Origin of the sequence: Flavobacterium sp. A45 (assembly GCF_002001005.1) — a bacterium.
GTDB lineage: Bacteria > Bacteroidota > Bacteroidia > Flavobacteriales > Flavobacteriaceae > Flavobacterium.
This window is the reverse complement of sequence record NZ_MUNX01000059.1, coordinates 57,672-115,342: the sequence shown is the minus strand read 5'-3', so window position 1 is coordinate 115,342 and position 57,671 is coordinate 57,672. Positions and strand designations below refer to the sequence as shown.

Below are 57,671 nucleotides of genomic sequence, written 5' to 3'. Positions count from 1 at the left end.
AGTTGGTGATACCCGTTTTATGTGCAATGGACGCAGCCGTAGCTTCATTGTCACCAGTAAGCATATAAATCGCGATTCCCGATTCCTGTAATTGCTGAATAGCCTCAATAGACGTTTCTTTAATTTTATCAGCAATGGCAATTACGGCAATCGAATGACTATCGTTCGAAAACCAAATTACTGTTTTCGATTCGGCACTCCAATGATTGGCTTTTTCAATAAGTACTTCTGAAAGCGAAATATTCTTTTCGAGCAATAGTTTTTGGTTTCCAACCAAATAGATTTTGCCAGCTACGCTTGCAGCTACTCCTTTTCCTGTAATGCTTTCAAAATGCTCCAAGGCAATACTGTTATTGTTATCAAAATGTTTGATTACGGCTTGCGCCAAAGGATGTTCAGATTGCTTTTCGATACTAACCAAAATTTGTTTTAGAACTGTAGTTTCTTCAATCCACTGCGAATCGGTTACAACTGGTTTGCCTTCGGTGATGGTTCCCGTTTTATCGAGAACAATTGCATTCACTTTTTTGGACAGTTCCAAACTTACGGCATCTTTAATCAAGATTCCTTTTTCGGCACCTTTACCAATTCCGACCATAATCGCGGTTGGAGTGGCCAAGCCTAAAGCACAGGGACAGGCAATCACCAAAACAGTAGCAAAGGCTATTAATCCTTGAGAAAAACCATTTTCTCCGCCTAAAATAACCCATGAAGCAAAAGCAACCAAGGCTATAACAATCACGATAGGAACAAAAATTCCCGCTATTTTGTCAACCAGTTTTTGAACCGGAGCTTTGCTTCCCTGTGCTTCCTGCACCATTTTGATGATATTGGCTAGCATCGTTTCGGAACCTACTTTTTCGGCTCGGAATTGAAAACTTCCTTTTTGGTTAATGGTACCTGCATACACCTTTTCGTTCTCTTTTTTCAGGAGCGGAACGTGTTCGCCACTCAGCATGCTTTCGTCCACATAGGAATTACCTTTGATAACAACTCCGTCTACTGCAATTTGTTCTCCTGGTTTTACAAGAATGATATCTCCTTGCTTTACTTTGTCGATTGAAATCGTGTTTTGTTGTTCGTCGCTGGTAATAATGGTTACCGTTTTGGGCTGTAATCCCATCAGTTTTTTAATGGCCGATGAAGTGTTTCCTTTGGCTTTTTCTTCTAGTAATCTTCCTAACAGAATGAAAGTAATAATTACTGCCGCCGCTTCAAAATATACGTGGGCATGCAAACCTTTCTCATGCCAAAAATGAGGAAACAAAGTATTGAATACGCTAAAAATATACGCCACACCTGTTCCCAATGCCACCAGCGTGTCCATGTTGGCCGAACGATGTTTGGCCTGTTTCCAAGCTTTGATGAAGAAATTTTTTCCAAACCAAACCACAACAGGAGTCGATAAAACCCACATAATTTCGTTGGCATACGGAATATTCATAAAAAACATTCCAATTACAACCACGGGTAACGTTAATAATCCAGCCCAAAATGTTTTTATTTTCAGTTGGCTGAATTTTTTTTCGTGTATTTCTTCCAGCGTTTCGGTCTGTTTACTGTCTTCATCGATGAGTAAATCATAACCTGCCATTTGAACTGCGTTCTTGATTTCGACAACTGAGATGATGTTCGGTAAATATTCAATTGCTACAGTTGCAGTAGCAAAATTGACCGATGCGTTAACTATTCCGGGTTGAATTTGTATAGCCGTTTCCACTCCGATAGCACAGGAAGCACAAGACATTTCTAGAACTGGAAACGTTTTCTTTACGGTGGTCACGCCTTCCTGAGGAATGGATGATGTTTTATCTGTAGGGGTTGTCATTTTTGTATTTGTTTTAATTTACAAAACAAAGTTCAGTAGATAATCATCTAAAAAGTTACAACTTTTTGTGAAAGAGTTACATGACTTTGGAGCGTTTTAATTTGAGCATTATTGGAAGGGGACGAAATAGTGAAATTGTTTCCTCTTACTAAGGCTTTTTAAATCAAGTTCTCGCAAAGGCGCGAAGGCGCGAAGTTTTGAATCCTTTTTCTTTGCGTCTTAGCGTCTCTGCGAGAAAAAAATGAAACATAATTTAATGATATTTAGGTAGCGTTCTAAAATGCATTCACATCAGTAAGCGTGGAATTCCGGTCTCTCATGCAAATCCGTTTGCATAACAAGATTTTTGGTTTCATTCCCAATTCCTTTGTTTTTTTAATTAATTTAGATTGTCTTTTGAAGAATAAAACTATCAAACAATACACTATGTCAAACATTGGATTAATCATAGAAGAAAGAGCTGCTGATATTGGAAATTTTTTAGTAGGCAGGTTGTTGCCCTTTCGCGAAAAGCGTGCCGTAGGACCTTTTGTTTTTTTGGATCACATGGGACCAGCACAATTTAAAGATTACCAAAACTTGGATGTTGGCCCACATCCGCATATTGGACTTTCGACTCTTACCTATTTATTTGAGGGAGCTATATTACATCGTGACAGTATTGGCACCGAAATGGAAATTACGCCGGGAGCCGTAAACTGGATGACTGCCGGAAGAGGAGTCGTTCATTCAGAGCGGACACCCGAGTGTTTGAGAACTACCGATAAAAGTCTGCATGGTTTGCAAATTTGGGTAGCATTGCCCAAGGCAATGGAAAATATAGAACCGTCTTTCTTCCATATTGAAGCCAAAGACATCCCTGAATGGCAACAGGATAACGTTTCCATAAAACTCATTGCCGGCAAAGCTTTTGGGAAAGAATCGCCTGTACCCGTTTACAGCCCTTTGTACTTAATCGAAATTAAAAGTACCAGTCCAGCCGCGTTGAATATTGGTAAAGATCTGTTTGGGGAAAGTGCTTTGTATATTTTGGAAGGCGAAATCAAAAATGACGGAAACACCTATGCTTCAAAACAAATTTTGGTGGCCAAGGAAAGTAGTCTTTGTCAGTTTGAGATGAGCGAAAACTGTACGGTTTATATTTTTGGTGGCGAACCCTTTCCGGAAGAGCATTTCATCTATTGGAATTTTGTTCATTCGGATAAAGCCGTTATTGAAAAAGCCAAACAGGATTGGATCGATCAAAAATTTCCGAAAGTACTCAATGAAACAGAGTTTGTCCCCTTGCCAAAGTCTAAATTTTGATAAATATGGAGCCAAAAGTTGTAGCACTTGTTTAAAGTTTTTGCACTAAATAGCAATAAAATATTTTGTAGAGAAAGGTGGAAAGATGACCAGATTTTAGACCACTGAATGGTTTGCAGAATCATTGATAAGTCACTGGCACAACTCAAAAAAACAAATTCTTTTAGATTCAAATATTAATCCTTACTTTTGAACCTCATTAAAAAAACAAACACTATGGCGACTATAACATTAGGAGGAAATCCAATACATACTTCAGGTGAATTACCAAAAGTTGGTTCGAAACTAGCTGATTTTAAATTAGTTCAAAACGATTTGTCAGTTGCAGATTTAAGTACTTTTGCAGGTAAAAAATTAGTTTTAAATATCTTTCCAAGTATCGATACAGGAACTTGTGCCACATCAGTTAGAAAATTCAACGAAAGTGCAAGTAATTTAGCAAACACTACTGTTTTATGTATTTCAAGAGATTTACCTTTTGCCCAAAAACGTTTTTGTGGTGCTGAAGGTCTTGAAAATGTAGTAAATCTATCTGATTTTCAAGAAGGTGCTTTTGGAAAAAATAATGGTTTAGACATTGTTGATGGTCCATTGGCTGGATTGCACTCAAGAGTAATTATCGTTGTTGACGAAAATGGTGTGGTTACTCATACCGAACAAGTGGCTGAGATCGCAAACGAGCCTAATTACGAAGCGGCTTTAGCAGCACTTTAAAAAAATAGAATGGAATTTAAAAAAGACAATACATTACTTACAGGCCGATTGAAAAGCGTAAAATTCGCTTTTTTGGGTGCCGTAAAATTAATTACGACCGAGCACAGTATAATGGTTCAATTTGCAATTGGAATCATTATGACTATTGCCGGTTTTTATTTTCATATTTCCACTACCGAATGGCTTTTTCAAACTATGGCCATCGGTTTAATTATGAGTATTGAAGGATTGAATACCGCTGTTGAAAAAATAGCCGATTTTATCCACCCAAATTATCATGAAAGAATAGGTTTTATAAAAGATATTGCTGCTGGAGCAGTATTTTTTGCTGCATTAACAGCAATCGCAATTGGTCTAATTATTTATATCCCAAAATTTTTATAGGTTCAATTAAATTCAAGAATGGCAAAATCTACAAAAAAAGAATCTTCAGATACAAAAAAAGAATCGGAATCTAAAGGCATAAGATCATGGGAATTCACCAAACAACACAAAATTGTTTTGGGATCTCTTTTGGTATTATTTTCAATCGCTTTGTTAGTCGCATTTGTTTCCTTTTTTATCTATGGAAAAATCGATCAAAGCGCTGTTTCCGAATTAACAGACCGTAAAGAAGAAGTTCAAAACTGGTTGGGTAAATTTGGAGCCTATCTTGCCGATTTATTCGTGTATCGAGGTTTTGGTATTGCCTCCTTTTTATTTGTGCGTTTATTTTTCCTAACTGGAATGTATTTGGTTTTGAGTCTTTCGATAAAAAAGCTGAAAGGAGTTTGGTTTTGGGATTTATTTGCAGTTATCATTTTATCGGTTCTATTTGGTTTTTTTGCCACTTCAATGCCTGAATTGGGCGGAACAATTGGATATGAATTGAATTTATTATTCCAAGACTACATCGGGAAAACGGGAACACTTCTGGTTTTAGTTTTTGGATTGATTATTTATTTGATTTTCAAATTACAGTTGTCACCCGAAAAGGTGCAATCCTTTTTTGAAACTACTAAAAAAGAAATCAAAGAGGACCTGGCTACAAGCTCAGTATTGACAACTAATAACAGTGTCTATAATCTTGAGGAATTTGCAGTTGAAGAAGCTGAAGCTGAAGAATTGGATGATATCCATTTGAAAACATCAGGATCACAGTTTGAAATCAACAAAGAAGCTTTGAAACCGACAATTTCAAATGCTTCCGAAATCAATTTGGAGCCTACGCTCAAACCACTTCCAATGGATATTTTGCCTAAAGCAGAACCTGTAAAGGAAGAAGCTTTCGTGATTGAAAAAGCCATCGAAGAAGACATAATAGAAGACAATCTGGCTTCGCGTTTGGTATCGGATTTTGGGTTGTTCGATCCAACTTTGGATTTATCCAATTACAAATACCCAACCATTGATTTATTAAAAGAATATTCGACTGGTGGTATTACCATCAACCAGGAAGAACTGGAAGAAAACAAAAATAAAATTGTAGATACGCTTCGTAATTACAAAATAGAAATAGCGCAAATCAAAGCGACTGTTGGACCATCGGTAACTTTATATGAAATTGTACCCGAAGCGGGAATTCGTATTTCCAAGATTAAGAGTTTGGAAGATGATATTGCTTTGTCACTTTCGGCATTAGGGATTCGTATTATTGCACCTATACCAGGAAAAGGAACTATTGGTATTGAGGTTCCGAACAAGAATCCAACGATGGTTTCGATGAAAAGCGTTATTGGTTCTGCTAAATTTCAAGAAGCGGAAATGGAATTGCCTATTGCTCTTGGAAAAACAATTTCTAACGAAACTTTTGTGGTTGACTTGGCCAAAATGCCCCACTTATTGATGGCGGGTGCTACAGGACAAGGAAAATCAGTAGGATTGAATGCAGTTTTGACTTCGCTTTTATACAAAAAACATCCAGCTGAGGTGAAATTTGTATTGGTGGATCCTAAAAAAGTGGAGCTTACACTTTTCAATAAAATAGAAAGACATTATCTCGCAAAGCTTCCCGATACAGAAGATGCCATTATCACTGATAATGCTAAGGTTGTTGCCACATTGAATTCGCTTTGTGTGGAAATGGATAACCGTTATTCGCTTTTGAAAGATGCGATGGTAAGAAACATCAAGGAATACAATGAAAAATTCAAAGGCAGAAAATTGAACCCAGAGAACGGGCACCGATTTTTGCCTTATATTGTATTGGTAGTTGATGAGTTTGCCGATTTGATTATGACCGCAGGAAAAGAAGTAGAAGTACCTATTGCCCGTTTGGCACAATTGGCTCGTGCTATTGGAATTCATTTGATTATTGCGACACAGAGACCATCGGTGAATGTAATTACAGGTTTGATTAAAGCCAACTTTCCTGCTAGAATCGCTTTTAGAGTAACATCTAAAATAGATTCAAGAACTATCTTGGATACTCAAGGAGCTGATCAATTAATAGGACGCGGAGATATGTTATATACAAACGGAAATGATGTAGTTCGTGTACAGTGCGCCTTTATTGATACTCCCGAAGTTGAAAAAATAACGGAATTTATCGGTTCGCAAAAAGCGTATGCTACAGCTTATTTACTTCCTGAATTTATTGGAGAAGATAGTGGAATTAATTTGGAGATGGATATTTCTGAAAGAGACAGTTTGTTTAGGGAAGCAGCCGAAATAATAGTAAATGCGCAACAGGGATCGGCTTCGTTATTGCAGCGAAAACTGAAACTAGGCTACAATAGGGCAGGGCGATTGATTGATCAATTGGAAGCTGCCGGAATTGTTGGTCCTTTTGAAGGAAGTAAAGCCAGAAGTGTGAACATACAGGATATGACGGGACTGGATCAGTTTTTTAATAATGAAAGCTAGAATTTTAGATTGCAGATTTCAGGTTGCAGATTTCAGGTTGCAGATTTTAGAATAAAGAGAAAAGAATAAAGAGAAAAGAATAAAGAGAAAAGAATAAAGATTGCAGATTCCAAGTTGCAAATTTTAGATTACAACTTACGAGATCCTTATTCAATTATTTAGTGGTTGGCCTTTGCTTAAATTCGATAACGAAATAAGAATGATCGTAATAAAAAGGTACTCTTAATAGAAATTTAGCTTTTTTTTAGATGCTTTACATTTTTTAGCTCTTTACATTTGCACCAAATATGATATTACACGGATGCGTGAGGGATAATAGCTAGCTACCGAAGTAGCGCGGATAGCCCGACCCCGTTGAGGAAAGGGGCTTTGTAAGCGATGCTATCAGTAAGCCCCTTTTCTCAATGGGGTCACGCCCAAATGATTAAAAAGCTCAATTACATACAAGAATACATTAATAAGCATACAGCAAAACACAAAACAAATGAGATTACAAAACAAAATTGGAATGAAAATGGTAATGGGACTTTTGGTTGTCTTTTTCATCGGATTTTCAGTTCAAGCACAAGATAAGAAAGCAAAAGATTTATTGGATAAAGTCACTGCCAAAGTAAAAAGTTACAATAATATTACAATCGCCTTTAAATATTCTCTGAATAACGCCAAAGAAAATATTAATCAGGACAGTAAAGGAACTGTTGTGATGAAAGGGAATCAGTATGTGTTGAATTTTATGGGAGTTACCAAAATTTTTGACGGTAAAAAAAACTACACCATTGTTCCTGAAGATGAGGAAATCACTATTTCAAAAGTGGATGAGAAAGATGATTCGGCAATTACACCATCAAAAATGCTGACTTTTTTCAATTCAGGTTATAAATTCTCCATGGATATTGTTCAAAATGTGAATGGTAAGAAAATACAATATGTTAAATTGGTTCCGATCAATGCCAAAGATCAAAGGAAAGAAATTTTGGTAGGTATTGATACCAAGACCAATAACATATACAATGTGATAGAAATTGCCAAGAAAGGAACCAAAACAACCTTGACGGTTAATTCTTTTAAAACGAACCAGCCATTGCCGAAAAATCAGTTTACCTTTGTTGCGAGCAAATATCCCAACTATTACATCAATAAATTAGACTAATTATTTAGGTGAAAATTCTAGACAAATATTTATTAAAAACATTCTTGGGTACATTTGCTACGGTATTTGTTATCCTTTTTTTTGTATTCATACTGCAAACAGTTTGGTTGTTTATTGCCGAATTGGCTGGTAAAGATTTGGATTTCATGATGGTCATTAAATTTTTGGCTTTTTCGATGCCTCGAATTGTGCCTTTGGTTTTGCCTCTATCCATTTTATTGTCATCGATAATGTCTTTTGGAAATCTATCAGAGCATTATGAATTTGCGGCTATGAAATCTTCTGGTATTTCATTGCAAAGAGCCATGCGAAGCCTTACAATTGCTATTGCAATATTGAGTGTTGTGGCCTTTTTTTTTGCAAATAATGTGATTCCATACGCTGAATTTAAGTTTATCAATTTTAGAAAAAATATTGCTCAAGCAAAACCGGCACTTGCCATTGCAGAAGGTCAGTTTAGTGACGTTGGTCTTTATAATATTAAAGTGAATAAAAAATCTGGGGAGAATGGCAATCACCTAACAGGTATTACTATTCATCAAAAAAACCAAAATGGAGACGGCAGTAAAACTGTTATTCGAGCCACAGACGGAGAATTAATCAGCAGCGATAAAACGAGTATACTTCAGTTGGTTTTGAATGACGGTAATTATTATCAGGATATAGTACCAAAAAAATATGAGGATCGGGATAAATTGCCTTTTGCCAAAAGTTCCTTTAAAAAGTATCGAATCAATATTGATTTGTCACAATTGAATAAAGTGGATACAAAAGATGAAACCGTATCCAATACCAACTCGATGCTGAATGTTGGTGATTTGAAATATACATTGGATTCCTTAAATAAAAATAGAAATGCCGAGATTGTGTCTTTCTCTGAAAATAGTGGAGCAAGAGTTGGCACTCTAGTCGATAATAATGCCCCTCAAATTGTAAAGAAAAAACCTTTGGCGAAAAACTTGTTGGCGCTCTTCGACAACAAGAAGAAAGTTGAAATTTTGAAAGCTGCCAGCAGTAATGTGCAAAGTACATTGTATACAATTGACGCTACAAGAAACGAGCTTGACAATAAGAAGAAGAATATAAACAGCCATATTTTGTCTTTAAATGACAAATTTGTTATTGTTTATGCCTGTTTCCTAATGTTTTTTATTGGAGCGCCATTGGGAGCGATCATCCGAAAAGGAGGCCTTGGTTTGCCCATTGTATTTGCTGTTTTGATTTTTATATCCTTCCATTTTATAAATACTTTTGGGAAAAGGATTTCTCAGGAGGATGGTATGTCGCCTTTTTTAGGGGCTTGGATGTCATCCATAATTCTTACGCCACTGGCTATCTTACTGACTTATCGTGCCACGAATGATATTGGTTTAATCAATATGGATGTAATTTTGGCACCTGTGCAAAAAGTATTTCAAAAAGTATTTCAAAAAATAATTCCATCTCAAAATAAAGAATAAGATGTCTACCACAAAAATACAACTCAACACAATAGAAGAAGCTATTGAAGATATTCGTCAAGGCAAAGTAATTATTGTAGTTGATGATGAAGACCGTGAAAATGAAGGTGATTTTCTGGCTGCTGCCGAAAAAGTAACACCCGAAATGATCAACTTTATGGCTACACATGGTCGCGGTTTAATATGTGCACCATTAACAGAAAGCCGATGCAAAGAACTTGGATTGCATGTGATGGTCAGTAATAATACCGATCCGATGGAAACTGCTTTTACGGTTTCGGTGGATTTAAGAGGTAATGGGGTAACAACAGGAATTTCGGCTTCTGATCGAGCCAAAACAATACTTTCGTTAGTGAATTCAGATACCAAACCACATGATTTAGCACGTCCTGGACATATATTTCCATTGATTGCCAAACAAGGTGGGGTTTTAAGAAGAACGGGGCATACGGAGGCTGCTATTGATTTTGCACGTTTGGCAGGATTTAAATCGGCGGGAGTAATTGTCGAAATCATGAATGAAGACGGTTCTATGGCTCGACTGCCACAATTGGTGAAAGTAGCTAAGAAATTTGACTTAAAATTGGTTTCTATTGAAGCGTTGGTTGCTTACAGAATGCAGCACGACAGTTTGATTGTAAAGAAAGAAGATTTTGATATCGAAACCCGTTTTGGTACTTTTAGACTTAGAGCGTATCAACAAACAACAAATAAACAAATACACATCGCTTTGACCAAGGGAACTTGGAATATTGGCGAACCAATATTAACCCGTATCAACTCAACTTCGGTGAACAATGACATATTGGGTACTTTGACCAATGATGCCAATAAGAAATTGGATGATATGTTCCAGTTGATTAATCAGGAGGGAAAAGGGGCGGTTTTATTCATCAATCAAGAAGTAGCATCAATAGATTTATTGAACCGCATTTCAGAACTTAAGGTTTTGCAAGCCAAAGGGGAATTCAAAGCACCACAAATCAAGATGGATAATAAGGATTTTGGTATTGGAGCCCAAATATTACACGATATAGACATCTCCAAAATTCGATTATTGTCGAATACCGAGCAAACCAAACGCGTAGGTATGATAGGATACGGATTGGAAATTAAAGATTATGTAAAGTATTAGTTTTAGGGACTAGTAATTAGCAAAAAGTAATTGAAAGGATCCTTCAGAATTATATTCTGAAGGATTTTTTTTGATCATTTTTCTTCTAAAGAAGCAATTGTAAAATGGGTCGAAGCCAATTATTAATCACTATTTATAAATCACAGCGTTATTACAAAAACTTTTTTTTAAAATATTTCTATTCTAAAACAAAGCAAATGAAACAATTAAAAAGTTCCTTGAAAAATAGATGTAAATTTTCTAAAAATACATTTGCATAACCAAAAAAGGTTCTTATATTTGCACTCGCAATCAGATAATGAAAGCGACATACTGGAGAAATGGCAGAGCGGTCGAATGCGGCAGTCTTGAAAACTGTTGACTGTAACAGGTCCGGGGGTTCGAATCCCTCTTTCTCCGCCAGTATTTAAACCCTCAGCAAACGTTGAGGGTTTTTTGTTTTTAGGCCTGATTAGCATTTGATTTTACGCTGATACTTATCTGGTCCCCCTGCGTTAAAATTAAAGGAAGCAGCTGAACTTTTACATTCATTAAAAACTGATTTGCTAGTAGAAGAAGTTAAACAATCTGATGTTGCTTTGAATTCATCATTGCTCCAAAGTGAATTACCGTTTTCAAAATTGGCAGGTAAAAGAGTTTCTACTTTGATTTCAAATGGAGGTGAGTGTCAATGAAAATGTGAATATGACTGCTGTAGTTGAGATTGAAGTATATTAATGAGTTTTACTATAATGATACGAAAACTGGAATACACTTAGCATTCCTATTTGAACTGCTTGGTGAACAGGTATTGTTGTGTTATAGGTGAGTGATAGACTTTTAATTCTAGGATTCCTATCCGATTATACAACGTAAAACATGCTCTAGCTGAAGGCCTGAATACGAACAAAATTCCTCTATAGAAATTAATTGATGTGGTTCTTTATTCAAGTTGTCTTTAATTTTGTTTAAATACAACCTTGCCTGTCTGTATGTTTTACCGGTAATACGTTGTACATCTTTTGGATAAATACATACCCTGATGTTTCCTGCTATCACACTGCTACTTTTAATACATTATCCATACTTAGGATAGGGCTTTGAGTACCTTTCTCCCGATGAAAACAAAGTTACTGAAAATAGTTTAGTATTAGGTGATTAAAAAGTACTATTATAGGCTTTTTACTACCGTTTTTGACCATCACCTTTTGAAATGTGGTTTAAATGATGAAATATTTGCTGAAATCATTCCCGATTTAGTTGCAACGAATTTTCAGAATGAATGAACAGATTAATCATTTTTAAACTTAAATTTTAAACTATTATGGCAAAACAGAAAGGCATAATTAAATTGAATGGTACTATCGGTGATATTACTTTTTACAGATCAAAGGATGGGTATATTGCCCGTGAAAAAGGAGGCATTGATGCCAACAGAATAGCTAATGATCCTGCGTTTCAGCGTACCCGTGAGAATGGGGCTGAATTTGGCAGGGCTGGTAAAGCGGGAAAAACGTTGCGTTTGGCTCTACGAACCTTGCTGCTGAATTCTTCTGACAGCAGAATGGTAAGCCGACTTACCCAAATTATGATGAAAGTGATACAGGCAGATGCGACCAATGAACGCGGACTTCGAAATGTTATTGATGGTGAGGCAGAATTGCTTAGCGGCTTTGATTTTAACATCACTGGAAAACTGGGGACAACATTGTTTGCCCCATTTGTAGCTGGAATTGACCGCGTAAGTGGTGAAATATCAGTCGACTTTGAACCCTTCGTACCTGCAAATATGATTGCCGCGCCAGGAGGGACGACCCATTTTAAAATCATATCGGCTGGAGCTGAAATTGATTTTGAAGCAGAAACATTTGTCACGGCCAATTCTGAAACAGCTATTCTTCCATGGGATAGTAACCTAACAGTAGCCATTAATCATTTGAATACAGTGACGGCAAATAGCACTAAACCTTTGTTTCTTGCTTTAGGAGTTGAATTCTATCAAGGGGTGAACGGTAAAATGTATCCTTTAAAGAATGGTGCATACAACCCTTTGGCATTGGTTCAAGTAAGCGGTTTGTAGGATGGTCTTGTTATTATCCAGAACTTATTTCCCTGATGGAACCAACGGAAAACTCGAATGGGAGGGCAGATTTGTTTGCAATACCATTGAATTACCATGGCGCAATAATGCCAAAGCGGTTTCCTGTATTCCGGAAGGGGAGTATGTATTAAGAAAGCGATACACTAAGAAGTATCGTTGGCATATTGAGGTGGTTGATGTGGAAAACAGGAGTTTTATTTTGTTTCATCCAGCCAATAATGCCTTGAGCGAATTGAATGGGTGTATTGCTCCCGTAACGAAACTTTCGGGTTCCGGTCTGGGGCTTGAATCGCGACAAGCTTTTATCAAATTGAAAAGTTTAGTTTATAAAAGTTTGGAACGAGGAGAAAAGGTCTTATTAATTGTTAAATCTTAAAATTCTAATTATGAATATAGTAAAAAGAGCGAAAGCTCCCCTACCGAAATTTTTTAAAGTGCTAAGAAATATAGGCATTGCATTGGCCACTATTGGCGGTACTGTTTTGGCCGCACCAATTGCTTTACCCTTAATGGTTAGTTCTATTGGGGGCTATATGGTTGTAGCAGGTGGTGTTTTGTCTGCGGTTAGTCAGCTTACGACCCAAAACGATGATTATGATGCAGTCCAGTAATCCAACGTTAATTGGTACTGCGGGCGGTACTTTTTTGAGTGTGTTACCGAATTTACATTCGGAGGATTTTTTTAAAACTGTTTTATTGGCTGCGATTGGAGCTATAGTTAGTTTTGTATTGTCCATGATGCTTAAATTTATTGTTAAGAAGTACAAGAAGTAGTTATTTGCGGTGATGATTCAGTGTTGAATTAAATGAAGCTCAATCCGAAAGGATTGGGCTTTTTTTTGATTGTTGAATTATTAGATTATAGAGTTGCTTGTGGAGATATTCCTTTGTCTGAAAAAAAATGTATGAATTTTGGCCACAGATGCCACGGATTAAACGGATTCTCACGGATTATTTTTGATGAGGAGTACTTTCATTTTTTCTATAAAGGAAAAAAGCAATAGTGAGATGAAACTATTTGCGGTGCCAATATAGTTGTGAATTTTATCGTTTGTCTTTGGTGTCTTTGTCGAAGGCTATTAGATTTAGTGTGGAACGGAGGCGGGAACGTACTCGGTTGCCGTAGGTTTGTTCTATTTCTGAAGCGGATAGGTTAGTGGTGATGTGTGTTTGGAGTTTACGGGTAATGAATAAGTCGTAGCGTGACAACATGATTTCGGCCATGACGTTACATTCATTGCCGAAGTATTTGAGATTGTTCTCTGTTCCCAAATCATCGAAGCAAATTGTTTTGGGGGCTGAATTACTGTATTTGTGAATGATTTCGTAGCCCTCCTTGATGAATTCGAAACTGATGTCGCGGCATGGTTTTACGGAATATTTGTGCGCTGTAGGGGTGAGGTGTTTCATCAAATTCATTAGTGATGTTTTTCCACAGCCAACGGGGCCCGATAGCATTATTCCTTTGTTGAGGTCAATGTTGAATTGAAAGCAAGTTTGCTCGTCTTTGAGGAAGTAGGCAATGAGTTTGTAGATAATCGGATGGTCATTTTCAATGATTTTAAAATGTTTTCCGTATAATTCAACGCCTTTTTTTTCGAGCCAGATGATTACTTCTTCGCAGTTGTATTGGGGCTTTGTTTTCATAATTTAGGGTTTAACCGCAAAGGGCGCAAAGGCTGAACGCAAGGTTCGCAAAGTGAAAAAATATAGCCACAGAGTAAAGAGTTTGGTATGGATTTTAAACCTCACTCTAAATCCCTCTCCAAAGGAGAGGGACTTTGAGCACTTTTGTGCCTAGTTATAGTGGTTCGGTGTAGTTCTTATTGGTGGCGCTATTGAGATGCTTTGCTCTGTTGGTTTTGGGTTTGGCAACGTTGAATTTGTCTGCGTTCAGGATCCAGTTTTGTGCTGAAGCTTTCCAATCGACCATCGGGGTTTTGCCTCCTACCAGCCAGCCATTACTGGCGAAATAATTGAAGAATTTTTGTGCTTCGATTTCGGGGAAGTTTTGCTGTTCGAAGTAGATTTTGATTTGATCTAATGCAGGTTTGTTTTTTTCTGCGGAGGACAATTTATCAAAATGCTGATTTTTTCCCATTTTGTTTTTTTCATAATTGGAAAAAGCTACATGCATTTGGAAATGCGCGGATGGTTCTACCAAGTTTATATCGTTTTCAATGTTTGTTTTGTTTATATTGTTTATAGAAGATACCAGTGCTTGTTCAGTGCCTGTTTTACCACTAGTTTCCTGCTTGTTCAGAGCCAGTTCATTTTTTTTCCTACTATCTGTTCTTTTTTGAATTGGTTTTGGATCTTCTGAAAAATTTATGAGAATTACCATGCTACCCTTAAATGGATTGAACGAAGGCATGTATTTTATGTATTTCTTTTCGTTCAGTTCCCTCATGCATTTGTGATAGGTTGCCTTTGAACAAATTTTACTTATATGCATTACCTCTTCCCGCGTTATACTTATTGGGTTTTTAAAACGGTTGACATTCCAGAACTGAAATAGCGCTATGTATAGACTTATGTGTGTTGGGTTGAGGTTTGTGTCTTGGATGATGCGGTCGAAAAATCCTGTTAGGTGTTTGATGTAGTTCATGTGCTTGTTTTTTTAAGTTTTTTCTTAAATTATTGTGATGCAAAAATGTTGGGATTGCTTGGTGTTTTATCACAAGGGGGTTCACAAGTTGTGAAAGAAAAAACTGTAAGTTTTTTTCTGATTGTATACGAATTAAATTTATTTGAAGATATTTTTACTTTTTTCCTTGATGAAAAAAGTAACAAAAAAATCAAGCCTGAATATTTTTAAAGATAAAATAATCGAACAGATTTTCCCTATCCTGACCCCAGCCGCTCGTGTTTCACACTCGACTCCAGGGTCACTCCCTACGGCCAGCGCTCAAATCTTTATCGTTATTTTGTCTTTAAAAATATAAAGGCGGGGAAGAGGACGTTTTTATGAGTCTATGCTGTTTTATATGAAGAGCATTTTTTCTTTTAGCTCACTTAATTTTTGTTTTAAGTGGTGTTCGCTGAATCTTCTATTTGTCTTGATTACTCAGAAGTTAATAATTTATTGGAGTTGGTTAATCTTTGATTTCAAAAGAAACAAAAGATTAACCGTTAAGAAACACAACATGTTTTTAGCTAAATAGGAACATTTTATAATTTAAATTCTGCCCAAAGGGGGAAGTGGTCTGACATCATAAATGACATGGCTTGTTTGGTGAGATTTCGATTGATTAGTACTGTATTTAGAAAATCATAATTGCCACCAGTTATAAATTCCAGTGATATGTTGTTTTTTTTGTTACTGTCTTGGAACCAAGCTATTTGGTCATAATATTTGGTTTCGTCAAAAATGGAACGTGTTACTTTGCTGTTTTGAAGTGCGGGAGGGATGTACAATCCCTCAGAAATGAAAGTGTCATTGAGTAGATCCCCACGTTCGTCGATATTGAAGTCCCCTAAAGTAATTAGATTTTGGTGGTATGCATTGATGTCATCCGCCCAAGAGGATAGCCATTTGGCAATTCCTCTAAGTTCAGTGATGCGATCGGTGGAGGTTTTTCCGTAAAGGATATGAAGGGTTACCAGAATGAAAGTTTGATTTTGAGATCTAAAGCTAACAGCGTATGGTGAACGAACAAATTGTTTGTTTAACATTCCTTTTGGAATTGTTTTGGTCCATTCGTCCGGAACCACTAATTCGCAAGCCAAACCGGATAAGTTTACTCTTCGGGTATCAAACAAGTAGGCCATACGTTCGCCATTGCCCACATCACCTTGATTGACATCGGTAAGAATCAATGACCAATCATTCCCCAATACTTTTAGAACGTCACGCAATCCTTTTAAATTGGATTTTACCTCCTGAACGGCAATCACATCAAAGCGCTTGATAATTTCAGCTATACAAACTAAAGAGTGCAAATCTCTTTTGGGACTGTCATTTGTTGCCGATTTCCATTTGCGGGTGATGTCACCAAAGCCTCTGATATTCCAAGTGGCAATTAAAAGGTTTTTTTCTAATTTTTTTGGCGGAATTTTGAGGTCTAAATCCTCTTTTAATAACGCTATATTCTGAGCGATATCTGCTGGTAAAGCATCTTCTATAGTTTCCATATATCCTCTTTTAGATTGGATTTTAAAGATACTATTTATGATTAAATTTTTGTAATTATAAGTAAATGAATTTGTTATATTTTTTTAGTGAATTCCATTTGTGACATGCTACGGAGAGTTATTGTAATTTTCATCGGCCGGCGCGCAAATTCTTATCGTGATTTTCTGGCGTAAAAATATAAGGGCGACAAAAGACGTTTCATGAGTTTATTTCTGTTTTTATTGAAGGGCACTTTTTCTTTTAGCTCACTTAATTTTTCTTTTAAGTGGTGTTCGCTGAATCTTCGATTTGTTTTGATTACTTACTAGTTAATGATTTATTGGAGTTCGTGAATCTATGATTTCAAAAGAGACAAAAGATTAAACGTTGAGGAACACAATATGTTTTTAGCTAATTAGGAGCATTTTTACTTTTTTCCTTGATGAAAAAAGTAACAAAAAAATCAAGCCTTAATATTTTTATAGCAGAAAATCATCGAACGGGTTTTCTTTATCGCGACCCCAGCCGCTCGTGTTTCACACTCGACTCAGGGGTCACTCCCTACGGCCAGCGCGCTAACCCTTACCGTGTTTTCTGCTATAAAAATATAAGGGCGGGGAAGAGGACGTTTTTATGAGTCTATTCTGTTTTATATAAAGAGCATTTTTTCTTTTAGCTCACTTAATTTTTGTTTTAAGTGGTGTTCGCTGAATCTTCGATTTGTCTTGATTACTCACGAGTTAATAATTTATTGGAGTTCGTGAATCTATGATTTCAAAAGAAACAAAAGATCAAGCCTGAATATTTTTATGTCAAAAATCATCGGACAGATTTATCTCACTTGGCTCTTATTTTTATTGGTGTTCGATGAACCTCACTACATTCGGTTTGTCCTATCGTGACCCCAGCCGCTCGTGTTTCACACTCGACTCCAGGGTCACTCCCTACGGCCAGCGCTAAAATCCTTACCGTGATTTTCTGATGCAAAAATATAAGGGCGACAAAAGACGTTTTCATGAGTTTATTGTCGATTTTGCTTGGATTGTGGTGTTACTTTACTTGTGGATTTAATGACTGAAGTTTAGTTAGGAGTTTATATTTATGAAGGACATTTTTTCTTTTAGCTACTTAATTTTTGTTTTAAGTGGTGTTCGCTGAATCTTCGATTTGTCTTGATGAAAAAAGTAACAAAAAAATATTCATGCTTTATTATTGTTTTTTTGTATTCATGATTCTTCGATTTCAAGCCTGAATATTTTTAAATATAAAATAATCGAACGGATTTATCTCACTTGGCTCTTTTTTTTATTGGTGTTCGATGAACCTCACTTCATTCGGTTTGTCCTATCGTGACCCCAGCCGTTCGTGCTGGGCACTCACTAGGGGGTCACTCCCTGCGGCCAGCGCACAAATCCTTACCGTGATTTTTGGCATAAAAATATAAGGGCGGGAAGAGGACGTTTTCATGAGTTAATTTCTGTTTATTGAAGGGCTCTTTTTTTGATTTTTGGTATTCATGAATCTTCGATTTCAAGCCTGAATATTTTTACATCAAAAATCATCGGACAGATTTATCTCACTTGGCTCTTATTTTTATTGGTGTTCGATGAACCTCACTTCATTCGGTTTGTCCTATCGCGACCCCAGCCGCTCGTGTTTCACACTCGACTCCAGGGTCACTCCCTACGGCCAGCGCGCAAATCCTTACCATGATTTTCTGATGCAAAAATATAAGGGCGGGGAAGAGGACGTTTTTATGAGTCTATGCTGTTTTATATGAAGAGCATTTTTTCTTTTAGCTCACTTAATTTTTATTGGTCACAGATATAGTTTCAAACTATCTACTTTAGTGCATTTGGCTTTAGTTTCTGCAACTGTTTTAGCCACAAATTTGCTTCGCCTTTTCAAGTCACAAGTTCGCACAAATTAATTATTGCTAATTAGTGTAATTTGTGATTAATAAATAAGTTCTGCAACCTTGCAGACTTTCAGTCTTCTAACCAAATCTATGGACTTTAAGTGCAAAGTGGTTTAGTTTCACGACATCTTTTTATTGTTTTGGGTAATTTTTTGAGCAGGACAATTCTAGGATGTTATTGATTTTTTAGTTTATTGATGAAGTAAGTAGGAGAGAGACCAGTTCTATTATTGAATGCGCGTGTGAAGTTTTGGGTGGAACCGAATCCTGCTTCTTCGCCCAATGCTTTGTTGGTGTAATTACGGTATTTGTTTTCATTTTTGAGTAATTCTACTATATGATCAATTTTTAAATCACTTATGTATTCAATAGTGCCTTTGCCACGATAGCGTGCGATTATTTTTGTAACGTATTTGGTATTGGTATTTAATAGTATAGCCATTTTTCTCAAGGTCATGTCTTTTCCGAGATACTTTTTTTTGAGTTCAAATTTTTCAATGTTTTTTAGGATTGCAGCCACTACTTCCGGGCTTATATCAAGTTCTGTTTCTTTATTGCTATCGCCTGAAATTAAAGGTTTGTGTGTATTAGGTCTGCGATTCATTAATTCTTTGAACAGTTTTTTGTTTTTTAAATGTCTGTTAATGAATAATACCAGCATGGTTACCAAGCTGGTAATTACAATGCAAACTGCAATGATTCCGTATTTTGTTGATGGCTTTAAATTTCTTTCGGTTTGAAGTAGTTCTTTTGTATCGTATTCTTTGTCTATTTTTCCTGAAAGGTATCTGAAATCCTTAAACAACAACTTGTCTACTTTTAAAAGATTCCTGACATAGTACAGTTCATGTTCTACGTCATTTTTCTGTTTGTAATAATTAATTAAGATTTCATAAGCTTCCCGTAAATCCGGACGAATATAATTTTGTTTTTGGAAAGCTTCATCTATTTTTTTGAAATAGGGCAATGCTTTTTCTTGTAGTTTTTGTGACCAGTAGCTTTTACCAATATAAAAATAGGCGAGTGTTTCGTTTGCATAATCTTTGTTGCGTTTTAAGCTTGGTAATACTATTGTTAGTTTCTTGACTGCATCGCTATAATTGTGATTGAAATATTGATTTACTCCTTCTGATTGAATAAAATAATACTGCATTTCTAAATTTTTTAGGCGCAACCCCTCACTGAGCCCCATTTGATTCATCTGGCTGGACAGTTTGTATTTCCCTATGTGATTGTAACAAAGGCCTAAAGAATGAAGCGAATTCAGATAAGCACGGTCATTTTCGTCTTTGAAATAGTTGACACATTCTTTGAACAATGCGATGGCTTCATGATAAAATCCGAGATAAAGTTTAATAAGGGCAACAACATATTTTACCTTATAAATGAGGTATTGGTTGTTCGTTTTGGAAATGTACCCGTCTGCTATCAGGTAATAATCCAATGCTTTCTTATGTTCTTTGAGATCATAATAGATTATTCCTTTTGTCATGAATGCCGAGCCAATTAATTCAATGTTCGTTGTCTTTTTAGCTGCCGTGACCATGCTATCGGAATATTTAAGCTGCAATTTTAAATTGCTTTTATAGATCAGCACTTTATAGGCCATTGCCATTTGATCGAAATTCTTCTCCTTTTTAGCTTTTGTCAACCAAGAGTGCGCATACAATAGTTCTTTACTGCTGTCCTGTTCATTATAGCGTATGTTTTTATTAAAATATTCATAGTCTTTGGATTCAAGACTGTCTGGAATTACAAAATTTTTTTGTTGTGCTTTTGCATATTGGCACGCACAAAGCCATACTATGAGTACGCATTGGTTTGTGATGCACCTAATAAATTTGGACTTAGTAATTGGCAATTGTATGATTGATGTAATTAAAACTCTGTTCAATGTGTAATAAATATGGCTAAAATAAAATAATTGATTAAGAGAATTACCTTAGTTAATGATCTTTTTGTCTTTTAAATGTAATGTGTTGATTGATTGGAAATTATTGTGTAATACTAAATATTTAATTCGAGAATTGCACACTACAGATTCGGGAATTGAACAGTTATTGACTTGCCGAAGGTATAATGAGCCGTTAGTTTTGCCCTGAATTCAATCGGTTCTGTTATGAGCATTACCGGCATCAACACTGTTCAGATTACCCCGGGAGAAATGAACTGATTAAAAAAATCAGTAACATTTAAAACATTAACCAAAATGAAAAACATCAATTTATGCCGTCTCACTTTAATTTTCTCGTCTTTTTTATTTACACATTACTCCTATAGTATTAATTTTTCATCGGATTTAAGTTTTTCAAAATGTGCTGTGAGTTCCAAGGCCGAGAAAACTTACAGTAAATCTAATAGTGATATAATACCCATAGATTTAAAGAATGAATATGTAACCGAATGCTACAGCAATGCGCCAAGATCAAGTAACTTGTATGGGAATATATCAATTAGTGATGTCACAACTGGATCTGTAAACCCTATTGATCCAGACTGGCGCAAACTCATAGCGCATTTTTATTGATTAGAAGCTGTGATGCCAAAAACGCGAAGACATACAGCGGTTGGTATTGTAGATTAACGATAAAAATAATTAAACTCCGCTAATAACTTAGTATAAATGCTAAGACCGAAAGGCTGCTCAAATCGAGCAGCCTTTTTTAGTTTTCATCTGCATCGTCCATGCGGATTATGAGTTTGTTTTGGAGTGTATTCAGAAATTTTGTTCTATCTGATTTTCTGTTTCGGATTTCTAGAAATACTCTGTGGAATTGTCCTAAATTAATATTAAATATGGACTCGAAAAAGGTTGTGACTTCTTTGAGTCCTGAGACTCCGTTATTAAAAACGCCTTCTGTATGAAGTGCGTAGATCAATTCAATCAGTTCGACTTTTGATCCTGTCCATTTTTGTCTTTTAACGATTGGTGAAGATGATTTTGTTTTTATTGCCTTTTTTTCTAATTTTTCGATTTGTTTTTCCAGAAAAACCTTTATCTCATTATTTGCTAATATTTGTGCCACTTTATAATCGTGTGAAGTAGTGAAGCGATGATCTGCCTGAAAATAAGAGCTATCCAGCATTAGCTTCAGATCGTATTTTTCCCTTGTGAAATATTTGCTGTCCAAACAATTATTACCTGTACGGTAATAGCGGTAAAATTCTTTATTTTCCTCAAAAAACATTTTAAATTTTAGGAGTTCTGCTCTGTAATATTTGCGTATTGTTTTTTTAGAACCTAATGGACTGCAGGTTTCTATGCAATAGATCTCGTTGTAATAGATTAGTTTGGCAACAAACTTTGGTTTGATATCACGGAAGAATTCTATTTCTTCTTTTTTCTTCAGGTATTTGTATTTTATAAAAGATGCTTTTAGATCATCTAGTGAATCAATGACGCATTTAATTGATAATTCTGCAGTTTGTATTGGGTTTTCTGTTTCCAGATGGATTCGTTTTAATTGATGCTCCAGTTCGGACATCAAGGATTCGGCAAACAATTTCATTAGGGGTGTTTAAGATTTACAATTGGGGCGATTCTGTTAATGAATTGGAGGGCAAATCTATTTTATGGTTTGTGGAGGGGCAAGTGCTATGTTGTGGGATTCCCGAATTGAATAGTGAAATTCCCGAATTGCATAGTGGTTGGAGAAGGGAGATTGTAGATTGCAGGTTGGAGAAGCAAGAAGCAAGAGCAAAGACGCGAGGTTTTTATTTTAAATTTTGAATTGCTTCATCTGTTCGTTAACGCTCGGGTTTTAATTTTGAATGGAGGATTGTGTAAATATTTTAGGAATTATAAAGAAGATAATTCAGTCTTTTGTCATGCTAATGTTGTGTCTTTATGGTAATCTGTATTATTTGAACCGCGTTGCCAGCGCTTTATTTAGTTCTTATAAGTAAATAGGTACTCGTACAAATGAGCACTATAGGGGATGTAAATGTCGAATCTTTATGGAAAACTATTTATGAGAACTGCGTTGAAAACGCTTTATTTAGTTCCTATAAATAATAAGTAGGCACTCGTTACAAACGAGCGCCAGATGGAGGGGATAGGGCCGAAAAGTTAGCAATGGTGCTTATTGTTAGCGATTCGGTTGTTGTGATTATAAATTTATCGTGTTTGTGCATTTAGGGTAATTTGTACAACCTAAAAAATTGCCAAACTTCCCACTTTTTTTTGTCATAAAACCGCTTTTGCAATTCGGACAGAGTAGGGTGTTCTCTAAAATTTCTATATTGTTAAATGTTTGATTACAACTTGGATAATGCGAACAACCTAAAAAATGATTGTTTTTAAAAGAGTTAAGTCTAATTACAAGATTTCCTGTTTGACAATACGGACAATTTGTTTTGCTTAGTTTTTCATTGTTTGCAGTAAACAAATAGTCGTTTTCTGTTATTAATTCTTCCGCAAATAATGAAACATCAGTTGGAATTAGTAACACAACTTCGTTTTTTGTTCTTGTTAGTGCTACATAAAACAATCTTCGTTCTTCTGCAAAACGATATTCTTCATCATCACTGAGTAATAACGATAACATCGGGTCGTCAGCCATTTTGTTAGGAAAACCAAGCAAGTGATTTTTTAGGTTTAATAAAATTACATTGTCCGCTTCTAAACCTTTTGATTTGTGCACCGTTATGTATTTAATGTCAATGTCTTCAAAGTCTTTTATTTCTAATTTATCACTTCGTTCGTAATACTTTATTTTGCTGTTTGGCGTGAGCTTGATAAATTCATTTATGTCAAAACCATGACGACCTAAAACCAAAATAGGCTTGTTGCCATTTTTGTCTATTAGTGCCTGAATTTCATTTATGAAAATATCTTCGGCATTGTCTTGTGAATAATAAACAAACTTGATTGGGTTTTCCAAAGGTTCTTTTTTTGATTTTGGATTCTTTTGGATTTGTTTTTTGTTCTTTTGAATGTATTTAGATGTTATGTCAATGAGCGATTGTGAGTTGCGGTAGGTTTGCTCAATGAATAATTGCTCGTATTTACCAACGTACTTTTCAAAATTACTAAACAAAGAAATGTCGCTACCTGCAAAACGATAAATAGATTGCCAATCGTCGCCTACACAAATTAGTCTTGCGCCTGATAACTCTCGAATTTCTTTGATTAAATTAAATCGAGAATATGAAATGTCCTGATATTCATCAATGATAATATACTGATATGTATATTGTAGTTTGTTTTCTTTTATGAGATCAGCTGCCTGATTTATCATATCATTAAAATCAATTTCATTTAATTTTTTAAGTGTATTGTCATATTTTTTTAGAATTTGAAGTGAAAATTTTAAGAAAATCTTTTGTCTATCAAGCATAAACTCATTTCGTGCTTTATTACTGTCCAAAAACAACGATGTTATTGAATCATAGTTTAATTGCCTTGATTTACTTAGGTTGATAAAAGTCTCAATAAGTTTAGTAATTTCTTTTCCAAAATTTTTGTCGTTGTCCGTAACTTTTGTGTAAATACTTTTTATATCTCTTGGCTTGAAAACTACATTTTCGTTTTGCAGCATTTCTTTTAGTTTGTCAAGCAAAACGTTGTTGCGATTGTAATAGGAATATGTTTCTAGAAGTTTGGTATTGTTAGCCTTGTGAGTTTCTCTTTTTAACTCCATTTCCTCGACATATTTTTTTTCATTAAATGGCGTAAGCCATTTTGCTCCATTATTTTCGTCAACGCCAAAATGTTCTAAATAAATGTCGTAGTCTTTTAAATAAAAATCGGGTCGATACATTGTATTGCCAAAAAGATATGGTTTTTCATATTCGTACTCAATGCCGTTCAAGTAGAAAAAATTTGCAATAGTAAGTTCTTCAACACTTTTTACTTTTTCTCCCTGTATAGTATCAAGCGATGCTTTCGCCACTTTGTTTAATGGTTCTGGTTCGCATTTAGATCTTAAAGTTTGAAAATCAATACCTTTTTCAGTGTCTAATTTCTCGCCAAGTGAATCGTAACTTTCGTTTTCTTCTGGAATATTCATATAACAAGCAACGTATACGATGTATGCTTTTAATGCTTCTGCATCGTTAAAAATTTCGTTTTCTAAATACTCTTTGACTACTTTGCTTAATGTGTTTTCATTTGTTACCGCAGGCATCGTTGCTTGGTGTTTTTTTATAGTGTCGTAGCCCAATTTGTGAAAAGTAGTTGCGCGTGCGCCAAGTCCGATGTTTTTTAGTCTTTCATTTAATTCCTCAACGGTTTTTTTTGTAAAAGAAAGCAAAAGTATGTTTTCGGGCTCAACATTTTTCTGCTCAATTAGGTATTTTACTTTTCCAAGAATTGTCAAGGTTTTTCCCGAGCCCGCACCAGCAATTATTAAGTTTGAATATTCGTCGGTTATTAGTGCAGTTCGTTGCTGGTCGTCTAATTTTTTGCCTTCAACATCGTCAAAATAGATACTTAGTTTTTCTTTTTGAGATAAAACGTAGTTATTGTTGTAGGTTACAATGTAGTTGTCAAAGTCTTGAAAGGCATCATTAAACTTTTTTACATTTTCTTCTTTGTTGTAATAATTAGATTTGTTTTTAAAATATTGTCCAACAGCAGAAAACTGTGTTTTTATGTGGTCGCGTTGAACCCAAGTAAGATAGTCATCAAATCGTTGTATCGTATCGAAAAACGCAGCAATTTGTTGTAAGTTTGATAAGTAAGTAGTGTCTTGATATTTTTTCTTTTCTGTTACTAGTCGGTAAACAATTAGAAAACTAATTGTTACAACAGAAATGATAATCAGAGTCAATATCATATTTCATCTTCTATTTATGAGGTTTGATTACAATTTATGATAGTTGTCATTGCCTGAGTGATATGTTGTTATAAAACAGTGACTTATGTGCTAAATTAAGTCCATTATTCGGATTTTCCAAATCATACAAATACAAAACCAACTTTACATTAAGCCAATTGCCCAAATCTGTTGTAGTAGCGTAAATAACATTGAATTATCAAAATATTCCGGGAAAAAGTCAGGAGATTTTTATTGCGGTTATGGCTTTCAAGAACTTAAAATAAAAACACAAAGTCATGAGACTTCGTGGAGCGGGGGTCATGAGACTTCGTGGAGCGTGGACATTTGTCTAGCGTAGAGATTAACACTTTGTGGATCGGGGTTAGAAGGACGTTTTTATGCGTTTGATGTTTAAGTTAAATAGTACACTTTAAATATTCATAATAAAAATAAGACAATTTTTATTATCTTTAGATTTTGTAAAAAATTTTAAAAAAAAAGAATCATAGAATGAGGAGCGCGTAGTATTCACTGAAAAAGTCGGGAGACTTTTATCACGTTTATAGTTTTCAAGAACTTTCAAAAAAAAAACAAAGTTATGAGACTTTGTAGAGCGGAGAATTAAACAACTAACCGACATAATATGGAATCAGAAATCTTAATTAACAATGGAATTCAAGGAGAGGAAACGACTGTTTATTTTATATCGCAAGATGCCGTGTTTCCTCAACTAAGACCGACTTGCTACATTGAAAATCTGCAACAGGGAGACCAGATTTTAAGGGTATGGAGTGAACAGTCTTTGCTTTATAATGGTAATGATCGCAACGATTTATGGAATACAGTTGTAGAACTTTTAGAGCAAGCTCAGGAACAAATAATTCCTGTTCCTGTTCCCGATGTTCGTGGCGGAACACTTTTTATAAAATGTTTAGCCACTATTAAAGACAAATTCAACAGAACTCGTACAATATCAAGTCAAGTGGTACCTCATACCATTCTTGCCAAACAGCCTGTTAAAAAATATATAAGAGCACAGCTAAAATCAGATTATTTGCATGCCGTTGTATACAAACGATCAGCGTTTGAGCAGTTTACCATTGACGGAGAGCCTATATTTGACAACGGAGTTGGATTATATCGCATTAGTAAGCCTTCAGTATCGGAAATCTGGAATTGGAAATTGAATGCCGAAACCGCCAATACTGATTTTGAAAAGCGCAAAGTAATAGCCAGCCAAATACCCGAAAAATACAGAAATGAGGATCCCGATTTATACAAGGGTTTACCCGATTTTACTCTAAAACAAATAGAGCTGGAAGCTTTACAGTCTTATGGTACGGGTAGCTATCATATTCCTAAAAAATCGGGACTTAGCAGAAAATGGCATTGGGTAAAGGGGACACAGAATGATGACTATGCCGATGCATGTTTAAACTTGCTTAAAGAAGTGTCTGCTGGAAAACCGCCTGTTGGTTGGGATTAATATTGTGTAAAAAGTTTGATAGGTTTTGTTATAAGCTAAGAGAGATAGTATTCATAAAACAATCACGGAGAAAGTCGGGAGGCTATTATCGCGTTTACAGTTTTCAAGAACTAAAAAAAAACAATGCATGAGACTTCTTGGAGGGGAGTGTGAAGCTTTGAGTTCAAAAAAAGCAAGTCACTTCGTTCGTATAGAAATTATATGCATCGGTATTGTCTTGTTAAGATTAAAGATTTTATTATATATTAGGGTTAGTAAAACAAAGGATATGAAATAATAATTTATTGTAATTCAGAAATATAGATGATGATTAAGTAAAGATAAGCATTTGCTTTTATATCATTTATTCAAATAAAAAAGGCAAAAGTAATGAGACTTTGAGGAGCGAGTTAAAAGCCTAAATAAATAGTTTGTAACCAATAAAACATCCATATCTATGAAAAAAAAATACCCTTTTTTATTATTTTTATTTTTACCATTTTTAAGTGTTATTTACTGTCAGAACCAACTTAAAAGTCCATCATTAACCTACCCGTCGGGTAAAATTGATTTAGATGGAAAAGAAATTTTATTTAACGATAAAATGCTTAACATTCTTTTTGCTAATAAAGTAGGGACAGCATTTGGTGGTTCAAATGATTTGTCTCTTCAAAAGTTTTATGCATCATTGGATGCAGATGACAAATCAATTGCAATAGGTGGTAATTTTGATTCACGCAGTGGTGATGAATCCAAAAAACTTAATTGGGTTTTCTCAGGAGGCTTTAAGATAAAAGCCAAGGACAAGTTTGCGACAATATATAAAAATGGAGATTTTCAAGAGGATAATATTGGTGCTACACTAAAAGTATCATTGATAGGCAATGGTATCATTAATATTACTTCTACAAAAAGCAATCAAAATAGATATGAAAATGTTCTACAAAATAGAACGTATTTGTATGATAAATACAATAAAAAAGCCTCTAAATTCAATACTGATGAGCTTCCAGATTTGATTTTAAAAAATAAGACTTTAAAGGTTACAAATCCTGATGAAAAAGATATAAATAAAGTTATAGAAGAGAAAGAAAAAGAAGATTTTATAGCGTTGGCTAAAGAAGAAATTGATTATCTAGAAAAAAATAAAATGTATCATTTTTTATGGAATCATTGGTATTCATTTGAAATATTTACTCCATTTGGCGAAAATAAATACAAAACAACAAATGACATTGTAAACAATCCTTTGGAAGATATTGATTTTTATGCTTTTACTGCTACTCTATCAGGTAATACCATGTTGGAATATTCAAGAGGCCAATCCATTTTTATAAAAGGAAAACTTAATTTAAAAAACAACAATAATGTTATTGTTGATAATTTGACAGCTACCCCTTTTCAAACCACAACACTTGGATATGGTGGTATTACAGTTGTTACAAATTCAGATGATGGATACAATACTGATTTTAATCAATTTCTAACAACATCATTAACAATTGAACCTACATTTTTTTTCTGGAAGAATACAATAGGTTTTAGTCCTTCCATTGAATTTAACTTTGGTGAGTATGATAAAACCAATTGGAAACTAGGTATCCCCATCAGTTTAAAAGATAAAGAAGGAAAGCCAAAAGTAAATTTTGAAATACAATGGAAAGAAGTAAATACTTTCACAACCAGTACACATCTACTCGGTATAAGCGCTAACTTCCTATTCGGAGAATTAATTAACTAAAAACGGGTGGAGTTGAACACTTCAAGTAGTAGTGGCATGAGCCTTTGTGGAGCGTTTGGGTTCCAAAGATATTCGTTGTAAAAGTCGTGAGACTTTTATCCATTTACGATTTATAAGAATTTCTAAAGAAATGCAAAGTCATGAGACATATGCCTAGCGTGCAGAAATAAACAATTTGTAGAGCTGAGGTCATGAGACTTCGTGGAGCGGCGATGTAGTAAAAAAACTTATTAATGAATGGGAGGACATTAAGAAGATAGTTAGAAAAAATAAAACACCTTTTGCTTTCAGAGGAACATCCAGAACAAAATTTGAAAAAATGGATTAGTTTTTCATTTTTCAAACCTGTATTTAGTGCATATAACTTTATTTATGTTTGCGTTGCGGGCACGAGCGGGACGCTCACGCTAGCAGGGGATGGTCGGAGGTTAACAATCCTAACACTTCTGTTAATCACTATTTGCCCAGTATAAACAATCTTTAATTTTAAGCTAAAATCCGACTATTGACTTAGCGGTTGGCAGAAGATTTTTCAATTTATTTTAAATAAAAAGGCAATATTTGACAAACAAAAATTGCCTTTTTATTAATTAATGAAATCTTCGTTAATCCAGTAAATCACAACTGCCTCCAAGATTTATAAATCCTTGAGTACCACTTGTAGTTGTGCCGCCATAATAATTTGTATAAAAAGCTTTTCGCTTTTTTATTGTACCATTTGTACATCTTCTTGTAACTTCACAATATAATGTAAATCCACTATTTAACGGACCTTCTGGATTTGCTATTACGTAAGAATTATTCGTGAGACTGCCAAAAATTGGTGCGTGATTATGTGACCAAACAAAAGTATCACCAGATTGTAAATTGTCTAATTCGAATCTCCAATATGGATGCCCACCCGAAACCGCTAAAGTACATCTAATTACTGGATTTGGACAAGCACAATCTCCACTACTACCTCCGCTAGGGGTGGCTATATTTAATATTGTATTACAAGTTTGAGCAGTTCCACCAGAACCAGCTGCTGATAAGGTTCCGCTTATAAAATTTGCGAGATAGGTTACAGTTACGGTTGAACCATTTGCTGTTATAGTTGCACTTCCAGCTGGATTGGGGCTAATTGTCCAAACAATATTAGTTGCTGTTCCTGTGTTATTTGTATAGCTATAAGTAGCAGATGAACCTGCTGTTACAACTGCATTTCCCACACTCACAACCGTTGTTCCAGTAATATCACATATAGTCTGAGCTATATTCTTAGTTTGGGCTAACTTCTTTGTACTATTTACTTTCGATGAACTTTTTGGTTCTTGTAACTGCTCATTCTCACTTGAACAAGCAATAAAAACAGCACTTAATGTAAACGCTATTAAAGCAAGAATAAAATAATTTTTTAAATTTTTCATAATTTATATATTTCCCATTTGCAACACTATGTTGCCATAAAGACGAAAACTTTAGGTATGTTTTAAGGTTAGTTTGTTCCGCCTGTAGAACTAGTTTTTTAAAATATTTTGCAGAAATTATAACCAGATATAGTCTTTTAAAAATGTTTCAACTAAACATTTTTATGTTATCATTGTGTCATGCTGCTCAAATTTATTAATTTTTATATTTTATTTGCCTTTTAAATTTAGTTGATGCTTATCAAGGGATCTAATTATCACATAGATATAATCTTTACCATTGTTTAGATCACATGGCAAGTTTATGATGTTTTAATTGAATACACAATACCCACTTTTGGTGATATTGTAATTATTTTATTATTTTTTTTGCATTTTAAAATTGACAATGACCAAGTAAATATATTGGAATGTGATGAAATATATTTATTTCTTGATTTGGATTTAAAAACACTTATTTGAAACAATCTGTGTTAATTTTTTTGAGTACCCTCACCCTCTTCTCTCTCCAAAGGTGAGGGAGAGAGAATTGCAATGATTGCTATTTGGGAATGATTTGACTGACTCCGGAAGAAGTGAGTTGAAGTGTAGTATGGAAACTATAGTTATAAATTTAGAATATTCTCACCGCGGCCTTCTCCATAGGACAGGGCGTAGAAGTACGAGTAAATATATTTTAGTGTTGGATTAAGCTAACTATGGTTTCTCGGATCCCTGTAGTTCTTTGGGGTTGTTTTAAGTTGTTGATATATTTTGTAGACGGATTGCAAATTCGCGCTATCGGTTTGCAAGTCTTGAGACTATGCGAAGCGCAGCATTTAAAATATCGCAGAGCTAGTATAAATGCGAACACTTCGCGTAGCGGGGAACAGGACGTTTTCATGAGTTTATATGGTCAGTGCGCAAATCCTTATTGTGATTATGAAGGGAAAAAGGCGGTCACGGATTACTGCGTGAGTTCACTTCGTTCGTGTGCAATTCCGTGTCATCGGGCTAATTTTTTAGGACTGTCTAATTTGAAATGCCTTATCTTTTAAAAATAATATTGAATCACTTTACGTACTTATTAATTATATAATGCGTTACGGGCTTTAAAGCATTATCATTCTCAGGATGTCTTCCATGGGTATTAAAAAAGTCAATCCCATTTTCTGTTTTGGCATACCAAATTATAGCTTCACCATTTTTAAAAAAGGTGGTAGTATCGCAAACGTGAACCTTTTTAAGGGGTAAAAGACTTTTATCTAAAGGAATTATTTTAAATTTTGCTGAATTATTGGGTAACTCGCAATCAACATTTTCAAAGTGATCCCCTGACCACTGCATACATTGCTTCTTTTGAAATGCAAAATAATAAGTAGTTATCAGGCTAACAATCAATAATAGTATTAATACCTTTTTTTCATGTTTTTTTTGATAAAAGGACTTATTGAAAAATTGTATTGTATCTGGATATATAGTAACTTCTTCAGTTACTTCATGCCCCTCTTCAACTTCTTCACTTTTTCTGCCAGGATTATTTCTTTCACTTTTTGAAAATTTTAAAAATGGTCTTGGTTGAAAATCCACCAAAATTGCAGCCAGATTTATGGCTTCAACATCCATCAAATTAGTTTCTCCTTTAAAGAAGGTTTCAATAGGTCTAAATTTATCTGTTTGATCTTTTAATTTACCACTACAACTTGGACTAAAATCAAATCTAAAAAAAGAAGAAAAAACATTTAAATCGCTTTGATCTTTTTTTGATTTGAAAATTTCCAGGCACAAACTTCTTAGTTTGGCACGAGAAGGGTTTATAAAAATACTGGAATGCGCCCCACTTTTTTCTGTTTCATATTTTGCTTTTATGGCTATTTTATAATCGTCTAAAGTATTGTTCTCCATAAGCTATTGGCATTTTTTAGGAATTTTCAGGAATGTCTAGGAATTGCAGGAATTATAGGAATTCCCGGTTAATATATGAGAAAAAGCATCTTTTCTTTGCCTCAGAATTAGTCATTGTCCAATTCGCGATAAATGTACAAAACTAGTTCAATTAAAAGTGTGGCTGAACAGTGTAGTTTGTTTATCCGGGAAGTATAAATGAAATTATACTGTTTTAGCCCACTTCACTTCCCAAAAGTAAAAAACAATTTTTAACGGCTAGCCCATTCAGGGTAATGATTCGATTTCAAAATCGAACAGCCCAACCTATGTCCAATTTTTAATTCTAAACCCATGAAAAAAATATTTTTAGTATCGTGTTTTATCCTTGCAAGTGTAGCAATGACATCTTGTACCAGTGATGATGTTGAAACAACTCCAAAAACCAGTAAACAGCAAGTAATTGCTGATGGCGATGGGCAAAGCGGACAAATACCGGTAACCCCTCCAAAGCCTTAATTCTAGGATATTAATTCAAAATCATTACGGTTTTAATTAATTTAAGTAATTTCGGGGAATGATAACAAAAAAGTTACATTTCCCGAATTTTTATTTATCGCTTATAGTTCTATTGGCTCTATTTGGCTGCAATAAAAAACCGCATATAATTAAAAATGAGAAAAATAATACGGCATATCAAATCTACATTGACTATGCTGAAAAATATTTCGCCAATTCACAATACAACCGCGCCTTTTTTTATTATAATAAATCAAAACTCGCCTGTAATCCATCTGAAGAGAAAGTCAAAATCATTTATTCCTTACTGAGAATGTCAGCTATTCAGCAAATCCAAGGCGATTATGCGAGTAGCGAAACCAGTGCGACAGAAGCAATATCATTTTTCAACAAAAAGACTGACAATCAATATAAAATTGCGATATATAATATTCTAGGCATTAACTATAAAAGCCTTTTTGATTACGAAAATGCCATTTATTATTACAATCAAGCTCTTAATATTGCTGAAGATGAATTACAAAAAACAATACTTAAAAATAATATTGCTGTTATTTATATAGATAAGCAGAATTATGAAGGTGCTATACAAATTCTTACCCCTTTACTATCTGTAAAAGAAGTCTTAGAGAACAATGAAAATTACGCACGCGTCCTTGATAATCTAGGATTTTCCTATTTCAAAACTGGAAATTCTAAGAAAAGTATGGATTATATCAATCAGGCTCTAAAAATTAGAGAACAAATAAAGGATGATTTTGGACTAACTTCTTCCTACCAACATTTATCCGAGTTTTATAATCAGAGCAATCCAGCATTATCATATCATTATGCCCAATTATCCTATGGAAAAGCCACCAAGGTAAATAATGTAAATGATCGTTTGAAATCCTTAAAACTATTAATTAAAAGCAGCCCCGAAAATCAATCCAAAAAATTTACAGACAACTACTTCCGTATCAATGACAGTCTCAATAAAGCAACTCAAAAAGCCAAAAATCAATTTGCTAAAATCAAGTACGATTCGACCAAAGAAAAAAATGAAAATCTAGTTCTAAAAGCCCAGAAAGCAGAGAATGCCTTAGAACTGGAACAACAGAAAAACAAAAATTATATTACCTATTTTTTTACTTTTTTAGGGATTATATCAGCTTCATGCTATTACTATTATTGGCGGAAGAAAAGCAAAAAGGAAAAACAAAAAGCAGTTTATGAAAGCGAAATACGAATATCCAAAAAACTGCATGACGAGTTAGCCAATGATGTTTACCAAACAATGGCTTTTGCAGAAACTCAAGATTTGCATAACCCAATTAAAAAAGAAACCCTACTGGTAAATCTTGAAAAAATATATGCCAGAACCCGAAACATTTCAAGAGAGAACAGTAAAATTGAAACGGGTAACAAATTTGAAGAAGAACTAAAAGAAATGCTATCGGGTTATAATAACAATCAAGTAAAAATAATTATTAAAGACAATGGCGATATCAATTGGTTAAAAGTCCCACCCGAAAGAAAAATTGCCTTGCACAGAGTATTGCAGGAACTTATGGTCAATATGAAAAAACACAGCCAGTGTTCTTTTGTAGTTGTAAGTTTTGAATCTAATGAGAAGTGTATTGAAATCAATTATTCTGACAATGGAATTGGGATAAAAGATAGTTTAATTTTAAAAAATGGTCTTCATAATGTGGAAAACCGTATTGGTACCATAAATGGAACTATTACTTTTGAAATAGAAAATAATAAAGGTTTTAAAGCTAAAATAGCAATCCCAAAATAACTACTGATTATGTTCAAAAAAGTTTTGATAGTAGATGACATCGATTTTAATGATATTGCGGCAGTACAGGTTCTTGAAGAACTTGAAGTTCCCGCAATTGCTTTTTCCAAATACTGTGATGATGCTTTATTAAAAATAAAAAAAGCCTATAAAGACAATACACCTTATGAATTACTAATTTCGGATTTGTCGTTTAAAGCGGATCATAGGGAAAATATACTGAATTCTGGTGAAGAATTGATCGCCGCTGTAAAGCAATTGTTTCCGGAGATAAAAATCATTGCTTTTTCTATTGAGGACAAATCCTATCGCATAAAATCATTGTTTGATAAATACAGCATTAATGGTTTTGTAATGAAAGGCCGCAATAGTATTCCAGAACTCAAAAAAGCGATTGAAGTTGTTTATGATGGCGCCCAAAAATACTTGTCCCCGGAATTGAACTATATTCTTCAGGACAAAACCGTCAACGAAATCGATAATTACGATATTCAACTGCTCAAATACCTGTCTATAGGCGTGACCCAGGAAAATATGGAGTCCACGTTTAAAAATGCAGGTATTACACCAAACAGCAAAAGCACTATCGAAAAGCGCCTCAACAAACTCAAAATTTACTTCAAGGCAAACAATCCGACACATCTTGTGGCAATAGCCAAGGACTTAGGATTGGTATGACATTAATTAAGCCTATATCAAAAGTTTAAAATTTTACTTTTTTACGGTTTCCCGTAAAGGAGTTCTCTGCAGCAATTTTAAGTTTGCTTTATATTCCAAAATAATATGCGAGCCAACAATCAAACAAAACCTACTGCTTCAAAATACAATGTGAAAAGGAAAAACAAACTGAAAATAGTAGCTCACAAATCAAATTCATATGTTAAGTATTTATCTAAAATCTATACGTATTTAAAGTCCATTATTATAGTTACTGGGTGTATGACAAGTCTCTTCATTTTAGGGCTGACCAATTATTTTGCATCTCTCAATTGGAAAATCAGCTTTATTCCTCTTATGGTAGCTTTCTTATTCATATTTCTCTTGAACGCTTTGAAATATAGATTCAAAAAAATCTAGTCCACCATTATTTAGATATAGAACCCATTAGTTTCTTCCAACACTTGTTTTTCAAGATTACGTAATTATGTTTCGAAAAAAGCCTCTTTACGGATTCCCGTAAGGAATTGTTTTTTATTGGGTTTAAGTTTGGGGTATTGCTAATTAAACTACGAACCCTATGAAAAAAATTGCATTACTATTTACCGTTTTCTTTTTTATGTTAAGTATTACTATTGATGCCCAAAGCGGACATTATAAAAATGGAAAAGGAAGTTCCCATAAAGGTGGAACGTATAAAAATTCAAGTACCAATAATCACTATAAAAGAAAGAAATAATGGAATATAAAGTAGTGCCCTTTGTAGCTTCTATTGATCCTAAAAATGGAACTTCAGACCATGTGGCTGAACAATTAGAAGGCTTAATAAATAATTACACAAACCAAGGATGGAAATACATACGGTTAGAGAGTGTGTCCACTTATGTGCATCAAGAAACAGGTTGTTTTGGGATTGGAGCAAAGCCCGGATATACAACTAATAGACAAATGATTGTATTTCAAAAATAAAATGAAGTATTTGATTCTTTTTATAATTCGATTGTACTGGAACTGTATTCCTAAAAGGATAAGAAAAAAATGCCTATTTAAAGTATCATGTTCCCATTATGTATTTGAGACCACAAAAGAAAAAGGCTTTTTGGAAGGATTAAAAGCCTTTCGATTTCGATACATCAATTGCAGAGGAAGCTTTGAAATTTTTAAAAATCCACTAACCAATGAAACACAAATGCTACTTCCTTCAAAAACAGTAATTAGTAGTAACGAAATAGCAGAAAGATTAATCAATTAAATTATAGCTATCATGAAAAAATATTATGTAAACCAAAATGTGCAATCCAATGGTGATCACGAAGTTCACACAGAAGATTGTCGATATGTACCAAACGTATCCAATAGGAAATATTTAGGAGAACATTCCAACTGCAAATCAGCAGTTACGGAGGCAAAGAAAACGTATTCAAAGTCCAATGGCTGTGAAACGTGCAGTAATGATTGCCATACCAGTTAAATCATGGGTTTTCGATTTCAAAAAAGAATTAACCTTGGAGGGGGCCTTGGATTGAATATTAGCAAATCAGGAATTTCTCCAAGTTTAAAAACCGGTAGAGGAACGATAAGCTCCAAAGGCTTCTCTGTTAGAACTGGAATATCTGGAGTTAATTATCAAAATAATTTTGGTAAAGCAAAAAATAGTGGTTGTATGTTGTTGGTTGTATTTACAGGTGTTGCAACATTTTTAATTTATATACTAAAATAGTCAAAATCGTGAAAAAGAAAAAAATAGTTGCGAAAGCATTCATAGCAGTATTACTGGTAGGTTTAATTATATCTTGTTCTGAAACATCAGAAACAAATTCTGCAGTGGCAGACTGTCCGACTAAAACCTGTGGTGATTTTTCATCGCAAGCTCAAGCACAATCCACTTATAACAGCAATAAAAAATGTTATAAAAATTTAGATGCTGACGGAGATGGAATTGCATGTGAAAATTTGTCTAAGTAAAAATTAAAAAAATGATAACACTAGAATTAAAAAGCCATTTTTTAAGGTTATATCAAATAGCATTATCCGACGATCAATTTGACGTGTTAGAACTTCAAATGTTATATCATTTTGCGGATGAACGTGGGATTCCGAAAGAAGAACTCGATAAACTATTTCTTAATCCAATCAATACCGAGCTGAGTATTCCTGAAAATTTAGACACAAGAATTGAATACTTATATGATTTTGCCAAAATTATATGGGCCGATGGAAAGATAACGGAAGACGAAGTAAATATGCTCAAGAAGTACTGTCGGAAATTTAACTTTTTGGATGAAAACATTAATGATCTTTCCAATTATCTCATTGACTGTGTACAAAAAAACATTCAAAAAGAAGAAATTATTAATCAACTCAATTCTTAAGTTATGAAATCACTCACACAACTATTCAGTTTAAAAAAAGTTGACGAAGCTCCGAAAAATAGTATTGATGAAAATGAAAATGACAGGGAGCAAATACGAATCACCTACTATCAAAGTGGCTTTGCGGCATCAATAAAGGCGACCGGAAAACCAATTGTTTTAAAAGCATGTCTTCAAAATTTATACATGAGTTTTGAAGATCAATGCCGGAAACAAAAATTAGAACAAGACAGCTTAAAACAGCCTTATAGAGAGGAGCAAGAAAAAAGCAGAACTGAACTAAAAAAGTGTGAAGCTGCAATAGGAATTTATGAAAAAAAAGAGCAAGATCTTAATGAAAATATAGATCTAATAAAAAGTGAAATAAGCGATGTAAAGCGTAATCCTGAAAAATTTGGGATTGAAGAAGGCAAAGGACTAAAGGCACATTTTTATATCGGACTAATCTTATTGCTTCCTATAACTCTATATTTATTAGTGTTTTATATATCTGCTTCTTATTCTGCATTTTTCAAAGAATTTGCAAATGATAGTTTAACAGCTGCGATTTTTGATGCTGATGCACTGACAAATTCTTTTAAAGCAAGCTGGCTTGAAGGCGTTTTAGTCATTACTATTCCTTTTGTGTTTATGGGATTAGGTTATGTCATTCATATGGTGCAAAAAGGAAAGGGAATAAAAAATATTTTAAGAATTGCCGCCTTATTTATTACAACATTTTTGTTTGATTCACTTTTGGCCTATGCAATTGAGAAAAAAATATATGAATTCAATAAAACTACTGATTCCTCTCCTTATAATTTAGATATAGCATTGGGCGAAGCTGAATTCTGGATGATCATATTTGCCGGATTTGTTGTTTATGTTATCTGGGGACTTGTTTTTGATTTTGTAATGAAAGAATTTGAAAACATTGATAAAATTAGGGCTTACATTCGAGGGCAAAAAGAGAAACTTATTGATTTAGAAAAACTAAAAACGGAATATAGTAATAAGGTCAATGATTTTAGACAGCAAATCGTAGGCATTACTGGAAAAATTGCTGAACTGCAATCTAAAATAGATGGTTTTGTCTTTCCGATTAAAGAATATCTTCATTATCATCATCAGTATAAAGAAGGATGGTTTCAAGCCATTAACACTGAAATAGCTTTGCCTCACAAGGAGAAAACAGAATTATTGGAAAATTGTGATCTGTTATCGATAGAGCATTTGGACAAACTAAATCTAATTGATCCTGATTTTCAACATTTGGTCTATTCTAAAAACTAATCTTATGAAAACTATTTTAAAAATTATTTTAGTATCCTTTTGTATCTTTACGGTATCTTCATGCAAACAAGATTCCGAAAAAAAGAATGATAAAACTATAGTCAATCATCCTATTCACGATAATTATAATATTAGTATACTTCTTGATTTATCGGACAGAATAAGTATCAAAAAATATCCTAATGCAGCAATGGAATATTACCAAAGGGATTTGGGCTATATAAAATCCATTTCTGAAGCCTTTACCCAACACTTGAGATCAAAAAGGATAAGACAGATTGATGATAAAATGCAATTGTTTTTCAATCCAGAACCATTAGATCCCGAAATTAATTCCATTTCTAAAAAATTAAGAATTGCTATTGATAAAAATAATGCATCCAAAGATTATTTGAATTCGATAAATTCAAATTATGCCTCTCAGACCTCAAAAATATATGAGTTTGCGATAAAAGATGATAACTATATAGGCTCGGATATATGGAGCTTTTTTGAGAGCAAAGTGAAAGATCAATGTATAGATGATAAACACAGAAACATACTTGTAGTTTTAACTGATGGATATATGTTTTATGAAGATACTAGAATAATTGAAGAGAACTTGACTACATATATCACACCGGAACTCATTCGGAAAAACGGATTGAATAATAAAGATTGGAGTGAAAAGTTTCAAAATAAGAATTATGGTTTTATAAAAGCAAATGATGACTTATCCAATCTTGAAGTTCTCGTTTTAGGAATAAATCCAAACAAAAACAATCCTTATGAAGAAAAAGTAATCAGAGCCTATTGGAGTAAATGGTTTGCAGCAATGAAAATAAAACATTTTGAAATTAAAACCGCAGACTTGCCTTCTAATATGGATACCATCATTAAAGACTTTATATTGGATAAAAATCATTAATAAAAATTAACCCCGTTGATCAAAATGTTAGGCAAGTTTAGAATAGTCTTCGTAATATTATTTTTGGCAACTGTTGGTTGTAAAAAAGAAAAGCCTCCTCAAAAAAATAATACGTTTTATAAGGAGGTTATCCAACCAAATGACCGAAAAACGATTACTCCCGAAGAAGCAAAAACGTATCATAATGACACAAATCGTCAATATGAATACCGCACTGGTAAACCAGGTCATTATGAGTATAATTATGATGTAAGTGGCTGTAATGCTATTGGAGATTCCGTATCTGGGAACATCAATATTCAAGGAAAATACGGAGCCGGTATACTAACCAATACAAAGGGTGGCGAAATTGAAATTACTGCAGAATGGATTGATTATGGCAAACTAAAAGCTGTTGACAAGGCAGGGAATGAATACCATCTAGAAGTGAATTAATTCTACTAACGCCAAAATAATTTAAATGAAAGCTACTATAATCCTCCTTTTTATTTTTCTCGCTTCTTTTCATCCCGCCGAAACTAAAGTTTATATCTGTGGGCCAACGGGAGCAAAGAAATATCATTATACCGAAACTTGTCGGGGGTTGGCTGCCTGCAAACATGAAATAGTAAAAGTATCACTTTCTCAAGCGCAAAGCTACGGGTTAACATTATGTGGTTGGGAAGATTGATTTTAATAGTTTACAAACTTAATTGGGGTTCTCAGAACCTTTTTCAAATCGAATATTAAATTGTAAACCCTTTTGAAATTATTCATAATACCTCAATAGAATAAATAAAAAGATCAATTTAAAAATGGAATAAACTGTCTTATTAAGGCATGGTATATCAACAAAAAAACATTTTAAAAAATATAAATCATTAAAATTAAATAGATATGAGTGGATCAGGAGGGGGCGAATATGTACCACCACAAAGAGCAAAATTTGATTGTGAAACAAGTCAAATTATCACAATTCTTTCTAGTATTGATTTAGTAGTCTTGAAAAAACTATCTGTCGAAAATATTTTAGAAATTGAAATTGGCAAAAATGAAGCGTTGATTGTTCTCAATGCAGATGGAGAAATAATTGGATCTATAGTTCATCCTAGTACTGCTGATATTATTGAATGTATTAAAATTGGGAATCATTATGAGGCAGAAATAATTGAAATTAATTATCCTGCTTGTAAAGTAAAAATAAAGAGGTCATGATTTCAGTAATTGGTGGCACATATCGCGAAATAAACTATGATGATATTTCAATGGATATTTATGGTTCTGGATTCAGATGCTGCAAATTTCTATTAGAAAATAATTGTGCTGTAAATTATTTCACAAGTGGTAATGATGAAGTTGTAAATTATTTAAAAGAGAACGTAAAAGTTTATACTAATTTCAAATTTGAATGCACTAAGAGCGACAATTTAATAACCTTTAAATATAGCTTTGCTTTAGATAATCCAAATATTTATCCAAGCATTTTAAGTTTAAAAAGAACAGAAAACATTCAGGTTATTAATGAAAATATTATTTGTTATGGAATGTTAGAATCAGAGTTTACTGCAAATGGGAAAAAAGTTATTTATGACCCACAAACACCTATAAAACCTAAAAAATTTAGTGAAATTGGTAAGGCGGAGCAACTTATTTATATTGTCAATTTAAATGAGGCAAAGGCAATTTCTTCTTGTAACGATATTGAAGATATGAAAAATTATTTTTTAAATGAAGAGAAAGCTTTTGCAGTAATTATAAAAAACGGACCATTTGGTGCTAAGCTTTTTTATAAAGACAGTGTATTCCATATCCCTTCTTTTGTTACCAAGAATATAAATAAAATAGGTTCTGGCGATGTTTTTACTTCAAGTTTTGGATATTATTGGATGATTAAAAATCTTCCACTGGAAGATTGTGCAATACTTGCATCAAAAACAACTTCTTTATATTGTGATAAGAAAGTATACATTGATTCACTGGAATTTGATTATGATTTTATTGAATTTGACGGGAATGATTTAAAGAACAAACAAGTATATATTGCTGCGCCCTTTTTTTCAATCGCGGAATTAATTTTAATAGACAAGATTAGGGATGCATTTCTTGAATTTGGCATTAAAGTTTTTTCGCCTTTCCATGATATTGGATTAGGAAATGATGAATCTATTGCTGTGAAAGATTTAGAAGGGATTAAAAACTCGGATATTATATTTTGTGTCTTTGATAATTTAGATTCAGGAACATTAATAGAATCTGGTTTTTCATTAGCTATGAATAAAAAAATAATTTGTTACCACAGAACTTGTGAAGATTCTGAATTATTAATGTTAAAGCCAGGTAAAGCAAAAATATTCCAAAATTTAACAACAGCTATCTATCATACAATATGGAATCTTTAAAAAAAGGCATTTTATTATCTGGTGGAATTGATTCAATATGTCTTGCTTATGGTATAAAACCAGAAATTGCTTATACTATTGATTATGGACAAACAGTAGCGAAAAGAGAGATATATGTTTCCCAATACATCTGTAAAGAATTAAATATAGAGCACAAAGTAATTAGTGTTGATTGTAAAAGTTTAGGTTCTGGAACTTTAGCAAATTCAAAAAATTTAATTTTTTCTCCATCTGACGAATGGTGGCCATACCGAAACCAATTGATAATTACTTTGGCTCTTATGCAAGGTATTAAAGATGGTATAAATGAACTCCACTTAGCAACAGTAAAATCAGATGGATTTCACAAAGATGGAACAGCAAAATTTTATGAATATATAAATAAATTAGTTGCTTATCAAGAAGGCAAAATATCAATTAGATGTGAAACTAATAATCTATTCAGCCATGAGTTGGCAATTAAATATAGTGTTCCCGTCGAACTTTTATCTATTGCTCATTCATGCCATGTTTCGAATATTGCATGTGGCAATTGTTCTGGTTGTATAAAACAAATGAGAGTAAGATTTGAACTAAAAATAGATTAAAATACATAATACATGAAAGTAGATTTGAATAAAACATTTACAATTAAGAGGTTAAGTGTCCTAAAATAATTTATAGGTCATTTGTACCATCCTAAAAAAATGTGATTTTCCAGAAAGAAATTAAAATGATTTGCATTGCTATTATCTTTGAAGAATTTTCTTGTTTAAAGATGCTGTTTTTAGCTTGAAAATAAACTTTTTTTCTATCTTTAAACCAGATTAACTGTGTAAGCCAATTCAATGATTAACCAAAACCCCGAACAAATCGCCAGAGACCATATCGACAGACAGTTGATCGCTTGCGGGTGGATTATACAGGATAAAAAAAGAATTAACTTAGCTGCTGGTTTGGGAATTGCCATTCGGGAATACCAAACGGATATTGGTCCAGCAGATTACGTTTTGTTTGTTGATAAAAATGCGGTTGGAATTATTGAAGCCAAGCGGGAGGAAGAAGGCATTCATCTGACTTCTGTTGAAGAGCAATCGTCTCAGTATGCCAATGCCAAACTCCGATTATTGAACAACGATCCTTTACCGTTTGTGTATGAAAGCACAGGCGAAGTGACCCGTTTTACCGATTATAGAGATCCTAAACCACGTTCTCGGAATGTATTTACCTTTCACCGACCAGAAACTTTTTTACAATGGTTAAAAGAAACAAAAACTTTACGAGCACGTTTACATGATATTCCTGTCCTGCCTATTGACGGTTTGCGTGATTGCCAAATTACTGCTATTACCAATTTAGAGCAATCTTTCAAAGAGCAAAAACCAAAAGCTTTGATCCAAATGGCAACGGGTTCCGGCAAAACTTTTACGGCGATTTCTTTTGTATATCGCTTATTGAAATATGCCAAAGCCAAACGCATTCTCTTTTTGGTTGACACCAAAAACTTGGGCGAGCAGGCCGAAGGCGAATTCCGTTCCTACACCGCCAGTGAAGACAACCGTTTGTTTACTGAATTGTATGGCGTAACCCGTTTGAGCAGTTCTTTTATTCCGAATGACAGTCAAGTGTATATCAGTACGATTCAAAGGATGTATTCTATTTTGAAAGAAACTGACTTGGACGAAAGTGCCGAGGAGGAAAATCCGAACGAAAGAACTTTCGAAACTAAAACGGCTGTTCCTGTCGGTTACAACGAAAAAGTGCCTATTGAGTTCTTTGACTTTGTAGTGATTGACGAATGCCACCGTAGTATTTACAATTTGTGGAAACAAGTCTTGGATTATTTTGATGTCTTTCAAATTGGGTTGACGGCAACGCCAGACAACAGAACCTTTGGTTATTTTAACCAAAACTTGGTTTGTGATTATGGTTATGAAAAAGCCGTGATTGATGGCGTATTAGTGCCCTACAATGTATTTACGGTTGAAACCCAAATTACCAAAGGAGGAAGCGTCATCAAACTGGGCGAAAAAGTAGACAAACGAAAACGACTCACCCGCAAGAAGTTCTGGGAATCTTTGGATGAAGATGAAGTTTATAGTGGCAAACAATTAGACAATGACATTGTAAACCCAAGTACGATTCGTACCATCATTAGAGCTGTAAAAGACAATTTACCTGCCATGTTCCCCGATCGTATGGATGAAAAGGGTATTTTCGAAGTGCCAAAACTATTGGTATTTGCCAAAACCGATTCCCATGCCGAAGACATTATCGAAATGGTACGTGAGGAATTTGGAGAAGAAAATAAATTCTGCAAAAAGATAACCTACAAGAGTGACGAAGACCCAAAATCGGTCTTACAACAATTTCGTAACGATTATTACCCACGTATTGCGGTCACGGTAGACATGATTGCGACGGGAACCGATATTCGTCCGCTTGAAGTCTTGTTGTTTATGCGCGATGTAAAAAGCCGTTCGTATTACGAACAAATGAAAGGCCGTGGAACCAGAACCTGTTCTGTAGAAGAATTGAAAGCCAAAGGAACACCTTCGGCAAAATTTAGCAAAGACCATTTTGTGATTATTGATGCCATTGGTGTCGAAAATTCGCAGAAAACCGATAGCCGACCGCTAGAAAAAGCGCCTGGCATTTCCTTGAAGGATGTTTTGGCCAATGTAGCAATGGGAAACACCTCCGAAGACATGTTGACTACCCTTGCCAATCGTTTGATTCGTTTGGAACGCCAACTTTCCGAGAAAGACAAACTCAAGTTTGCCGAACAAGCCAATGGTTTTACGATCCATCATATTGTAAAACAATTGCTCAATGCCTACGATCCTGACGCGATTGAAAAAGTAGAACAAACGACTAAAGGCGCTATGCGAGGATTTCCTCCTATAGAGATTGATGTGGCTATAGCCAAAGGAAAACAGCAGTTGATAGAAGATGCCGTTGCGGTTTTTCATAATCCTGACTTGCGCGATTTTATTGTGGATATTCGCAAGCAATACGACCAAATTATTGATGTAGTCAATATGGATGCCATTACCAAAATTGGCTGGGTAAAAGACCATGCCGAACTAGCCAAAGTGGTAATCACCGATTTCAAAGCTTGGATACAGTTGCACAAAGATGAGATTACGGCTTTGCAAATTTTTTATACTCAAGATTATAAAAACAGAAGCTTGACTTATAAAATGATTAAAGACCTTTATGAATTGTTGTTGATTGAAAAACCAGCCATTAAGTTGCCCGTTTTATGGGATGCTTACGCCACTCAAGAAGATACCGAAGCCGAAGGAAAACGGATACAGCGAATGCCAAGAACCGAAAAACCCAAACAAGAATTGGTTTTGTTGGTTTCATTATTGCGAAAAGCCATAGGAACTGATGAATGGCTAACGGGTTATGATAAAACAGTAGACCGTAATTTTCAAGAATGGGTGTTCAAGAAACAAGCGGGAACTTTAAAGTTTACCGAAGCCCAAATGCAATGGCTGCGCATGATGAAAGACTATGTAGCCAATAGTTTTAGTATAGAGAAAGACGATTTTGATTTAAGTCCATTCAATGCCGAAGGCGGCTTGAGTAAAATGTGGCAGTTGTTTGGCGAAGAAATGGATGCCATAATTAGTGAATTAAATGAGGTGTTGGCGGCCTAATAAGCTATTAATTTTATACTTAAACGTTAATACAAATAGCTATTTTAACCTAAAAGTACTTTTTGTAGTGTCGATTATAGAAATAAGTATTACTTTTGCAAAAGAATAGAGATGAATTTTACATTCAAAAATAAAGAATTAGAAAAATTATATATAACAGGAAAGTCGAAGAAATTAAAACTTCCCAACGATATAATTGATAAATTCTTTGCCAGAATACAACAAATTGAGGCTGCGAATGATATTTATGATTTATGGAATGATAAAGGGTTGAATTTTGAGAAAATGACAAATACCGAAAACTCCTATTCCATGCGATTAAAAATAAAATACCGTCTTGAAATGGATATTGATTGGAATAATGAGGAACTGACTATTGGTGATTTCATTATAACAGAAATTTCAAATCATTATTCTTAAAAAATAACGAACGTTATGGCAACTACACAAAAATTAAGACCCGCAAGAAAATTTGGACCCGGTTATTTTATTCGGGAACAGATGGAATATAGAAGCTGGACGCAAGAAGAGCTTTCAGAAGTCATTGGTATGACTATAAAGCATGTGAATAAAATTTTGCAAGACAAACAACCCATTACATTAGAAACCGCAAAAATTTTGGCCGAAGTATTTGATACTTCTCCTCAGTATTGGATTAATCTGGATTCTAACTATAGATTATGGTTGGATTCCGAGCCATCTGAAAAAGAAAAACAAGCAGAACTAAAGGCAAATCTTTATGAAAGAATGCCTATTCGGGATATGATTGCCAAAAACTGGATACCCGCTTTTTCGAGTGTTCAGGAATTGTATGCAAACCTTTTGGATTTCTGGAATACCACAACACTCGATTTTGAAGAATGGGACAAACAAATTGTGCCACTTTTGGCTCGAAAATCGGAGAACTTTAATCAATACAAAGCGTCTTATACCTATACTTGGTATCACAAAGCCTTGCATGTGGCTAGTGGTTTCTCGGTGCCACAATTTGACAAAACGGCTTTAGAGGATTTATACAATTCCATAAATGTGTATAGCATTCAAGAAAACGGAATGAATAATTTTTTAGAAAAACTAAACCAAATAGGGGTTGTCTTTTTTGTATTGCCTCATTTGCAAAAAACGTATCTGGATGGAGCAGCCTTTTACTATCAAAACAATCCTGTAGTGGTGTATACCGCCAGATACAAACGTATTGATAACTTTTGGTTTACCATGGCGCATGAAATAGCACACATTTTATATCATCTAGACGAAAACAACAGTTTTTTTCTTGATACTTTTAGTGCCGACGAAGTCAATGAGCTAGAAATAGAAGCCAACCAAAAAGCAGCCGAAAAATTGAAATACCAAGAAATCTCAGATTACTTAAAACCCAAGCTCAATTATCTTTCTAAGCAAGACATCCTTAATTGTGCCCAAGCGTTGGTAATTCATCCCGCATTGATCATAGGCAAATTGGCTCATGATAAAACCATCTCTTTTGCCAACCAAAAATTATTTAATGAAAACGTCCTGACACTTTTGGACGAAAAGTATATTGTAAATGTCACATAATAAATTACCGAAGGATTGGAAAATAAAAAAATTGGAAGATTTGTTAGATTATATCCAACCCACAAAATATATTGTTAAATCAACTGATTATGATAATAGTTACAAAACTCCAGTTTTAACTGCAGGAAAAACTTTTGTACTGGGGAAAACCAATGAAACGGAAGGCATTTTTGAAAACTTACCTGTTATAATTTTTGATGATTTTACTACTGCAAATAAGCTTGTAAACTTTAAATTTAAAGTAAAATCATCAGCAATGAAGATTTTAAAACCAAAGGATGAAAATGTAAATTTATTATTTGTCTTCTATTTTATACAAACGATAAGAATTTCATTTGATACTCATAAAAGGTATTGGATTTCTGTATTTTCTAAATTACCAATAGCTTTACCTCCTCCCGAAACCCAAAATGCCATCGTCTCCAAAATAGAAGAACTTTTTAGTGAGTTAGACAAAGGCATCGAGGATTTAAAAACCGCACAACAGCAACTCAAAACCTACAGGCAAAGTGTTTTGAAATATGCTTTTGAAGGGAAGTTGACTGAAGAATGGAGAAAAAAAGAAAATAATTTAAATACTGCCAATGCTTTATTAAAGAAAATACAAGTAGAGAAGGAAAATGAAGCAAAAAGAATAGGAAAAAAATTAAAGCCTACAAATTCGCTGACCGTTAATGACATTTTACAATTATCAAAATTGCCTGAGAATTGGAAATGGGTAAGTTTAGGTGAGGTAATTTCTGATTTAACGGATTATCACGCAAATGGAAGTTATGTTAAAATAAAAGAGAATGTACAGCTGCTTGATATACCTGATTATGCAATAATGATTAGAGCAACTAATTTTGAGAAAAATAATTTCAATAAAGATTTAAAATACATTACCGAAGATGCATACAATTATATGTCAAGAAGTAAGTTGTTTGGCGGAGAAATTTTAATTGGTAAAATTGGAAATGCGGGTAAAATATATTTCATGCCTAAGTTAAATTCTGCTTCATCACTTGCGATGAATTTATTTGCGTTAAGATTTAATGTTGATGTAAATAAATATATTCACTATCACCTATTGTCGTCCTTTTCGCGTCAAGAAATTTCAAAATATGTAAAAGGTGTTGGAAATCCAACTATTGATAAAAATTCTATACGAAGTTTAGCAATAGCGTTGCCATCTTTCGAAGAACAGCACCAAATTGTCCAAGAAATAGAAAGTCGTTTGAGTGTCGCAGATAAAATGGAGGAAAGTATTACTCAAAGTCTGCAACAAGCCGAGGCTTTGAGACAGAGTATATTGAAAAAGGCGTTTAAAGGAGAACTTTTATAACTAAAATAATATTATGACATTAGAAGATTCATTAAAGAGAGCTGCACATAAAATTTGGGATGAATTAGAGCCAATTGACCCTAATCCAAAATATCATATTCATGAAATCAGGGAGGAAGGTTTGACATCTATGGCTTTAAAAGAACTTGTACGTGCACAATGTCCAGCAATTGAGAACATAGAAATGATTGGTGCGACAAAAGAAAAAATCGCTGGTTATGACTTTGAAATAGCCATTGGAAGTAAAACTCAAGGAAAATATGTAAGAATGTTTTTTCAAGGGAAAACTTTAAAAGGAAAGAGAATTAACAGTAAATACAACGAAATTGATTTTAGTCAAACTGAAAAATTAATATCATATTCAAGAGATAAATCAAGTTTAGGTATGTACGGTTTTTACAATCATCTTCAAGAAAGCAGCCTTACATTAGCTAATCATTATAATTCTGCCACACCTTTTGATATGAAAAGTCTGGGCATTACCATTGCAGCAGCATATTCAATAAAAATGCTCCAAACTAAAGAATTTTCGAAATATCATGATAATAATGGAAGTCGTATTTCGCCGAGACTATATGCATTACGTCATTTTACTCATTTGTTCTACTTTCACAAACATTCAAATAGGCATCTTTCAGTTCCTTTTCATGAACTCTCGTATTTTACTATAGATTTTGCGGAACAAATTAATCAAATGTTTAGAATATTTCAATCTAGAAATAAAACTAATTTTTTCTTTTTCTTTTTTCCGGGATTGGAAAAGTTTTTTGAAGGAGACGATCTGATACCTATAATGACAACTAATAGTGATTATTTGGTAGAAGATTTTTACAAAAGAAATGAAAGTAAAGCTGAAAACGATTTTTATAATCCTCAAGCACTAATCATAATTGACACAGATGAAATTGAAGATGACAGCGAAGAATAATTTTTAAAGCAACATCACATTTAAAATATGTAAAACTCACAATTATATTTAATCTTTTAATTATAAAAAAATCTAATGGACATCTCACCAGACAAACAAAATATCGACCGTGTTTTTTCTAACACAACTTATCACATTGATTTTTACCAAAGGCAATATAAATGGAATGAAGAGCCAGTAAAAAGATTATTGGAAGATGTATTCTATAAATTTAATGAGGAATACAAAAAACATAAAGATTCAGATATTGCTTTAGATCAATTAATTTCAAAATATTCTTGGTATTATTTAAATACCTATGTTACTAATGTTATTGATGGAAAAATATATGTAGTTGATGGACAACAAAGACTGACGACGATTACACTTATATTGATTAAGCTTAAACATTTGGCGGAATTGCAACAATCAGAATTAATTGATTGGGTTAAAAATAAAATCTCTGGTCATACAGGATTCAAAAAAGAATTTTGGATGAATCATGAGGCTCATAAAGTTGCAATGCAAGGTTTACTTGATGGAACACCCGCAAATAGTATAGATATCTCAAGTGGGATTACGGCTCAGAATATGGTTTTAAACTATCAAATCATATCAAAATGGATGGATGCTGAATTTTCAGAAGACTTACACAAACTTGAATCTTTTATATTCTTCTTCCTAAATAGACTAGTATTGATCAACCTAGCTGTTGAACAAACTGAAGTTCCAATGGTCTTTGAAGTTATTAATGATAGAGGAGTAAGGCTAAAACCATATGAAATTCTAAAAGGGAAACTTTTAGGTCAAATAGATAAAGATGAGCTTATTAAGTTGAAAATAAATGATGTTTGGGAAGAACAAGTAAAAAAAATAAACAATTTTAGAGAAGATGAAATTGATGAATTTTTTAAATATTTCTTAAAAGCAAAACTGGCTGATACCAGGGGACTCGCACAAAAATTTGACAAGGATTATCACAGGGTAATGTTTGAAGATGAATATGACAAAATATTACAGCTTAAGCATAATGCAAAAGGTGTTAAAAAATTTATTCAAAATGATTTTATATATTATACAAATCTGTATCAAAAGATATTTAATTATTCTGTAAGTTTCAATGAATTACAACCTTACGTACACTACAATAGTTTAACATCAATGAACACTCAGTTCTTACTTATAATGTCTGCTTGTGAAATTAACGACATAGAAGAAGAAAATAAAATATTAGTAGTCAGTCGCCAGTTGGACCGTATGTTTTGTTTGTTACAACTACAAAGAAGTTATAATAGTAATTCGTTTTCAACTGAGATTTTTAAAATAAGTGTTGAATTAAGAAATCAATCAATATCTAAAATCAATGAGGTTTTTGACAAATATTTAATTCAGCATATATCTGATATAAAAGGAATAAATGTTGACACAATTTTCAATTATTCATTTTTTAAAGAAACTGGTATAGAGCTAGAAAAGCGTTTTAAGAGATACTTTTTTGCACGTATAGAAAAATTCATTGCTGATAATACAAAATTAAATATGAAACATAATTTTTATGACCTTATACAAAATACAGGGTATAAAAATGGTTTTCATGTTGAGCATATTTTATCTTATAATGATGAAAATAGAGCCCATTTCGATAATGATGAAGAATTATTTGAAAGAGAGAGAAATAGACTTGGTGGTCTGTTATTGTTAAAGGGAGCTGATAATATTTCGAGTAATAATGAAATCTATAAAAAGAAATTAAAGTCATATGCAAATACTCTTTATTGGAATGAAACCTTAAGAGAGGATACATATAAGTCAAAGCTAGACTTTTCAAAAATGATAGATAATTATAATCTAAAGTTTAGACATATGGATCAATTTGGAAAAGAAGAATTAGAAGAACGTCACAAACTTCTATTTGATTTAATTAAAATAATTTGGAATTAATAATGAGCAAAGATAATTCAGCAAACACTTCGAGTATAGTTAGTAAAGTATGGGCATTTTGTCAAACCCTTAGAGACGATGGCGTGGGCTATGGTGATTACCTAGAACAATTGACCTATTTGTTGTTCCTGAAAATGGCAGACGAATACAGCAAACCGCCACACAACAGGGAAATGCCAATTCCTGAGGTATTTGCTTGGGAAACCCTGACAACCAAAAGTGGTACGGAGCTAGAGTCGCATTACAATATTATGTTACGTGAATTGGCCAAAGAAAAAGGGATTTTAGGACAAATCTTTGTCAAGAGCCAAAACAAAATACAAGATCCAGCCAAGTTGTACAAACTCATCGCGCTCATCAATGCCGAGAACTGGATCTTGATGGGCGTGAAAGACAAAGGCGATATCTATGAAGGTTTATTAGAGAAAAATGCCGAGGATACCAAGAGTGGTGCAGGGCAGTATTTCACCCCTCGTCCCTTAATCAAAGCGATGGTCGAATGTTTGCGTCCGGAACCGTTAAAAACGATTGCAGATCCTGCTTGTGGTACGGGAGGATTTTTTCTTGCTGCTTACGACTGGATTGTCGAGCATAGAAATTTAGATAAAGAGGCTAATAAATTCTTGAAATACGAAACCTTTTTCGGAAATGAGATTGTCGCCAGTACCAGACGTTTGGCATTAATGAATTTGTTTTTGCACAACATTGGTGATATTGATTCGGATAATTTTATTTCGCCAAACGATTCCCTGATTACCGATTCGGGCACGCGCTACGACTATATTTTGGCCAATCCTCCTTTTGGTAAAAAAAGTAGCATGACGTTTACCAATCAAGATGGTGAACAAGAGAAAGAAGATTTGACCTATAACCGTCAGGATTTTTGGGTCACTACGAGTAACAAGCAATTGAACTTTGTACAGCACATCCGCACGATGCTTAAAACAACCGGAATGGCAGCCGTGGTGTTACCCGATAATGTTTTGTTTGAAGGCGGAGTGGGTGAAACGGTTCGTAATAAGTTATTGGAAACCACCGATTTGCATACCATATTGCGTTTGCCAACCGGAATTTTTTATGCCAATGGTGTAAAAGCCAACGTATTGTTTTTTGATGGAAAGCCCTCCAGCAAAGCCGTCTGGACCAAGGAAACCTGGGTATATGATTACAGGACTAATGTCCACCATACCTTAAAGAAAAACCCATTAAAACTAAGTGATTTAAAAGATTTCATAAACCTTTACAATCCAGAAAACAGACACAAACGCAAAGAAACGTATGATGCTGAAACTAACCCCGAAGGACGTTGGAGAAAGTTTACCTATGATGAAATCATTGCAAGAGACAAAACGAGTTTGGATATCACTTGGCTAAAAGACAAATCATTGGCTGATTTGGACAATTTACCGGATCCCGATGTTTTGGCTTTGGAGATTGTGGAGAATATTGAGGCGAGTTTGGATAGTTTTAGAGCGATTATAGCTAGTTTGAAATAGTAAAATTTGAAATAATAATTTATAAAATATAGTTTATGGTTTTTATACCCGTAATGGAAATTTCAGGTAAAATAATGACGCTGATAGAAGATGCAGAAAAGGAATTAATAATTGTATCTCCTTATGTTGATATAAAGAATTGGGATAAATTAAAAAGATGTTTAAAAAATGCAATTGCAAGAAAAGTAGAAATTACTTTTTATGTTAGAGAAAATGTCAAACAAGATTTAGAACCTATAAGACAATTGAATGTTAAAATAGTTTTTGTTAAAGACTTGCATGCCAAAATTTATTTGAATGACACCTATGGGATTGTATCTTCTCAAAATTTATATCAATATTCAGATATAAATTCTATTGATTTTGCCTATACTACAGAAACAGATAAAGAACGTAATCAATTGGTAAAATTAATTGATAAGTATTTAAAGAACTCAAAAGTTGTAGGAGAAACGATTTTAGATACAAAAGTGGAAGTTGAAGAGGAACTTAATAATGAGGTTATTATTGAAAAAGATGAAATCAAAAAAAATATTTTCCCTTTAAACGAGATAGATCTAATAAGAGTTAAAGAATGGTTTCAGGAAATTTTTCCTGAAATTAAAATTAACAGTACAAACCAATATGTTTATTGCAATAACTTATTTCCCTGTGGAGACGTTATGTTCAGAGAAGGATTTGAGATTCGCTTTTTTTTTAATGTAGAAAATAACGATCGATTTATAAAAATTATACAAGAACTTAGTTTTGATAATAATAATTATAAGTACGAGAGAATTTTAATTACAAAAAAACCTCAGTCTCCAATATTAATCTTTGTTCCTCAAGAAGTAACTGATGTTCAAAAATTGATATATGATTATGTTTTTATGACCAAAACAATTTTAGATAAAACGAGAAATATTAAGATTCAAAATATGTTTTACTAGTAAAGTAAATAGCAAACTACCTAAAAAATATACCTAATCAGTATCTTTTTTTTTACATCTTTTATTCCAACTATCATTATGATACCTATTCTTCAAATACTCATAAAATTCTCCTCTTAGATAAAGTCCTATAAACCATATCACAACTAGGCCTATAATTTCATACCATTCCATATTTTGACTTTTTAGTTAAGATCAAAATATGCGTTTTTATTTTTTATTTAGGATGCAATTCGGGAATTTAAATATGCAATTATGAGTATTGTAAAAAACAAAAAAGATGCCTGGGCATCTTATATCTCATCAATTGTAAATAGATCTTTAATAGAAACATTAAGTCCTTTAGAAATCATTAATAATGTTTCTAATTTTGGGTTTGTTACACCCCTTTCTACTTCTCCGATTGTTTTTTTTGCAACATTAGATATCAAACCTAATTCTTCTTGAGAAATAGGTTTCCCCGTATCAGGATTTATGACCCTTTGTCGAAGCTCTTGAATTCTAATTCCTAGTGCTTCCTTTTCTGCTATGAAATTATCGTTATTCATAAAAGTAAATTTCATTTTTAAAAAAGAAAATATAGGACACCTGTAGGTTACTTTTGAAATAATTTTATATATTTGTATTACAAATACATCATAAGATGTATTTTTGCGATTCTTCATATAAAAAATATTTGAAGCATTCGCTTTGAATCTCGTTATCGAAAACTGGCGTTTAAATAACCACGAGATGATAAGTACGATGCTCACGTCACTGGCGTGGGCTCACTTATTCGTGGTAAGGTACCGCCAGTACCCCGATAACGATATAAGCTGAGTTCCATGCCTTTTTTTATGCCTATTATTTAGGTAAAAACTCCAGCTTTTATTCTTAGCGTTTATCCCTTCATCAATTTTTATTGTCTCGCAGCAGTTTAAACCGCTAAAATCCGTATGCCTATGAAATAAATACCATCTACTTAATGCCTGTGCTGATTCGTTTTTTGAATTAGTGTTTCGGTGCAGGCTTGTTTTTTAGTTATGCGTTGTGAGTTGTGAATGCGATAAAGAAACAAGAACAAAGATGCAAGAGCAAAGAATAAAGAATTAGGATTAGTGATTTAACAATTAAAAATATGTGCCTATGACATAACCAAAGAACTAAGAAAAATAAGGCCCTCTAACCGTCTGGACAACTGAGTAGAGAGCCGTAGCTAAACAAAACTTTATATTTTAATTTAACCAACCCAATATTATGAATAATTTTTCATTTTCAGTGGGTGGAAGGGCTTTTTGTTTCCTGTTTTTTATGGGAGCGATGTTGTCTTTTTCACTTGTTCATGCCAAGAATTTAAAACGGCAGACACTTATCAAAACCCAACAACATCAAATACAGGGGACTGTGACCGATGGGGTTAATCCTCTTCCCGGGGTCAATGTTTCTATAAAGAATAAATCTAATGCGTATACTGTTGCGGATTATAATGGGCAGTATGAGCTTAGTGCGTCTGCTCAGGATACTTTGGTGTTCTCGTATGTGGGATTCAAAACGGAAATTGTTCCAGTTAATGGCCGTAACCAAATTAATATAGTGCTGCAGCCGGATGCTACTACCTTAAGGGAAGTGAAGATTAATGCGGGGTACTATAACGTGAAGGAAAGCGAACGCACAGGGAGCATTGCCCGAATTACTGGCAAGGATATCGCAACACAGCCTGTGAGCAACGTTCTTGCCACGATGCAGGGGAGAATGGCGGGGGTCAATATCATCCAAAATTCCGGAGTGCCGGGAAGCGGGTTTGAGATTCAGATTCGCGGATTGAACAGCTTACGTCCCGAGGGGAACCAGCCATTGTACATTATCGATGGTGTTCCTTATTCCTCGGAGGTAATCGGGAGTTCTTACACCTCCAGCAGTTCACCACGGCAAACGAGTCCGATAAACAGCATTAATCCCAGTGATATTGAAAGCATTGAAGTGCTTAAAGATGCGGATGCGACAGCTATTTATGGTTCGCGTGGTGCCAATGGGGTTGTGCTGCTCACCACGAAAAAAGGGAAGGAGGGGAGTACCCTTTTTACTGCGAACCTTTCGAGTGGTTTTGGACAGGTGACCCGCTTTATGGACCTGATGCATACACCCGAGTATCTGGAAATGCGAAAGGAAGCCTATGCGAATGATGGTATTACGAAGTATCCCGCGAATGCCTATGATGTGAACGGCACATGGGATCCTAACCGAGATACTGACTGGCAGAAAGAGATTATAGGAGGAACATCGACCTATACCACTGTACAGTCTTCGGTGTCTGGAGGATCGGCACAAACGCAATTCCTGCTCTCGGGCAATTACAGTAGAGAGACCACGGTTTATCCCGGTGATTTTAAATATGTAAAAGGTACTATGCACGTCAACCTGAACCATGCTTCTGCAAACAAAAGATTCCAAATTAATTTTACAGGAAGTTACACTGCACAAGATAATTTCCTTCCACCAACGGATTTCACCCAAGTTGCCTTAACGCTCTCTCCTAATGCGCCTGATTTATTTGATGCCGAGGGGAATGTAAACTGGGAGAATAATACTTTTAACAATCCGCTGGCAAAAATAGCGGGAAAGTTTAAAAGTAATACTCATGATCTGATTGCTAATTCGGTGTTATCCTACGAACTGGCCAAGGGTCTGGTTGCGAAATCGAGTTTTGGATACAGTGATCTGAGACATAACGAAATCACCAATTTGCCCTCGACCATTTACAATCCTGCTTATGGCTTCGGTGGTGAAATGTCCAATGTTTTTGAAAACAACACCAATAGGCAATCGTGGATTGCTGAGCCTCAGTTGTCCTGGAATCCAAAGATTGGCGACGGAAAAATTGAGGCATTGCTGGGTAGTACTTTCCAAGAGCAGAGCGGTGACCAACTTGTGACCTTGGGATATGGATTTGCCAACAACAGCCAGATGGGAAATCCCGGTTCTGCCGCCAATTATTCTGTGTTGAGCAGTAGCCAAACGGTTTACAAATACCAAGCTTTTTTTGGCCGTGTTAATTTTAATTGGATGGATCGCTACATCGTCAATGCTACTGGGCGTAGGGACGGTTCAAGCCGTTTTGGCCCCGGCAAGCAGTATGCTACTTTTGGCGCTGTGGGTGCTGCATGGCTGTTTGGAAATGAGGCATTCCTTAAAAATACCATTGGTTTTTTAAGTTTCGGAAAACTTAGAGCCAGTTATGGAACCACTGGGAATGACCAGATAGGAGACTATCAGTATCTGGATACTTACAGCAGTTCGGGTAATATCTATCAAGGCACAAGCGGGTTGAGTCCCTCACGGCTGTTTAATCCGAATTTTGGATGGGAAACCAATACCAAACTGGAATTTGCGATGGAGGCTGGCTTCTTGAATGACCGTATTTTTACCACTTTTGGCTGGTATCGCAACCACTCCTCCAATCAGCTTGTGGGGACTCCGCTGCCAGGCACGACAGGGTTTACGACCATACAGTCGAACCTAGATGCCACTGTGGAAAATTCGGGAGTGGAAATTACTTTGCGTACGGTAAACATCAGCGGTTCTACCTTTAGATGGATTAGCAGCCTGAATTTTACGCAGTCTAAAAATAAACTCTTATCGTTTCCTAATCTTGAAGGCTCACCCTATAAAAACCAATATGTCATTGGAGAGCCATTGAACATCACCAAGGTTTACCATCAAACAGGGCTTGATCCCAAAACTGGTGTGTATCAATTTGAGGATGTAAATGGCGATAAAACAATTACTGCGGCAGATGATCGAACAACCCTTAAGAACCTTAATCCACAGTATTACGGCGGGCTGCAAAACCAATTGTCTTACGGACCGGTTCAATTGGATTTTCTTTTCCAATTTGTCAAGCAGGAAAATTTTAATGCTACCTCTATGTTCCGTATGCCCGGCACGATGACCAACCAACCATCAGCAGTTATTGACCGCTGGCAAGAAGCAGGCGACAGCGGACCCTATCAAATTTATTCGAGCGGTGTTAAAGCCACTATACAAAGAGCCAATACCCGAAATGGACAAAGTGATGCGGGTATCAGTGATGCCTCTTACATCCGATTGAAAAACATTTCGCTGTCGTACGATGTACCGGAACGCTGGACTAAAAAGATGAAACTTCGATTTAGCCTTCAGGGACAGAACCTGCTCACTTTTACCAATTATAAAGGAG

The 57,671-nt window shown here is 34.4% G+C and carries 52 protein-coding genes and 1 tRNA gene (2 of these 53 cut by a window edge); 43 read left to right on the top strand and 10 right to left on the bottom strand.

Annotation, left to right across the window (positions count from 1 at the left end; genetic code table 11):
• A protein-coding gene (locus B0E44_RS04770) for a cation-translocating P-type ATPase (protein WP_077371054.1) crosses the window boundary here: on the bottom strand, positions 1-1,828 show its 5' portion. The gene continues 422 nt to the left of window position 1, outside the view; only the first 1,828 of its 2,250 coding nucleotides appear in the window; the start codon lies at positions 1,826-1,828; the stop codon falls past the left edge of the window.
• 426 nt (positions 1,829-2,254) lie between these two features.
• Between B0E44_RS04770 and B0E44_RS04765 the strand changes: the two genes are divergently transcribed.
• From B0E44_RS04765 to B0E44_RS04700, 14 genes are all read left to right on the top strand, one after another.
• Positions 2,255-3,133 (top strand): pirin family protein, encoded by an 879-nt coding sequence (locus tag B0E44_RS04765; protein WP_077371123.1) that lies wholly within the window; start codon positions 2,255-2,257, stop codon positions 3,131-3,133.
• Between the two features lie 216 nt (positions 3,134-3,349).
• A complete protein-coding gene (gene tpx / locus B0E44_RS04760; protein WP_077371053.1) occupies positions 3,350-3,847 on the top strand; it encodes a thiol peroxidase in 498 nt (165 codons plus the stop codon).
• 9 nt (positions 3,848-3,856) lie between these two features.
• Entirely contained in the window at positions 3,857-4,231 is a 375-nt protein-coding gene (locus B0E44_RS04755) for a diacylglycerol kinase family protein (protein WP_077371052.1), read from the top strand.
• 18 nt (positions 4,232-4,249) lie between these two features.
• Entirely contained in the window at positions 4,250-6,691 is a 2,442-nt protein-coding gene (locus B0E44_RS04750) for a DNA translocase FtsK (protein ID WP_077371051.1), read from the top strand.
• 508 nt (positions 6,692-7,199) lie between these two features.
• On the top strand, positions 7,200-7,841 hold the full coding sequence (locus tag B0E44_RS04745) for an outer membrane lipoprotein carrier protein LolA (protein WP_077371122.1): 642 nt from the start codon (positions 7,200-7,202) through the stop codon (positions 7,839-7,841).
• Between the two features lie 8 nt (positions 7,842-7,849).
• A complete protein-coding gene (locus B0E44_RS04740; protein WP_077371050.1) occupies positions 7,850-9,301 on the top strand; it encodes an LptF/LptG family permease in 1,452 nt (483 codons plus the stop codon).
• Between the two features lies 1 nt (position 9,302).
• Positions 9,303-10,436, top strand: a complete 1,134-nt coding sequence (gene ribB / locus B0E44_RS04735) for a 3,4-dihydroxy-2-butanone-4-phosphate synthase (protein ID WP_077371049.1) — start codon at positions 9,303-9,305, stop codon at positions 10,434-10,436.
• A 314-nt stretch (positions 10,437-10,750) separates the two neighbouring features.
• Positions 10,751-10,838, top strand: a tRNA-Ser gene (locus B0E44_RS04730).
• Positions 10,839-10,978: 140 nt separating this feature from the next.
• Positions 10,979-11,110: a hypothetical protein gene (locus tag B0E44_RS19065; protein WP_256382257.1), complete on the top strand. Its 132-nt coding sequence runs from the start codon at positions 10,979-10,981 to the stop codon at positions 11,108-11,110.
• A gap of 629 nt (positions 11,111-11,739) precedes the next feature.
• Complete coding sequence (locus B0E44_RS04720) at positions 11,740-12,495, top strand: hypothetical protein (RefSeq protein ID WP_077371047.1); 756 nt, start codon at positions 11,740-11,742, stop codon at positions 12,493-12,495.
• A gap of 1 nt (position 12,496) precedes the next feature.
• Positions 12,497-12,892 (top strand): DUF5675 family protein, encoded by a 396-nt coding sequence (locus B0E44_RS04715; RefSeq protein ID WP_077371046.1) that lies wholly within the window; start codon positions 12,497-12,499, stop codon positions 12,890-12,892.
• Positions 12,893-12,902: 10 nt separating this feature from the next.
• Positions 12,903-13,127 (top strand): hypothetical protein, encoded by a 225-nt coding sequence (locus tag B0E44_RS04710; RefSeq protein WP_077371121.1) that lies wholly within the window; start codon positions 12,903-12,905, stop codon positions 13,125-13,127.
• Positions 13,111-13,290 carry a hypothetical protein gene (locus tag B0E44_RS04705; RefSeq protein WP_124019282.1) on the top strand — a complete coding sequence of 60 codons (180 nt, stop codon included), beginning with the start codon at positions 13,111-13,113 and terminating at the stop codon, positions 13,288-13,290. Before B0E44_RS04710 ends, B0E44_RS04705 begins: the two co-directional genes overlap by 17 nt.
• Positions 13,291-13,322: 32 nt before the next feature.
• Complete coding sequence (locus tag B0E44_RS04700) at positions 13,323-13,520, top strand: hypothetical protein (protein WP_077371044.1); 198 nt, start codon at positions 13,323-13,325, stop codon at positions 13,518-13,520.
• A 40-nt stretch (positions 13,521-13,560) separates the two neighbouring features.
• On the opposite strand, the gene B0E44_RS04695 is transcribed toward B0E44_RS04700, so the two are convergent.
• Together B0E44_RS04695 and B0E44_RS04690 are read right to left on the bottom strand one after the other, a co-directional pair.
• Positions 13,561-14,163: an ATPase gene (locus tag B0E44_RS04695; protein ID WP_077371043.1), complete on the bottom strand. Its 603-nt coding sequence runs from the start codon at positions 14,161-14,163 to the stop codon at positions 13,561-13,563.
• Between the two features lie 154 nt (positions 14,164-14,317).
• The gene (locus tag B0E44_RS04690; RefSeq protein WP_077371042.1) at positions 14,318-15,124 is read right to left on the bottom strand and encodes a transcriptional regulator; all 807 of its coding nucleotides are present in this window, start codon (positions 15,122-15,124) and stop codon (positions 14,318-14,320) included.
• On the opposite strand from B0E44_RS04690, the gene B0E44_RS18590 reads away from it, so the two are divergent.
• Positions 15,107-15,334: a hypothetical protein gene (locus B0E44_RS18590; protein ID WP_124019281.1), complete on the top strand. Its 228-nt coding sequence runs from the start codon at positions 15,107-15,109 to the stop codon at positions 15,332-15,334. The two genes, B0E44_RS04690 and B0E44_RS18590, sit on opposite strands and share 18 nt — an antisense overlap.
• 353 nt (positions 15,335-15,687) lie before the next feature.
• Here B0E44_RS18590 and B0E44_RS04685 read toward each other — a convergent pair whose 3' ends face one another.
• Positions 15,688-16,650, bottom strand: coding sequence for an endonuclease/exonuclease/phosphatase family protein (locus B0E44_RS04685; protein ID WP_077371041.1), 963 nt, complete (start codon positions 16,648-16,650; stop codon positions 15,688-15,690).
• A gap of 2,073 nt (positions 16,651-18,723) precedes the next feature.
• Positions 18,724-20,442: an AraC family transcriptional regulator gene (locus B0E44_RS04680; protein ID WP_077371040.1), complete on the bottom strand. Its 1,719-nt coding sequence runs from the start codon at positions 20,440-20,442 to the stop codon at positions 18,724-18,726.
• A gap of 315 nt (positions 20,443-20,757) precedes the next feature.
• Here B0E44_RS04680 and B0E44_RS18585 point away from each other — a divergent pair, with 315 nt between their 5' ends.
• Positions 20,758-21,075 (top strand): hypothetical protein, encoded by a 318-nt coding sequence (locus B0E44_RS18585; RefSeq protein ID WP_124019280.1) that lies wholly within the window; start codon positions 20,758-20,760, stop codon positions 21,073-21,075.
• 136 nt (positions 21,076-21,211) lie between these two features.
• On the opposite strand, the gene B0E44_RS04675 is transcribed toward B0E44_RS18585, so the two are convergent.
• Both B0E44_RS04675 and B0E44_RS04670 read right to left on the bottom strand, forming a co-directional pair.
• Positions 21,212-22,057, bottom strand: a complete 846-nt coding sequence (locus tag B0E44_RS04675) for an RteC domain-containing protein (protein WP_077371039.1) — start codon at positions 22,055-22,057, stop codon at positions 21,212-21,214.
• A 600-nt stretch (positions 22,058-22,657) separates the two neighbouring features.
• Positions 22,658-25,327 (bottom strand): UvrD-helicase domain-containing protein, encoded by a 2,670-nt coding sequence (locus B0E44_RS04670; protein ID WP_077371038.1) that lies wholly within the window; start codon positions 25,325-25,327, stop codon positions 22,658-22,660.
• Positions 25,328-25,952: 625 nt separating this feature from the next.
• Here B0E44_RS04670 and B0E44_RS04665 point away from each other — a divergent pair.
• The gene (locus B0E44_RS04665; protein WP_077371037.1) at positions 25,953-26,795 is read left to right on the top strand and encodes a hypothetical protein; all 843 of its coding nucleotides are present in this window, start codon (positions 25,953-25,955) and stop codon (positions 26,793-26,795) included.
• A 436-nt stretch (positions 26,796-27,231) separates the two neighbouring features.
• Positions 27,232-28,515: a hypothetical protein gene (locus B0E44_RS04660; protein ID WP_077371036.1), complete on the top strand. Its 1,284-nt coding sequence runs from the start codon at positions 27,232-27,234 to the stop codon at positions 28,513-28,515.
• A 605-nt stretch (positions 28,516-29,120) separates the two neighbouring features.
• On the opposite strand, the gene B0E44_RS04655 is transcribed toward B0E44_RS04660, so the two are convergent.
• Together B0E44_RS04655 and B0E44_RS04650 are read right to left on the bottom strand one after the other, a co-directional pair.
• Positions 29,121-29,924, bottom strand: a complete 804-nt coding sequence (locus tag B0E44_RS04655; RefSeq protein WP_077371035.1) for a hypothetical protein — start codon at positions 29,922-29,924, stop codon at positions 29,121-29,123.
• A 1,050-nt stretch (positions 29,925-30,974) separates the two neighbouring features.
• Positions 30,975-31,808, bottom strand: coding sequence for a hypothetical protein (locus tag B0E44_RS04650; protein ID WP_077371034.1), 834 nt, complete (start codon positions 31,806-31,808; stop codon positions 30,975-30,977).
• A gap of 556 nt (positions 31,809-32,364) precedes the next feature.
• Between B0E44_RS04650 and B0E44_RS04645 the strand changes: the two genes are divergently transcribed.
• The 24 genes from B0E44_RS04645 (at position 32,365) to B0E44_RS04535 (ending at position 53,476) form a co-directional block, all read left to right on the top strand.
• A complete protein-coding gene (locus tag B0E44_RS04645) occupies positions 32,365-34,089 on the top strand; it encodes a tetratricopeptide repeat-containing sensor histidine kinase (protein ID WP_077371033.1) in 1,725 nt (574 codons plus the stop codon).
• Between the two features lie 9 nt (positions 34,090-34,098).
• Positions 34,099-34,767, top strand: coding sequence for a response regulator (locus B0E44_RS04640; RefSeq protein ID WP_077371032.1), 669 nt, complete (start codon positions 34,099-34,101; stop codon positions 34,765-34,767).
• 559 nt (positions 34,768-35,326) lie between these two features.
• Positions 35,327-35,485, top strand: a complete 159-nt coding sequence (locus B0E44_RS18745) for a hypothetical protein (RefSeq protein ID WP_165688768.1) — start codon at positions 35,327-35,329, stop codon at positions 35,483-35,485.
• The gene (locus B0E44_RS04630) at positions 35,485-35,715 is read left to right on the top strand and encodes a hypothetical protein (protein ID WP_077371030.1); all 231 of its coding nucleotides are present in this window, start codon (positions 35,485-35,487) and stop codon (positions 35,713-35,715) included. The genes B0E44_RS18745 and B0E44_RS04630 overlap by 1 nt, the downstream gene beginning before the upstream one ends.
• A gap of 1 nt (position 35,716) precedes the next feature.
• Positions 35,717-35,998: a membrane protein insertion efficiency factor YidD gene (gene yidD, locus B0E44_RS18580; RefSeq protein ID WP_124019279.1), complete on the top strand. Its 282-nt coding sequence runs from the start codon at positions 35,717-35,719 to the stop codon at positions 35,996-35,998.
• 12 nt (positions 35,999-36,010) lie between these two features.
• Entirely contained in the window at positions 36,011-36,217 is a 207-nt protein-coding gene (locus B0E44_RS18575) for a hypothetical protein (RefSeq protein WP_124019278.1), read from the top strand.
• Positions 36,218-36,220: 3 nt separating this feature from the next.
• Entirely contained in the window at positions 36,221-36,466 is a 246-nt protein-coding gene (locus tag B0E44_RS04620) for a DUF4236 domain-containing protein (RefSeq protein WP_077371029.1), read from the top strand.
• An 8-nt stretch (positions 36,467-36,474) separates the two neighbouring features.
• Complete coding sequence (locus tag B0E44_RS04615) at positions 36,475-36,711, top strand: excalibur calcium-binding domain-containing protein (RefSeq protein WP_077371028.1); 237 nt, start codon at positions 36,475-36,477, stop codon at positions 36,709-36,711.
• Between the two features lie 11 nt (positions 36,712-36,722).
• Entirely contained in the window at positions 36,723-37,118 is a 396-nt protein-coding gene (locus B0E44_RS04610; protein ID WP_077371027.1) for a hypothetical protein, read from the top strand.
• A gap of 186 nt (positions 37,119-37,304) precedes the next feature.
• Positions 37,305-38,390, top strand: coding sequence for an ABC transporter permease (locus B0E44_RS04605; protein ID WP_254423248.1), 1,086 nt, complete (start codon positions 37,305-37,307; stop codon positions 38,388-38,390).
• 4 nt (positions 38,391-38,394) lie between these two features.
• On the top strand, positions 38,395-39,297 hold the full coding sequence (locus B0E44_RS04600; protein WP_077371025.1) for a hypothetical protein: 903 nt from the start codon (positions 38,395-38,397) through the stop codon (positions 39,295-39,297).
• A gap of 24 nt (positions 39,298-39,321) precedes the next feature.
• A complete protein-coding gene (locus B0E44_RS04595; protein WP_077371120.1) occupies positions 39,322-39,732 on the top strand; it encodes a hypothetical protein in 411 nt (136 codons plus the stop codon).
• Positions 39,733-39,757: 25 nt separating this feature from the next.
• Entirely contained in the window at positions 39,758-39,967 is a 210-nt protein-coding gene (locus B0E44_RS04590; protein ID WP_077371024.1) for a hypothetical protein, read from the top strand.
• Positions 39,968-40,173: 206 nt separating this feature from the next.
• Positions 40,174-40,491 (top strand): hypothetical protein, encoded by a 318-nt coding sequence (locus B0E44_RS04585; protein ID WP_077371023.1) that lies wholly within the window; start codon positions 40,174-40,176, stop codon positions 40,489-40,491.
• The gene (locus B0E44_RS04580) at positions 40,488-41,675 is read left to right on the top strand and encodes a PfkB family carbohydrate kinase (protein ID WP_077371022.1); all 1,188 of its coding nucleotides are present in this window, start codon (positions 40,488-40,490) and stop codon (positions 41,673-41,675) included. The genes B0E44_RS04585 and B0E44_RS04580 overlap by 4 nt, the downstream gene beginning before the upstream one ends.
• Positions 41,663-42,262 (top strand): 7-cyano-7-deazaguanine synthase, encoded by a 600-nt coding sequence (locus tag B0E44_RS04575; protein ID WP_077371021.1) that lies wholly within the window; start codon positions 41,663-41,665, stop codon positions 42,260-42,262. The genes B0E44_RS04580 and B0E44_RS04575 overlap by 13 nt, the downstream gene beginning before the upstream one ends.
• 240 nt (positions 42,263-42,502) lie before the next feature.
• Positions 42,503-45,322, top strand: coding sequence for a DEAD/DEAH box helicase family protein (locus B0E44_RS04570; protein WP_077371020.1), 2,820 nt, complete (start codon positions 42,503-42,505; stop codon positions 45,320-45,322).
• Between the two features lie 111 nt (positions 45,323-45,433).
• Positions 45,434-45,742, top strand: a complete 309-nt coding sequence (locus B0E44_RS04565) for a type II toxin-antitoxin system RelE/ParE family toxin (protein ID WP_077371019.1) — start codon at positions 45,434-45,436, stop codon at positions 45,740-45,742.
• A 15-nt stretch (positions 45,743-45,757) separates the two neighbouring features.
• Positions 45,758-46,879 (top strand): helix-turn-helix domain-containing protein, encoded by a 1,122-nt coding sequence (locus B0E44_RS04560; RefSeq protein WP_077371018.1) that lies wholly within the window; start codon positions 45,758-45,760, stop codon positions 46,877-46,879.
• Positions 46,869-48,203, top strand: a complete 1,335-nt coding sequence (locus tag B0E44_RS04555) for a restriction endonuclease subunit S (protein ID WP_077371017.1) — start codon at positions 46,869-46,871, stop codon at positions 48,201-48,203. Before B0E44_RS04560 ends, B0E44_RS04555 begins: the two co-directional genes overlap by 11 nt.
• A gap of 13 nt (positions 48,204-48,216) precedes the next feature.
• On the top strand, positions 48,217-49,131 hold the full coding sequence (locus B0E44_RS04550) for a DUF6615 family protein (protein WP_077371016.1): 915 nt from the start codon (positions 48,217-48,219) through the stop codon (positions 49,129-49,131).
• 75 nt (positions 49,132-49,206) lie between these two features.
• Positions 49,207-51,051, top strand: a complete 1,845-nt coding sequence (locus B0E44_RS04545) for a DUF262 domain-containing protein (RefSeq protein ID WP_077371015.1) — start codon at positions 49,207-49,209, stop codon at positions 51,049-51,051.
• Between the two features lie 2 nt (positions 51,052-51,053).
• Positions 51,054-52,547, top strand: coding sequence for a class I SAM-dependent DNA methyltransferase (locus B0E44_RS04540; RefSeq protein ID WP_077371014.1), 1,494 nt, complete (start codon positions 51,054-51,056; stop codon positions 52,545-52,547).
• A 35-nt stretch (positions 52,548-52,582) separates the two neighbouring features.
• Entirely contained in the window at positions 52,583-53,476 is an 894-nt protein-coding gene (locus B0E44_RS04535) for a hypothetical protein (RefSeq protein ID WP_077371013.1), read from the top strand.
• 293 nt (positions 53,477-53,769) lie between these two features.
• Here the strand turns inward: B0E44_RS04535 and B0E44_RS04530 are convergent, their stop codons facing one another.
• A complete protein-coding gene (locus B0E44_RS04530; protein WP_254423247.1) occupies positions 53,770-54,141 on the bottom strand; it encodes a helix-turn-helix domain-containing protein in 372 nt (123 codons plus the stop codon).
• A gap of 571 nt (positions 54,142-54,712) precedes the next feature.
• On the opposite strand from B0E44_RS04530, the gene B0E44_RS04525 reads away from it, so the two are divergent.
• Positions 54,713-57,671, top strand: the 5' portion of a protein-coding gene (locus B0E44_RS04525) for a SusC/RagA family TonB-linked outer membrane protein (protein ID WP_077371012.1). The gene runs 77 nt beyond the window's last position; only the first 2,959 of its 3,036 coding nucleotides appear in the window; its start codon is at positions 54,713-54,715; its stop codon lies off the right edge, out of view.

Bases quoted from the DNA above. Each gene is read 5' to 3' on its own strand.
- B0E44_RS04755 (WP_077371052.1), top strand. From the start codon at position 3,857: ATGGAATTTAAAAAAGACAATACATTACTTACAGGCCGATTGAAAAGC.
- B0E44_RS04585 (WP_077371023.1), top strand. From the start codon at position 40,174: ATGAGTGGATCAGGAGGGGGCGAATATGTACCACCACAAAGAGCAAAA.
- B0E44_RS04580 (WP_077371022.1), top strand. From the start codon at position 40,488: ATGATTTCAGTAATTGGTGGCACATATCGCGAAATAAACTATGATGAT.
- B0E44_RS04535 (WP_077371013.1), top strand. From the start codon at position 52,583: ATGGTTTTTATACCCGTAATGGAAATTTCAGGTAAAATAATGACGCTG.
- B0E44_RS04555 (WP_077371017.1), top strand. From the start codon at position 46,869: ATGTCACATAATAAATTACCGAAGGATTGGAAAATAAAAAAATTGGAA.
- B0E44_RS04630 (WP_077371030.1), top strand. From the start codon at position 35,485: ATGGAATATAAAGTAGTGCCCTTTGTAGCTTCTATTGATCCTAAAAAT.
- B0E44_RS18745 (WP_165688768.1), top strand. From the start codon at position 35,327: ATGAAAAAAATTGCATTACTATTTACCGTTTTCTTTTTTATGTTAAGT.
- B0E44_RS04745 (WP_077371122.1), top strand. From the start codon at position 7,200: ATGAAAATGGTAATGGGACTTTTGGTTGTCTTTTTCATCGGATTTTCA.
- B0E44_RS04685 (WP_077371041.1), bottom strand. From the start codon at position 16,650: ATGGAAACTATAGAAGATGCTTTACCAGCAGATATCGCTCAGAATATA.
- ribB (WP_077371049.1), top strand. From the start codon at position 9,303: ATGTCTACCACAAAAATACAACTCAACACAATAGAAGAAGCTATTGAA.
- B0E44_RS04560 (WP_077371018.1), top strand. From the start codon at position 45,758: ATGGCAACTACACAAAAATTAAGACCCGCAAGAAAATTTGGACCCGGT.
- B0E44_RS04575 (WP_077371021.1), top strand. From the start codon at position 41,663: ATGGAATCTTTAAAAAAAGGCATTTTATTATCTGGTGGAATTGATTCA.
- B0E44_RS04720 (WP_077371047.1), top strand. From the start codon at position 11,740: ATGGCAAAACAGAAAGGCATAATTAAATTGAATGGTACTATCGGTGAT.
- B0E44_RS04640 (WP_077371032.1), top strand. From the start codon at position 34,099: ATGTTCAAAAAAGTTTTGATAGTAGATGACATCGATTTTAATGATATT.
- B0E44_RS04655 (WP_077371035.1), bottom strand. From the start codon at position 29,924: ATGAAAAATTTAAAAAATTATTTTATTCTTGCTTTAATAGCGTTTACA.
- B0E44_RS04545 (WP_077371015.1), top strand. From the start codon at position 49,207: ATGGACATCTCACCAGACAAACAAAATATCGACCGTGTTTTTTCTAAC.
- B0E44_RS04590 (WP_077371024.1), top strand. From the start codon at position 39,758: ATGAAAGCTACTATAATCCTCCTTTTTATTTTTCTCGCTTCTTTTCAT.
- B0E44_RS04675 (WP_077371039.1), bottom strand. From the start codon at position 22,057: ATGAAATTGTTTGCCGAATCCTTGATGTCCGAACTGGAGCATCAATTA.
- B0E44_RS04705 (WP_124019282.1), top strand. From the start codon at position 13,111: ATGATGCAGTCCAGTAATCCAACGTTAATTGGTACTGCGGGCGGTACT.
- B0E44_RS04565 (WP_077371019.1), top strand. From the start codon at position 45,434: ATGAATTTTACATTCAAAAATAAAGAATTAGAAAAATTATATATAACA.
- B0E44_RS18585 (WP_124019280.1), top strand. From the start codon at position 20,758: ATGAAAAACATCAATTTATGCCGTCTCACTTTAATTTTCTCGTCTTTT.
- B0E44_RS04670 (WP_077371038.1), bottom strand. From the start codon at position 25,327: ATGATATTGACTCTGATTATCATTTCTGTTGTAACAATTAGTTTTCTA.
- B0E44_RS04660 (WP_077371036.1), top strand. From the start codon at position 27,232: ATGAAAAAAAAATACCCTTTTTTATTATTTTTATTTTTACCATTTTTA.
- B0E44_RS04595 (WP_077371120.1), top strand. From the start codon at position 39,322: ATGTTAGGCAAGTTTAGAATAGTCTTCGTAATATTATTTTTGGCAACT.
- B0E44_RS04600 (WP_077371025.1), top strand. From the start codon at position 38,395: ATGAAAACTATTTTAAAAATTATTTTAGTATCCTTTTGTATCTTTACG.
- B0E44_RS04645 (WP_077371033.1), top strand. From the start codon at position 32,365: ATGATAACAAAAAAGTTACATTTCCCGAATTTTTATTTATCGCTTATA.
- tpx (WP_077371053.1), top strand. From the start codon at position 3,350: ATGGCGACTATAACATTAGGAGGAAATCCAATACATACTTCAGGTGAA.
- B0E44_RS04570 (WP_077371020.1), top strand. From the start codon at position 42,503: ATGATTAACCAAAACCCCGAACAAATCGCCAGAGACCATATCGACAGA.
- yidD (WP_124019279.1), top strand. From the start codon at position 35,717: ATGAAGTATTTGATTCTTTTTATAATTCGATTGTACTGGAACTGTATT.
- B0E44_RS18575 (WP_124019278.1), top strand. From the start codon at position 36,011: ATGAAAAAATATTATGTAAACCAAAATGTGCAATCCAATGGTGATCAC.
- B0E44_RS04695 (WP_077371043.1), bottom strand. From the start codon at position 14,163: ATGAAAACAAAGCCCCAATACAACTGCGAAGAAGTAATCATCTGGCTC.
- B0E44_RS04550 (WP_077371016.1), top strand. From the start codon at position 48,217: ATGACATTAGAAGATTCATTAAAGAGAGCTGCACATAAAATTTGGGAT.
- B0E44_RS04700 (WP_077371044.1), top strand. From the start codon at position 13,323: ATGAAGCTCAATCCGAAAGGATTGGGCTTTTTTTTGATTGTTGAATTA.
- B0E44_RS04650 (WP_077371034.1), bottom strand. From the start codon at position 31,808: ATGGAGAACAATACTTTAGACGATTATAAAATAGCCATAAAAGCAAAA.
- B0E44_RS04690 (WP_077371042.1), bottom strand. From the start codon at position 15,124: ATGAACTACATCAAACACCTAACAGGATTTTTCGACCGCATCATCCAA.
- B0E44_RS04715 (WP_077371046.1), top strand. From the start codon at position 12,497: ATGGTCTTGTTATTATCCAGAACTTATTTCCCTGATGGAACCAACGGA.
- B0E44_RS04530 (WP_254423247.1), bottom strand. From the start codon at position 54,141: ATGAAGAATCGCAAAAATACATCTTATGATGTATTTGTAATACAAATA.
- B0E44_RS04540 (WP_077371014.1), top strand. From the start codon at position 51,054: ATGAGCAAAGATAATTCAGCAAACACTTCGAGTATAGTTAGTAAAGTA.
- B0E44_RS04750 (WP_077371051.1), top strand. From the start codon at position 4,250: ATGGCAAAATCTACAAAAAAAGAATCTTCAGATACAAAAAAAGAATCG.
- B0E44_RS04605 (WP_254423248.1), top strand. From the start codon at position 37,305: ATGAGTTTTGAAGATCAATGCCGGAAACAAAAATTAGAACAAGACAGC.
- B0E44_RS04620 (WP_077371029.1), top strand. From the start codon at position 36,221: ATGGGTTTTCGATTTCAAAAAAGAATTAACCTTGGAGGGGGCCTTGGA.
- B0E44_RS04765 (WP_077371123.1), top strand. From the start codon at position 2,255: ATGTCAAACATTGGATTAATCATAGAAGAAAGAGCTGCTGATATTGGA.
- B0E44_RS04610 (WP_077371027.1), top strand. From the start codon at position 36,723: ATGATAACACTAGAATTAAAAAGCCATTTTTTAAGGTTATATCAAATA.
- B0E44_RS04710 (WP_077371121.1), top strand. From the start codon at position 12,903: ATGAATATAGTAAAAAGAGCGAAAGCTCCCCTACCGAAATTTTTTAAA.
- B0E44_RS04665 (WP_077371037.1), top strand. From the start codon at position 25,953: ATGGAATCAGAAATCTTAATTAACAATGGAATTCAAGGAGAGGAAACG.